General features: G+C 62.9%; 50 protein-coding genes, 4 tRNA genes and 1 pseudogene (2 of these 55 cut by a window edge). 38 read left to right on the plus strand and 17 right to left on the minus strand.

The annotated features are described in order from the left end of the window. From AC3A4H_RS11700 to AC3A4H_RS11715, 4 genes are all read left to right on the plus strand, one after another. On the plus strand, window positions 1–103 hold the 3' portion of the coding sequence (locus tag AC3A4H_RS11700; RefSeq protein WP_348779425.1) for a GNAT family N-acetyltransferase. The gene continues 389 nt to the left of window position 1, outside the view; only the last 103 of its 492 coding nucleotides appear in the window; the start codon falls outside the window, past its left edge; it ends in the stop codon at window positions 101–103. 23 nt (window positions 104–126) lie between these two features. Beyond that, window positions 127–597: a GNAT family N-acetyltransferase gene (locus tag AC3A4H_RS11705; protein ID WP_348779426.1), complete on the plus strand. Its 471-nt coding sequence runs from the start codon at window positions 127–129 to the stop codon at window positions 595–597. Between the two features lie 113 nt (window positions 598–710). Then, complete coding sequence (locus AC3A4H_RS11710; RefSeq protein WP_348779427.1) at window positions 711–1,109, plus strand: NADH:ubiquinone oxidoreductase subunit NDUFA12; 399 nt, start codon at window positions 711–713, stop codon at window positions 1,107–1,109. Between the two features lie 118 nt (window positions 1,110–1,227). Further along, on the plus strand, window positions 1,228–1,671 hold the full coding sequence (locus AC3A4H_RS11715) for a DUF2155 domain-containing protein (protein WP_348779428.1): 444 nt from the start codon (window positions 1,228–1,230) through the stop codon (window positions 1,669–1,671). A gap of 71 nt (window positions 1,672–1,742) precedes the next feature. On the opposite strand, the gene aat is transcribed toward AC3A4H_RS11715, so the two are convergent. The 6 genes from aat to AC3A4H_RS11745 all read right to left on the minus strand — a co-directional run bounded on the left by aat (window position 1,743) and on the right by AC3A4H_RS11745 (window position 7,280). Then, entirely contained in the window at window positions 1,743–2,360 is a 618-nt protein-coding gene (aat, locus tag AC3A4H_RS11720; RefSeq protein WP_348779429.1) for a leucyl/phenylalanyl-tRNA--protein transferase, read from the minus strand. A 115-nt stretch (window positions 2,361–2,475) separates the two neighbouring features. Next, the gene (accC, locus tag AC3A4H_RS11725; RefSeq protein ID WP_348779430.1) at window positions 2,476–3,819 is read right to left on the minus strand and encodes an acetyl-CoA carboxylase biotin carboxylase subunit; all 1,344 of its coding nucleotides are present in this window, start codon (window positions 3,817–3,819) and stop codon (window positions 2,476–2,478) included. Between the two features lie 7 nt (window positions 3,820–3,826). Beyond that, complete coding sequence (accB, locus tag AC3A4H_RS11730) at window positions 3,827–4,303, minus strand: acetyl-CoA carboxylase biotin carboxyl carrier protein (RefSeq protein WP_348779431.1); 477 nt, start codon at window positions 4,301–4,303, stop codon at window positions 3,827–3,829. 29 nt (window positions 4,304–4,332) lie between these two features. Then, window positions 4,333–4,764 (minus strand): type II 3-dehydroquinate dehydratase, encoded by a 432-nt coding sequence (aroQ, locus tag AC3A4H_RS11735; RefSeq protein ID WP_348779432.1) that lies wholly within the window; start codon window positions 4,762–4,764, stop codon window positions 4,333–4,335. 144 nt (window positions 4,765–4,908) lie between these two features. Next, the gene (locus AC3A4H_RS11740) at window positions 4,909–5,724 is read right to left on the minus strand and encodes a DsbA family protein (protein ID WP_487766843.1); all 816 of its coding nucleotides are present in this window, start codon (window positions 5,722–5,724) and stop codon (window positions 4,909–4,911) included. A 158-nt stretch (window positions 5,725–5,882) separates the two neighbouring features. Then, on the minus strand, window positions 5,883–7,280 hold the full coding sequence (locus tag AC3A4H_RS11745) for a M48 family metalloprotease (protein WP_487766844.1): 1,398 nt from the start codon (window positions 7,278–7,280) through the stop codon (window positions 5,883–5,885). Between the two features lie 138 nt (window positions 7,281–7,418). On the opposite strand from AC3A4H_RS11745, the gene AC3A4H_RS11750 reads away from it, so the two are divergent. Next, a complete protein-coding gene (locus tag AC3A4H_RS11750; RefSeq protein ID WP_487766845.1) occupies window positions 7,419–8,567 on the plus strand; it encodes a pyridoxal phosphate-dependent aminotransferase in 1,149 nt (382 codons plus the stop codon). Window positions 8,568–8,584: 17 nt separating this feature from the next. Next, window positions 8,585–9,514, plus strand: a complete 930-nt coding sequence (locus AC3A4H_RS11755) for a glutaminase (RefSeq protein WP_487766846.1) — start codon at window positions 8,585–8,587, stop codon at window positions 9,512–9,514. Window positions 9,515–9,595: 81 nt separating this feature from the next. On the opposite strand, the gene AC3A4H_RS11760 is transcribed toward AC3A4H_RS11755, so the two are convergent. After that, window positions 9,596–12,607: an Rne/Rng family ribonuclease gene (locus AC3A4H_RS11760; RefSeq protein WP_487766847.1), complete on the minus strand. Its 3,012-nt coding sequence runs from the start codon at window positions 12,605–12,607 to the stop codon at window positions 9,596–9,598. Between the two features lie 775 nt (window positions 12,608–13,382). On the opposite strand from AC3A4H_RS11760, the gene AC3A4H_RS11765 reads away from it, so the two are divergent. From AC3A4H_RS11765 to AC3A4H_RS11785, 5 genes are all read left to right on the plus strand, one after another. Beyond that, window positions 13,383–14,480, plus strand: a complete 1,098-nt coding sequence (locus AC3A4H_RS11765; RefSeq protein ID WP_487766848.1) for an N-acetylmuramoyl-L-alanine amidase — start codon at window positions 13,383–13,385, stop codon at window positions 14,478–14,480. Window positions 14,481–14,692: 212 nt separating this feature from the next. Next, entirely contained in the window at window positions 14,693–17,149 is a 2,457-nt protein-coding gene (locus AC3A4H_RS11770; RefSeq protein ID WP_487766849.1) for a penicillin-binding protein 1A, read from the plus strand. Window positions 17,150–17,286: 137 nt separating this feature from the next. Further along, a protein-coding gene (prfB, locus tag AC3A4H_RS11775) for a peptide chain release factor 2 (protein ID WP_487766850.1) occupies window positions 17,287–18,418 on the plus strand; the annotation gives its coding sequence in 2 pieces (ribosomal slippage) (window positions 17,287–17,352 and window positions 17,354–18,418; 1,131 coding nt in all). Window positions 18,419–18,598: 180 nt separating this feature from the next. Next, on the plus strand, window positions 18,599–18,940 hold the full coding sequence (locus AC3A4H_RS11780; RefSeq protein ID WP_487766851.1) for a hypothetical protein: 342 nt from the start codon (window positions 18,599–18,601) through the stop codon (window positions 18,938–18,940). 198 nt (window positions 18,941–19,138) lie between these two features. Next, the gene (locus AC3A4H_RS11785; RefSeq protein WP_348779441.1) at window positions 19,139–19,795 is read left to right on the plus strand and encodes a YiaD family glycine zipper/OmpA-like lipoprotein; all 657 of its coding nucleotides are present in this window, start codon (window positions 19,139–19,141) and stop codon (window positions 19,793–19,795) included. A 116-nt stretch (window positions 19,796–19,911) separates the two neighbouring features. Here the strand turns inward: AC3A4H_RS11785 and AC3A4H_RS11790 are convergent, their stop codons facing one another. From AC3A4H_RS11790 to ku, 4 genes are all read right to left on the minus strand, one after another. Continuing rightward, on the minus strand, window positions 19,912–21,438 hold the full coding sequence (locus AC3A4H_RS11790; protein WP_487766852.1) for a DEAD/DEAH box helicase: 1,527 nt from the start codon (window positions 21,436–21,438) through the stop codon (window positions 19,912–19,914). 180 nt (window positions 21,439–21,618) lie between these two features. After that, on the minus strand, window positions 21,619–22,395 hold the full coding sequence (locus AC3A4H_RS11795) for an NAD kinase (RefSeq protein ID WP_487766853.1): 777 nt from the start codon (window positions 22,393–22,395) through the stop codon (window positions 21,619–21,621). Between the two features lie 98 nt (window positions 22,396–22,493). Continuing rightward, window positions 22,494–25,019 carry a DNA ligase D gene (gene ligD, locus AC3A4H_RS11800; protein ID WP_487766854.1) on the minus strand — a complete coding sequence of 842 codons (2,526 nt, stop codon included), beginning with the start codon at window positions 25,017–25,019 and terminating at the stop codon, window positions 22,494–22,496. A gap of 11 nt (window positions 25,020–25,030) precedes the next feature. After that, window positions 25,031–25,918, minus strand: a complete 888-nt coding sequence (gene ku / locus AC3A4H_RS11805) for a non-homologous end joining protein Ku (RefSeq protein WP_487766855.1) — start codon at window positions 25,916–25,918, stop codon at window positions 25,031–25,033. A 234-nt stretch (window positions 25,919–26,152) separates the two neighbouring features. Between ku and AC3A4H_RS11810 the strand changes: the two genes are divergently transcribed. The 3 genes and pseudogenes from AC3A4H_RS11810 to AC3A4H_RS11820 all read left to right on the plus strand — a co-directional run. Continuing rightward, a tRNA-Thr gene (locus AC3A4H_RS11810) sits at window positions 26,153–26,228 on the plus strand. A 100-nt stretch (window positions 26,229–26,328) separates the two neighbouring features. Then, complete coding sequence (locus AC3A4H_RS11815) at window positions 26,329–26,652, plus strand: hypothetical protein (protein WP_487766856.1); 324 nt, start codon at window positions 26,329–26,331, stop codon at window positions 26,650–26,652. A gap of 477 nt (window positions 26,653–27,129) precedes the next feature. Beyond that, a pseudogene (locus AC3A4H_RS11820) lies at window positions 27,130–27,747 on the plus strand (DUF1194 domain-containing protein); the annotation flags it as partial. A 168-nt stretch (window positions 27,748–27,915) separates the two neighbouring features. Here AC3A4H_RS11820 and AC3A4H_RS11825 read toward each other — a convergent pair. The 4 genes from AC3A4H_RS11825 to AC3A4H_RS11840 all read right to left on the minus strand — a co-directional run bounded on the left by AC3A4H_RS11825 (window position 27,916) and on the right by AC3A4H_RS11840 (window position 31,988). After that, window positions 27,916–28,827, minus strand: coding sequence for an NAD(P)-dependent oxidoreductase (locus AC3A4H_RS11825; RefSeq protein ID WP_487766857.1), 912 nt, complete (start codon window positions 28,825–28,827; stop codon window positions 27,916–27,918). Window positions 28,828–28,976: 149 nt separating this feature from the next. Then, window positions 28,977–30,329: an MFS transporter gene (locus AC3A4H_RS11830; protein WP_487766858.1), complete on the minus strand. Its 1,353-nt coding sequence runs from the start codon at window positions 30,327–30,329 to the stop codon at window positions 28,977–28,979. Between the two features lie 237 nt (window positions 30,330–30,566). After that, window positions 30,567–31,139 carry a transglycosylase SLT domain-containing protein gene (locus AC3A4H_RS11835; RefSeq protein WP_487766859.1) on the minus strand — a complete coding sequence of 191 codons (573 nt, stop codon included), beginning with the start codon at window positions 31,137–31,139 and terminating at the stop codon, window positions 30,567–30,569. A gap of 162 nt (window positions 31,140–31,301) precedes the next feature. Further along, window positions 31,302–31,988 (minus strand): outer membrane protein, encoded by a 687-nt coding sequence (locus tag AC3A4H_RS11840; protein ID WP_487766860.1) that lies wholly within the window; start codon window positions 31,986–31,988, stop codon window positions 31,302–31,304. Window positions 31,989–32,221: 233 nt separating this feature from the next. Here AC3A4H_RS11840 and AC3A4H_RS11845 point away from each other — a divergent pair, with 233 nt between their 5' ends. Further along, window positions 32,222–32,389: a hypothetical protein gene (locus tag AC3A4H_RS11845; protein WP_487766861.1), complete on the plus strand. Its 168-nt coding sequence runs from the start codon at window positions 32,222–32,224 to the stop codon at window positions 32,387–32,389. A 111-nt stretch (window positions 32,390–32,500) separates the two neighbouring features. On the opposite strand, the gene AC3A4H_RS11850 is transcribed toward AC3A4H_RS11845, so the two are convergent. After that, window positions 32,501–33,361, minus strand: coding sequence for a TrmH family RNA methyltransferase (locus AC3A4H_RS11850; RefSeq protein ID WP_487766862.1), 861 nt, complete (start codon window positions 33,359–33,361; stop codon window positions 32,501–32,503). Window positions 33,362–33,559: 198 nt separating this feature from the next. On the opposite strand from AC3A4H_RS11850, the gene AC3A4H_RS11855 reads away from it, so the two are divergent. The 12 genes from AC3A4H_RS11855 to rpoC all read left to right on the plus strand — a co-directional run bounded on the left by AC3A4H_RS11855 (window position 33,560) and on the right by rpoC (window position 47,877). Continuing rightward, window positions 33,560–33,644 (plus strand) — tRNA-Tyr (locus AC3A4H_RS11855). 29 nt (window positions 33,645–33,673) lie between these two features. After that, a tRNA-Gly gene (locus AC3A4H_RS11860) sits at window positions 33,674–33,747 on the plus strand. A gap of 207 nt (window positions 33,748–33,954) precedes the next feature. Then, entirely contained in the window at window positions 33,955–35,130 is a 1,176-nt protein-coding gene (tuf, locus tag AC3A4H_RS11865) for an elongation factor Tu (RefSeq protein WP_348779465.1), read from the plus strand. A gap of 291 nt (window positions 35,131–35,421) precedes the next feature. Then, a tRNA-Trp gene (locus AC3A4H_RS11870) sits at window positions 35,422–35,497 on the plus strand. A gap of 296 nt (window positions 35,498–35,793) precedes the next feature. After that, complete coding sequence (secE, locus tag AC3A4H_RS11875) at window positions 35,794–35,997, plus strand: preprotein translocase subunit SecE (RefSeq protein WP_348779454.1); 204 nt, start codon at window positions 35,794–35,796, stop codon at window positions 35,995–35,997. Window positions 35,998–36,025: 28 nt separating this feature from the next. After that, a complete protein-coding gene (gene nusG / locus AC3A4H_RS11880; protein ID WP_348779455.1) occupies window positions 36,026–36,553 on the plus strand; it encodes a transcription termination/antitermination protein NusG in 528 nt (175 codons plus the stop codon). Between the two features lie 160 nt (window positions 36,554–36,713). Beyond that, window positions 36,714–37,142 (plus strand): 50S ribosomal protein L11, encoded by a 429-nt coding sequence (gene rplK, locus AC3A4H_RS11885; RefSeq protein ID WP_487766863.1) that lies wholly within the window; start codon window positions 36,714–36,716, stop codon window positions 37,140–37,142. A 4-nt stretch (window positions 37,143–37,146) separates the two neighbouring features. Continuing rightward, window positions 37,147–37,845 carry a 50S ribosomal protein L1 gene (rplA, locus tag AC3A4H_RS11890; RefSeq protein ID WP_487766864.1) on the plus strand — a complete coding sequence of 233 codons (699 nt, stop codon included), beginning with the start codon at window positions 37,147–37,149 and terminating at the stop codon, window positions 37,843–37,845. Between the two features lie 354 nt (window positions 37,846–38,199). Continuing rightward, window positions 38,200–38,718, plus strand: a complete 519-nt coding sequence (gene rplJ, locus AC3A4H_RS11895; RefSeq protein WP_348779458.1) for a 50S ribosomal protein L10 — start codon at window positions 38,200–38,202, stop codon at window positions 38,716–38,718. A gap of 55 nt (window positions 38,719–38,773) precedes the next feature. Continuing rightward, entirely contained in the window at window positions 38,774–39,151 is a 378-nt protein-coding gene (gene rplL, locus AC3A4H_RS11900) for a 50S ribosomal protein L7/L12 (protein ID WP_348779459.1), read from the plus strand. A gap of 212 nt (window positions 39,152–39,363) precedes the next feature. Beyond that, on the plus strand, window positions 39,364–43,500 hold the full coding sequence (gene rpoB, locus AC3A4H_RS11905) for a DNA-directed RNA polymerase subunit beta (protein WP_487766865.1): 4,137 nt from the start codon (window positions 39,364–39,366) through the stop codon (window positions 43,498–43,500). A gap of 180 nt (window positions 43,501–43,680) precedes the next feature. After that, a complete protein-coding gene (rpoC, locus tag AC3A4H_RS11910) occupies window positions 43,681–47,877 on the plus strand; it encodes a DNA-directed RNA polymerase subunit beta' (protein WP_348779461.1) in 4,197 nt (1,398 codons plus the stop codon). A 415-nt stretch (window positions 47,878–48,292) separates the two neighbouring features. On the opposite strand, the gene AC3A4H_RS11915 is transcribed toward rpoC, so the two are convergent. Further along, window positions 48,293–48,574: a transcriptional regulator gene (locus AC3A4H_RS11915; protein ID WP_348779462.1), complete on the minus strand. Its 282-nt coding sequence runs from the start codon at window positions 48,572–48,574 to the stop codon at window positions 48,293–48,295. Between the two features lie 476 nt (window positions 48,575–49,050). Between AC3A4H_RS11915 and rpsL the strand changes: the two genes are divergently transcribed. From rpsL to rplV, 11 genes are all read left to right on the plus strand, one after another. Continuing rightward, window positions 49,051–49,422 carry a 30S ribosomal protein S12 gene (gene rpsL, locus AC3A4H_RS11920; RefSeq protein ID WP_008837709.1) on the plus strand — a complete coding sequence of 124 codons (372 nt, stop codon included), beginning with the start codon at window positions 49,051–49,053 and terminating at the stop codon, window positions 49,420–49,422. A gap of 60 nt (window positions 49,423–49,482) precedes the next feature. Continuing rightward, the gene (gene rpsG / locus AC3A4H_RS11925; protein ID WP_348779463.1) at window positions 49,483–49,953 is read left to right on the plus strand and encodes a 30S ribosomal protein S7; all 471 of its coding nucleotides are present in this window, start codon (window positions 49,483–49,485) and stop codon (window positions 49,951–49,953) included. A gap of 32 nt (window positions 49,954–49,985) precedes the next feature. Further along, window positions 49,986–52,076, plus strand: a complete 2,091-nt coding sequence (gene fusA, locus AC3A4H_RS11930; RefSeq protein WP_348779464.1) for an elongation factor G — start codon at window positions 49,986–49,988, stop codon at window positions 52,074–52,076. Window positions 52,077–52,142: 66 nt separating this feature from the next. Next, complete coding sequence (gene tuf, locus AC3A4H_RS11935) at window positions 52,143–53,318, plus strand: elongation factor Tu (protein ID WP_348779465.1); 1,176 nt, start codon at window positions 52,143–52,145, stop codon at window positions 53,316–53,318. Between the two features lie 67 nt (window positions 53,319–53,385). Further along, complete coding sequence (gene rpsJ / locus AC3A4H_RS11940) at window positions 53,386–53,694, plus strand: 30S ribosomal protein S10 (RefSeq protein ID WP_007066362.1); 309 nt, start codon at window positions 53,386–53,388, stop codon at window positions 53,692–53,694. Window positions 53,695–53,760: 66 nt separating this feature from the next. After that, entirely contained in the window at window positions 53,761–54,471 is a 711-nt protein-coding gene (gene rplC, locus AC3A4H_RS11945) for a 50S ribosomal protein L3 (RefSeq protein ID WP_487766866.1), read from the plus strand. Beyond that, on the plus strand, window positions 54,471–55,091 hold the full coding sequence (gene rplD / locus AC3A4H_RS11950) for a 50S ribosomal protein L4 (protein ID WP_348779467.1): 621 nt from the start codon (window positions 54,471–54,473) through the stop codon (window positions 55,089–55,091). The genes rplC and rplD overlap by 1 nt, the downstream gene beginning before the upstream one ends. Next, the gene (locus AC3A4H_RS11955) at window positions 55,088–55,381 is read left to right on the plus strand and encodes a 50S ribosomal protein L23 (protein WP_348779468.1); all 294 of its coding nucleotides are present in this window, start codon (window positions 55,088–55,090) and stop codon (window positions 55,379–55,381) included. Before rplD ends, AC3A4H_RS11955 begins: the two co-directional genes overlap by 4 nt. 19 nt (window positions 55,382–55,400) lie before the next feature. After that, window positions 55,401–56,234 carry a 50S ribosomal protein L2 gene (gene rplB, locus AC3A4H_RS11960; RefSeq protein ID WP_348779469.1) on the plus strand — a complete coding sequence of 278 codons (834 nt, stop codon included), beginning with the start codon at window positions 55,401–55,403 and terminating at the stop codon, window positions 56,232–56,234. Window positions 56,235–56,250: 16 nt separating this feature from the next. Further along, window positions 56,251–56,529 (plus strand): 30S ribosomal protein S19, encoded by a 279-nt coding sequence (gene rpsS, locus AC3A4H_RS11965; RefSeq protein WP_348779470.1) that lies wholly within the window; start codon window positions 56,251–56,253, stop codon window positions 56,527–56,529. A 1-nt stretch (window position 56,530) separates the two neighbouring features. Beyond that, window positions 56,531–56,702, plus strand: the beginning of a protein-coding gene (rplV, locus tag AC3A4H_RS11970; protein ID WP_348779471.1) for a 50S ribosomal protein L22. Its footprint extends 218 nt past the window's final position; 172 of the gene's 390 nt are visible here — the first part of the coding sequence; it begins with the start codon at window positions 56,531–56,533; its stop codon lies off the right edge, out of view.

Consider the following 56,702-nt stretch of genomic DNA (forward strand, 5'->3'; position numbering starts at 1 on the left):
TTTCTACGAGGCGAACGGGTTTGTCCGCACTGGAACCGCCGAGATGTCGGGCCCGGGCGACTTTGACGTGCCGGCTGTGGTTCTCGAAAAGTTGCTTGCCTGAACGAGAGCGTTGAGGAGCCTGCAATGTCCGACCTGTCGAATCCGCTGACGATCCGGCCCGCGCGCCGCGAAGACGTCTCGGCAATGGTGGCGATGTTCGCCGCCGATGCGCTCGGCGGCCATGGCGACACCACCGACACCGAAATGTTGCCCCTCTATCAAAGGGCGTTCGACAGGATCGCTGCGAGCCCGAATGACGAGCTTTATGTCGCCGAACTGGACGGCGAGGTTGTGGGCACGTTCCAGACGACGCTGATCGTGAGCATGCCCGGGCGCGGCGCGGCCACCTTGCGAATCGAAGCGGTGCAGACGCGGCAGGACATGCGTGGGCGGGGCATAGGCGCCAGCATGATCAAGTATGCGATAGCGCGGGGCGCGGCCGCCGGCGTGCGCACGGTTTACCTCACCTCGAACCTCAAGCGCACCGATGCCCACCGCTTTTACGCGCGGCTGGGCTTCGAACAGAGCCATGCCGGCTTCAAGCTGAAGCTTTAGCCGTCCGACTTCCCGGTCAAACGCGGTGATAGCCGCGTTAACCCTTGCCATTAGGCCCCGCGGGAGCCATAAGGCATCCAGTTGATCGACGCGCTTCGGCCGCGAGGAATCCGATGAAGAAGTTCTTGCTGCAGTTTTTTACCTGGTGGAATGGGCAGACGCTCGGAACCCGTTTCCACACCTGGCGTAACGGCACCGAAGTGGGCCGCGACGAGTGGGGCAACATCTATTACGAGGGCGGCACCGATTCGGAAGGCCGTACTCGCCGCTGGGTCATCTACAAGGACATCGCCGAGGCTTCCAAGATCCCGGCCGGCTGGCATGGCTGGATGCATCATCGCGTCGACACGCCTCCCTCGAAGGAAAATTACCAGCCGCGCCCGTGGCAGAAGCCGCACCAGTCCAACCTGACCGGCACGGCAGCCGCCTACCGGCCGAAGGGCTCGGTTCTGGGCACCGGCCATCGCCCCGTGGTTACCGGCGACTACGACGCCTGGACGCCCGGCGCGTGAGCGTCGCGCCGGCAAAGAATGTTTTCTCGCCACATTTTGCGGCTAACCACTTGATGATTGATGGGGCGACATGCTTGACCGCCCTTCGGTGGTCAGGCGCAATTTCCGGTATTTTCAGATGACGGTTTTCGGTCGGATTTCGCTGGGCAAACGGGTGGCAACCGTCTGGGCGGCATCGGCCGTGGCCATTGCCGCGCTGATCTCGCCGGCGGCTGCAGAGCGCACCAGCAGCCCGGTGGCCGAATTTGCCGGCATCGACAAGATCACCGGCCGCATCATCACATTCGACGTCTATATCGATGAGACCGTGCAGTTCGGCGCGCTGCAGGTCACTCCGCGCGTGTGCTATGCGCGCGCGGACGGCGAGGAGCCCCGCACCGACTCCTTCGTCGAGGTCGACGAGATCACGCTGGACCGGAAAATCCGTCGCATTTTCACAGGCTGGATGTTTGCCGAAAGCCCGGGCCTCAACGCGGTCGAGCACGCGATCTATGACGTGTGGCTGAAGGGCTGCAAGGCGAAGTCCGACGTGCCGGCCCCGGAAGCTTCGAAGAGCAACTGACGCGGGTCGCACGTTCCAAGCGTGCACGCCGCCCAGCCGCCCCAGGAGGCCCACAGAACACTACGGCGCGCTCAGGGATAGAAGGTGGCCTCGCCACGCAACGCCGCTTCCAGAAGCTTCTCATAGGTCCCGCGCGGCACGTCTATAGCGCCGAAGCGCTTTAGGTGCTCGGTGGTGAACTGCGTGTCCAGCAGAGCAAAGCCCCGCTCGTTAAGCCTCTCGACCAGCCGCACCAGGCACGCCTTCGATGAATCCGTCACCTTCGAGAACATGCTTTCGCCGAAGAAGACGCGGCCCAGGCTGACGCCGTAGAGCCCGCCCACCAACTCGCCGTCCCGCCAGGCCTCCACCGAATGGCAATGGCCGCGCTCGAAGAGGGCGATATAGGCCTCCCGGATAGGCGCATTGATCCAGGTGGTCTCGCGTTCGGCGCGCTCTTCCGCGCAGCCGTCGATCACCCCGGCAAAATCAGTGTCGATACGGATATCGAACCGGTTCTGGCGTATCGTCTTGCGCAGGCTTTTCGGCACATGGAAAGTGTCGAGGGGAATGATGCCCCGCATCTCGGGGCGTACCCAGAACACTTCCGGGTCTGTGGCGCTTTCTGCCATGGGGAATACGCCAGACGCATAGGCCTTCAGCAACAGGTCGGGGGGTATGCGATAGCCGGGCGCGTAGGGACGGGTCATGGCCGTACCTCCAAACCGACAACGCCCGCCCTGCGGGCGCTGTCTTGTTGTACGGGCCCATCGGTCCTGTTCATGTTCCGTATCCGAAACATTTTCGGTTCAGGCCGATTATACGCTATTCCGTGGCCGCGAGGTGTTTTTCCAGCCAGTGAATGTCGTAGTCGCCGTTGGCGATGTCGATATTGCCGACCAGGTCGCGGAACAGCGGCAGCGTGGTGTTGATGCCGTCCACCACGAACTCGTCCAGCGCGCGGCGCAGTCGCATCATGCATTCCACGCGGTTGCGGCCGTGTACGATCAGCTTGCCGATCAGGCTGTCGTAGTAGGGCGGGATGCGGTAGCCGGAATAGACGCCGGAATCGACACGCACGCCAAGGCCGCCCGGGGTGTGGAAGTGGGTGATCGTGCCAGGCGACGGCGCGAAGGTGCGCGGGTCTTCGGCGTTGATGCGGCACTCGATGGCATGGCCCTGGAAGCGGATGTCCTCCTGCCTCACCGACAGCCCGCCGCCGGAAGCCACGCGGATCTGCTCGTGCACAAGGTCAATGCCCGTGATCGCCTCGGTCACCGGGTGCTCCACCTGAAGGCGCGTGTTCATCTCGATGAAGTAGAACTCGCCGTTCTCGTAGAGGAACTCGACGGTGCCCGCGCCCGAATAGCCGAGGTCGGCCACGGCATTCGCGCAGATCGCGCCGATGCGCGCGCGCTCCTCTTCGTTCAGAGCAGGGGAGTTCGCCTCTTCCCAGACTTTCTGGTGGCGGCGCTGCAGCGAGCAGTCGCGCTCGCCCAGGTGGATGCCCTTGCCGGCGCCGTCGCCAAATACCTGGATTTCGATGTGGCGCGGCTTTTCGAGGTATTTCTCGATGTAGACGGCATCGTCGCCGAAGGCCGCACCAGCTTCGGAACGGGCCGTATGCAGGGCAGCAACCAGATCGTCCTCGCTGCGCGCCACCTTCATGCCGCGGCCACCGCCGCCGGCGGAAGCCTTGATGATGACCGGATAGCCGATCTCGGCGGCAACACGCTTGGCTTCGTTTTCGTCGGTGATCGCGCCTTCGGAGCCCGGCACAACCGGAATGCCGAGGCGCTTGGCGGTGCGCTTGGCTTCGATCTTGTCGCCCATGGTGCGGATGTGGTCGCCCGAGGGTCCGATGAAGGTGATATTGTGGGCCGCCAGTATGTCGGAGAACTTGGCATTCTCCGCCAGGAAGCCGTAGCCCGGATGCACGGCGTCGGCGCCGGTTATCTCGCAGGCCGCCACGATCTGGTGGATGTTGAGGTAGCTGTCGCGCGAGGGCGGCGGGCCGATGCAGACGGCCTCGTCGGCAAGGCGCACATGCATCGCATCGGAATCGGCAGTCGAATGCACGACCACGGTCTTTATGCCCAGTTCCTTGGCTGCGCGCAGGATCCGGAGGGCGATTTCGCCGCGATTGGCGATAAGTATTTTCTGGAACATCCTGGACCTATTCGATGACCACCAGCGGCATACCGTATTCCACCGGCTGGCCATCTTCCACCATGATCGCCTTCACGGTGCCTGAGCGCGGCGAGGGGATCTGGTTCATCGTCTTCATCGCTTCGATGATCAACAGCGTCTGGCCTTCCTTCACCGTCTGGCCGATCTCGATGAACGCCGCGGCGCCCGGAGCCGGTGCCAGGTAGGCGGTGCCGACCATGGGCGAGGGCACGGCGTTCTTGGACAGGTCGGCAGCCGGGGCAGGTGCGGCAGCCGGGCCTGCAATCTGCGGTGCAGCGGCCGGGGCAGGCAGCGCAGCAACGGGAGCCGGGGCAGCAATGGCATGCACCGCCGGCGCGTGCCGCGACACACGCAGCTTCAGGTCGCCGAGCTCAACCTCGATCTCGGTCAGATTGGTGTCGTTCAGGATGCCCGCAAGGTCGCGGATCAGTTGCTGGTCAACACCGGTCTTTTTTATCGACATATTTGAGCCTTTTCTTCTTGTCCGGCCGCTCAGATGCGAGCAGCGAGCGCCTGCAGCGCCAGTGTGTAGCCAAGTGGGCCGAAGCCGCAGATCATCCCGACCGCGACTGGCGCGACCATGGAGACGTGGCGAAACGGCTCACGCGCATGGATGTTTGAAAGATGCACTTCCGCCACCGGCAGCGAAACCGCGCGGATGGCGTCGTGAATGGCGATGGACGTGTGGGTATAGGCGCCGGCATTGATGACGATGCCCGCAGCCTTGTCGCCGGCTTCCTGGATCCAGTCGACCAGGTCGCCCTCATGGTTGGACTGGCGGAACTCGATGGCGAGCCCCAGCGCCGCTCCTGCCTTGCGGCAGTCGTCCTCTATGCCGGACAGGGTCGTTCCGCCATAGATCCCGGGTTCGCGCTTGCCCAGCGCGTTGAGATTTGGGCCGTTCAGAACGTAGACCGTTTTCAATGTAAGGACCTTTCTCCGCGCCAGTCGCCAACCGGCACGCCGCAATCTCTATAATTGTCTTAAACGTCTGCGAAAAGAGCGCAGCGGCTTTCTTGTCCACAAGCGCGCTCTTTTCCCGGCCGCAATACTCTGCAAAAGCTCAAATCAGCAGCCCGCGTCAAGGCAGGCTTTGGCCGCTGTAATCTTTTCGGTCAGCGCATCCTTGCCGAGCGCGCCGAACACCACCTCGTTGCCGACCACATAGGACGGCGTTCCGCTGATCGAAAGCTTGTTGGCAAGATCGTAGGTGTTGGCGAACGCCTCCATGATCGCCGGGTTCTTCATCTCTTCGCGCAGCTTTGCTTCGTCTACGCCCAGCGCCGTCGCGACCTTGATGGCTGCGGCTTCGTCTGCACGCCCCTTGCCGCCTAGGAGCTGATTGTGGAACTCGCCGTATTTTTCAGGCGCCAGCGCGCGGAACGCCATTGAAACCACATGCGCCTTCTGCGAATCGGCGCCAAGGATGGGGAATTCCTTCAGCACGAAGCGAAGTTCCGGGTCGGCGGCGGTCAGGGCCAGCATGTCCTGCTGGGCGCGCTTGCAGTAGCCGCAATTGTAGTCATAGAACTCGACGATGGTGACCTTGCCGTTGGGATTTCCGACAACGCCGTCATAGGTCGAGTTGAATATTTCCGACTTGGCGTCCTTGATCACCGCTTGATGGGCGACGCGCTGCTTTTCCTGCTGCTTTTCTTCCAGCGCCTGCTGAACGTCGTACATGATTTCGGGGTTCTCGAGCAGATATTCCCGCACGATGGTCTCGACGTCCTTGCGGGTGAGCTGGCCTGCTGCGTCGTCCTTGCTTATCTGCGCTACCGTGACCGGATCGACTGCCGGCGAGCGCCCCGCCACGAAGCCAGCGGCAAGCACCGCAAGAGCCATTGCGGCGCCGCCCGCACCCAACAGAATTGCCTTGTTCATCCTAAAACCTGTCCTTGCCTGTATTCAGCTGTTGCCGGGTGATGTGGGCGCGCAATTTTTCGCCGAGTCGGCACTCCATAGCAGGAGTTTGGTCTCCAAGAGGCAAAATCCAGCCTCTGGTGACAAAAAATGCCGTGATTGAGCCCGCGCGTGCCCGCCTATTTCTTCTTGCCCGGTTGCTTGTAGTTGATGATGTCCTGCGCGCGTATCCAGCCCGGCGAACCGGGCTTGAACTTTTGCTGCGCGCGGGCAGCGAAAATCTTCGCCTGCTGGTAGACCCCGCTGTAGTAGTGTCCCTCGGCCGTTGCCAGCTCCGCTTCGGCGATGTCGCCAAGCTGGCCGTAGGCCTGTGCCAGGTAGCGATAGGCCGTGGCGTTCTCGCGGTCGCGGTCCAGTCCGCTGCGGATTTGCGCAACTGCCTTTTTCAGCGCGTCCGGCTTGCCTATCGCCAGGAGCGCCTGCCCGTAGGACACAGGGAGGACGCCGGACTTGACCGGATCGAGGCGCACGGCCGTGGCATAAGCTTCCGCTGCCTGCGCCGGCTGGTTTGCTTTCATCAGCACATCGCCGCGCAGTTCGTGGAAATAGGGGTTCTTGGGCTGCTGCTTGAGCAGCGCGTCGACCTTGGCCAGGGCCGAGCGGGGATTGCCGTGGAGGTGCGTGACCATGGCGTCCGCATATTGTGCGGCCAGCCCGCGTGGATTGTTGCGGAAGAGGCGCGAGGCTCCTCCCTGTCCGTCCGTGTAGACCGCGATCTTGGCGCGCATCATGTCGTGGCGCAGCTGCAACTCGGGCGAGTCCTTGCGCTCGTAGTTCGGGCTGCTGGCGGCCAGCTGCTGCAAATTGGAAATGCGGTCCTGCGGGGTCGGGTGGCTGATCTGGTAAGGGTCCACCCGCGCGCCGGACAGAGACAGAGCACTCTGGAACCGCTTGAACGTGGTCAGCATGCCCTTGGCCGACTGGCCTGTCGCCTCCAGATAGGTGATCGCGGAACGGTCCGCCGTGGTTTCCTCGGTGCGTTGGTAGCCAAGCAGGCTGCGCCGCGCCATTTCGCCGCCGCCGATGGCGATGCCGCCGCCGGCCTGCGCCAGTTCGTTGCTGTTGGTCGCAGCGCCCGCCACGATCGCGCCGGCGCCCAGAAGCGTGGAGACGATCGCCATGGTCTGCGCCCGCGCCAGCTGTTCGCGCAGCCTTTCCTGGTGGCCGCCGGCGATATGCCCGGCCTCGTGCGCGATGACGCCGATGATCTCGTTGGGCGTTTCAGATTGCAGCAAGGCGCCGGTGTTGATGAACATGCGCCGCCCCAGCACGAAAGCATTGAAGCTGCGGTCATTGACGAGGATGATATCCACGCCGGACTTGAGGCCGGCCGCCTTGAGGATCGGCCTTGCATAGTCGCGCACCAGCGCCTCGATCTCAGCGTCGCGCACGATGGCAAGTCCGCTCTGCGCGAATGCGCTTGCGGAGGCCGACAGCGTCAGCGCAGCAGCCAGCGAAGCCGCGGCAAAAGGCCGGGCGACTTTTGAAACGAGCGCGGAGAAAAATGGTGTCTGCATAGTGAAAACCACTGGTAGACGAGCAAAGGCAAGATGAAAAGCTCGGTAACAAAACTTGGTGAACTTGTGATGCCGGCATCATTCGGGCATTTGTGCGGCATCATGTGCGGGCAGTGGCAAGAGTGACAAGGACAAGAGATGGTGGTTGCGCTTTCGAAACGCGGTGATGTCGAGCCGTTCCATGCGATGGACGTGCTGGCCGAGGCAAATCGGCTGAAGGCGCTCGGCGTACCGGTTATCTCGATGGCGGTTGGTCAGCCCTCCGACCCGGCTCCCGCAGCCGTTCGCGCCGCCGCGGCGCGGGCGCTGCGCGACGGGCGCATCGGCTATACCGACGCCCTCGGCGTGGCCGGATTGCGCGAAGCGATCGCCGCCCACTATGCCGAGCACTATGGCGTAGAGGTCTCGCCGGGCCGCATCGCCGTCACCACCGGCTCTTCGGCGGCGTTCAATCTTGCATTTCTCGCGATGTTCGATCCGGGCGAGCGCGTGGCGGTCGTTGCCCCGGGCTATCCGGCCTACCGCAACATCATGGCCGCGCTGGGCCTCGACGTGGTCGAGATCGAGATGGAAGGCGCTGCCTATCTCACGGCCGATCACCTCGAAGCCGCGCACAGGCGCGCGCCGCTGAAGGGCGTGCTCTTTGCCAGCCCAGCCAATCCCACCGGCGCCATTATCCCCGAAAAGGAGCTGGCGGAGCTGGTCGCAAGAGCGGAAAACTTAGGCATTTCAGTCATTTCCGACGAGATCTACCACCGACTGTCCTATGCCGGGCCGGACGTCACCGCTCTTTCCCTTGGCAAGGACGTGACCGTCATCAACTCCTTCTCGAAATACTACTGCATGACGGGCTGGCGCATCGGCTGGATGGTATTGCCGGAAAAGCTGGTTCGGCCGATCGAGCGCATCCAGCAGAGCCTCTACATCTCCGCACCCGAGCTGTCGCAGGTCGCGGCGGCGGAGGCCTTCAATGCGACCGAGGAGCTTGAGGTGGTGAAGGCACGCTATGCCTGGAACCGCGAACTCTTGATGCAGCGGCTGCCCGAACTCGGGTTCGCGCTTGCCGCGCCCATGGACGGCGCCTTCTATGCCTTCTGCGATGTCTCGCGGCTGACAAATGACAGCATGGAGTTTGCCCGCCGCATGCTGGCCGAGGCCCATGTCGCGGCCACACCGGGGCGCGACTTCGATATGCATTCGGGCCACCGCTTCATGCGTCTGTCCTATGCCGGCAGCCATGAAGACATGGTCGAGGCTGTCGCCCGCATCGAACGCTGGCTGAAATAGAAAGCAAGGGGGAGGCTGTGGCGGACCTGGAGGAAGTTCTGCCGGCACTCGCCGCGGAAATGGCGGAGCGGACCGACCGGGGCGAGGTCGCAAACTACATCCCGCAGCTTGGCAAGATAGACCCGCAGCGATTCGGCATCGCCGTGGCGCTGACGGACGGACGGATCATCAGCGCCGGCGACGCCGACGAGGCGTTCTCCATCCAGAGCATCTCCAAGATGTTCACGCTGACGCTGGCGCTGGGCAAGGTCGGCGATGCGCTGTGGCGGCGCGTCGGGCGCGAGCCTTCCGGCAACCCGTTCAACTCCATCGTCCAGCTCGAGAACGAGCAGGGCATTCCGCGCAATCCCTTCATCAATGCCGGCGCGATCGTGGTCACCGACGTGCTCTTGGCTGGCCACCAGCCGCGCGAGGCGATCGGCGAGATCCTGCGCTTCGTTCAGTTCCTGGCCGACGACGACACGATCATCGTCGACCGCGAGGTCGCAGCCTCCGAGCAGGCCACCGGCTTTCGCAACGTTGCGCTGGCCAACTACATGAAGGCCTTCGGCAACCTGCAGCACGCGCCCGAGCTGGCGCTGGGGGTGTACTATCACCATTGCGCCATTGCCATGAGCTGCCGGCAACTGGCCATGTCCGGGCGCTTCCTTGCCCATGGCGGCCGCAATCCCGCCACGGGCCATTCTGTCGTCTCGGCCGAGCGCGCCCGGCGCATCCTGGCCCTGATGCTGACCTGCGGCCACTATGACGGCTCGGGCGATTTCGCCTTTCGCGTCGGCATTCCGGCCAAGAGCGGCGTCGGAGGCGGCATATTGGGCATCGTGCCCGGCGTTGCGTCCATCGCGGTGTGGTCGCCTGGCCTCAACGAAAACGGCAATTCGCGGCTGGGTTCCATCGCGCTTGAAAAGCTCGCCAGGGCCATGAACTGGTCCGTTTTCGCCCCCTGAGCCGTCATTTCTACTCACAAAGCAAAACCCCGCGCATTTGGGTGCGCGGGGTTTTGTTCGTTTAGTCTCTGCTGTCGGCGCTTAGAAGAAGCTCTTGCGCTGCCACCAGCCGCTCTTCTTCGGCTTGTCTTCTACCTGAGGCTCGGCTGCGACCGGCTCCGGTTCCGGAGCCGCAGGTTGCGGTTCCTCGGCGGCGGGCGCTGCGGGCTCTACCGGAGCTGCCTCGACCGTTTCCGGTGCTGCCGGCGCCTCGGGCGCTGTCTCCATAGCCTCGGGGGCAGGGGCAGGAGCCGCTGCCTTGCGGCGCGGGGCCCTCGGCTTCTTCGCGGGCTTCCCTTCCGCCGGCGCAGCCGCAGCTTCCGCTGCAGGTTCGCTGGTGGCTGCAACCTCTTCGGCCGCCGCCTTCTTGGAACGCGTGGTACGGCGCGTGGTCTTCTTCGGCTTTTCGGCCGGGGCTTCCTCCGCCACCGCCTCTTCAGCCGCAACCTCTGCCGCAACCGGCTCGGCCGCGAGGACGGTTTCCACGACAGGGGCTTCGGTATCCGCTGCCGCCTCGACGGCTGCTTCCGTCTCCTCGGCGCGCGCTTCTTCGGCTTCCTCGCCTTCGCCGGCCTCGGCTGAACCCGCCTCGTGCGTCAGTTCGGCCTCGCCTTCCTCCCTGCGGTTGCGCCGGCCGCCACGCTTGCCGCGGCGGCGCTTCTTGCGCTCGGCTTCTCCAGCTTCAGCGGCCTCATCGGCAGCCACAGCCTCGGTCGTCTCGGCGGTTGCTTCCTCAGCCTCCTCATCGGCTGCTTCCTCGGAAACACTCGCGGCTTCGGCCGGGGCGGCATGCTCGCGGTCTTTGCCGCCGCGCCGGCGGCGACGCTTGCGGCGCTTGCGGTCGCGGTGCTCGCCTTCTTCGGCCTTCTCGGCCTGGACAGGCTGTTCCTCGGCGACTTCGGCCTCTTCGGCCTCCATCTCCTCTTCCTCGATCTCCTCATCTTCGATGTAGACCGGGGCAGGCAGAACGTGCTGTGGAACCACAGGCTTTTCCACGACCGCGCCGCGCGAGATCGCATAGTGCTGCGAGCCGACCGAGTCGTCGGGCTCAAGCGAGATGGTCAGGCCGAAGCGCTGCTCCAGCTCAACCAGCGTGCTGCGCTTGTGGTTCAGCACATAGATGGCCGTGGCGCTCGGCGTGCGCACCGTGATGTGGTGGCGCGAATCCTTGAGCAGGAAGTCCTCGATCGCCCTCACCACCAGAAGCGCGACCGACGAATCGGAGCGCACATGGCCCGTGCCGCCGCAGTGGGGGCACGGCTTCATGGTCGATTCCAGAACGCTGGCGCGGATGCGCTGGCGCGACATTTCCATGAGGCCGAAATGCGAGATACGGCCGACCTGGATGCGGGCGCGGTCGTTCTTCAGGCATTCCTTGAGCTTCTTCTCCACGGCGCGGTTGTTGCGGCTCTCCTCCATGTCGATGAAGTCGATGACGATCAGGCCGGCCAGGTCGCGCAGGCGAAGCTGACGGGCAACCTCTTCGGCCGCCTCCAGGTTCGTCTGGAGCGCGGTGTCCTCGATGGAGTGCTCCTTGGTGGAGCGCCCGGAGTTGACGTCTATCGCAACCAGCGCCTCGGTCTGGTTGATGATGATGTAGCCGCCCGATTTCAGCGTCACCTGCGGCTGCAGCATGCGGTCGAGCTGGGCCTCGATACCGCTGCGCGCGAGGATAGGCGTCACATCGCGGTAGGGCTGAACCACCTTGGCGTGGCTGGGCATCAGCATCCGCATGAAGTCCTTGGCCTCGCGGTAGCCTTCCTCGCCGGCAACTAGGATCTCGTCGATGTCCTTGTTATAGAGGTCGCGCACCGAGCGCTTTATCAGGCTGCCTTCCTCATAGACGAGGGCAGGGGCCACCGACTGCAGCGTCAGGCTGCGGACGTTCTCCCACATCCGCATCAGATATTCGTAGTCGCGCTTGATCTCGGCCTTGGTGCGGCTTTCGCCGGCGGTGCGCAGGATCACGCCCATGCCCTGCGGCACTTCGAGTTCCTGCATGATTTCCTTCAGGCGCTTGCGATCCTGCGCGCTGGTGATCTTGCGCGAAATGCCGCCGCCACGCGCGGTGTTGGGCATCAGCACCGAATAGCGGCCGGCCAGCGACAGATAGGTCGTCAGCGCAGCACCCTTGTTGCCGCGCTCTTCCTTGACCACCTGCACCAGCAGGATCTGGCGACGCTTGATGACTTCCTGGATCTTGTAGTGGCGACGCACCGGCTTGCGGCGGTTGCGCATTTCCTCGATCGCGTCCTCGGCGCCGACAACCTCGATGCCGTGGTCGTCGTCGTGCGAGCTGGCAACCTCTTCGATGGCGCCGCGATGCTCGTCCTCGGACGAGCCTTCCTCGCTTTCCGAAGCCTCGGCCACGGTTTCGGTAGTCGCCTCGACAGGCTCGGAAACCACGTCGGCGTCCACGGCCGCCGCGATGGACGACGGGCCCGCTTCGTCGGATGACTCGGAAGCGTTCTCGCCTTCCGCGGATTCTGGGTGGCCAGATTCGTCCTCGGCCGAAACTTCCGCATGCGGTTGGCGGCCTTCGCCTTCGGAGGCTTCATCTCCTTCAGCGGCGGCGTGCTCCTCATGCTCTTCGCTGTCGCCTTCGCTCGCCGAAGCCGTCGCGTCGTCTTCCGAACCCTCGGCGTTCAGGCGATGTTCGTCGCCATTGCGGCCACGATTGCGGCCGCCGCGCCGCCGCTTGCGGTTGCGGTTGCGTTCATGGCGTTCGTCGCCATCGCCGTTTCCGTCTTCGTCTTCATCCTCGTGCTCTTCGGCTTCGGCGCGCAAAAGCGCCTGCCGATCGGCGACCGGGATCTGGTAATAGTCTGGATGAATTTCACTGAAGGCGAGAAAACCGTGCCGGTTTCCGCCATATTCGACAAAGGCCGCCTGAAGGGAAGGTTCTACGCGCGTTACGCGAGCGAGGTAGATATTTCCTTTAAGCTGCTTCTTGTCCTGGGATTCAAAATCAAATTCTTCGATACGGTTACCGCGAACGACGACAACCCGTGTCTCCTCCGGGTGGGAGGCATCTATCAACATCTTGTTGGGCATTATCTTGTTTCCTGCCGGCCGCCATCAACCGTGTCATCGGCAGCGAAATGCGCTGCCTGCCGGGGGAGAGAAGCGTGTCGGACAATTGAAAGTCCGCCGGGCGATACCACAGCGCGATGGGCAAGCCGCCCGCAGCCGGATTGGCGCGGTACTGTGCGGGTCTACCCAAGATTGCGCTTAAAGCCATCGGTGACCTTGCGAACAACTTTGAACCAAAGCCCGGAAGACCCGGACCAGCTTTTTGCTCGTACAGAGCCAGCGCGGAACCTCGGTTCCGGCCGTTTTCCTCACGCCAAGGAATCCCCGCTCTGCGGAAACACCTTTGCGAAATCCGTCGCGACCATCTCATGCCCTTGAATCGCCGCCGCGATTGGAGCTGTTTTCGTCGCTTGACCGAATATGGAAACTGCGCCGTGACAGTTCCAGGCATTGCGATGATCCAGTGTCGCTTTTATGATTTGCCGGCCCTCAACGCAACCCCGATTTCTGGTTGTAGCAAAAGCGCTTGCGTCGATCGGGCTGGGGGCGACGCACGAAAAGGCTTGGTTAACCTTATCGCTATACCTCTTGTTATTCAGTATTCGGGCCTTTTCTGCGCCGCGATTACCTGTGCAACAGTCGGGGACAAGGTGCTTCATCCGTGGAAAAGAGACTTGCTGACATTGGCTGCAGGATCGTTTCCATCGGCCTTCTTCTCGTTTTTTTGATAGGCGGCCTGGCGGCAACGGCTTTCGATGCCAGCGCCGGTGCACCCGTCGAGGTAAGTGGTTACCGAATGGCGGGCGATGCAACGCGCATGCGCATCGTCATGGATTTCGACCGCGAGGCTGCGCCCCGGTGGCTCATGCTGCGTGGCCCCCACCGACTCATGATCGACGTGCCGGATGCCGGCTTCAGGTTCGATGCGAAGGATCTGGAGGCGCGCGGGCTGATTTCCGGCGTGCGATACGGCCAGCAGAGCGACGGAAGTGGGCGCCTCATCCTGACCGCCAAGGGGCCGTTCACCGTCGACAAGGTCGACGTCCTGCCCAATGAGGACGCAAGCGGCTACCGCATGGCGGTGGAGGTAAGCGCGGCTTCCGAACGCCAGTTCGAAGAGGCGCTCGCCGAGCAGGCGCAGACCACGGCCTCAACCACGACGCCCAAGACCGACCGCCTCGTCCAGGAGCCGCAATCCGACAAGCGATTCACTGTGGTCATTGATCCTGGCCATGGCGGCATCGATGGCGGCGCGGAGGGGCTGAACGGCACGGTCGAAAAGGAAATCACGCTCGCCTTCGCGCAGGAATTGAAGGCGAAGCTTGGCGAAAGCGGTCAATACGATGTGCGCATGACGCGTGAAAAGGACGAGTTTCTTCGCCTCGACGAACGCGTGCGGATCGCTCGTTCGCATGATGCTGACCTGTTCATTTCGATTCACGCCGACACGATCCGCCTGAAAGGGATACGGGGCGCGACCGTCTACACGCTTTCCGAAAAAGCCTCCGACGCCGAGGCCCAGGCGCTCGCCGATCGGGAAAACCTGTCCGACCAGCTCGCCGGCATCGAGATCGAGACCGAAAAGCAGGAAGTCGCCGACATTCTCATCGAGCTGATCCGGCGCGAGACGCACGGCTTCTCGCTTAAATTCGCCCATTCGCTCGTATCCGAGCTGTCTAGCACGGTGGGCCTCATCAACAATCCGCACCGCTCGGCGGGCTTTCGGGTGCTCAGGGCGCCCGATGTTCCGTCCGTACTGGTCGAGCTCGGCTATCTTTCCAACCCGCAGGATGAAGAGCTGCTGCGCGATCCCGACTGGCGCAACAAGGCCGCCGACAGCATTGCACGGGCCGTGGCCGCGTTCGCTGCGGCAAAGATGGCGGCTGGCGGGTGACCTCTCGAGGGCCGGGTTCGCTTTCCAGCCGTTGCTCGCGCACAACACCTTGCCAATTAATGTGACTTGTTGGACACTGTTTTGCTGGCCTGCCCCATTTTACCCACATCGGCACGACATTGCTTTCTGATTGACGGGTAGGGAAGGTTCCAGCGTCTTGCGATAGGCGCCGTTTTTGCAGAGGAATTCCCGAACCACTGACTGGAGCGGGCATGATTCGTCTCATCGGCTATTTCTTCGGTATAGGCACTATGCTGGCGCTGCTTATGGCGGCGGGCGTGGCGCTTTATCTCAGTCACATGACGAAGGACCTGCCCGACTACGAGGTTCTGGCGAGATACGAGCCGCCGGTCACCACCAGGATTCACGCCTCCGACGGCGCGCTGATGGGCGAGTTCGCACGCGAGCGACGGCTTTTCTTGCCCATCCAGGCGATCCCCGACCGCGTCAAGGCCGCCTTCCTCTCGGCCGAGGACAAGAACTTCTACAACCATCCGGGCATCGACGTCATCGGTCTCGGCCGCGCGATCATCACCAACTTCCAGAATCTCGGTTCCGGCCGCCGCCAGGTCGGCGCGTCCACCATCACCCAGCAGGTGGCCAAGAATTTCCTGCTGACCTCCGACCAGACCTATGAGCGCAAGGTCAAGGAGATGGTCCTGGCCTTCCGCATCGAGCAGGCCTATTCCAAGGACCGTATTCTCGAACTCTATATGAACGAGATTTTCTTCGGCATGGGTGCCTATGGCATCGGCGGTGCCGCGCTCACCTATTTCAACAAGGCGGTGGGCGAACTGACGGTGTCGGAGGCAGCCTACCTGGCCTCGCTTCCGAAGGGCCCGTCCAACTACCACCCATTCCGCCACACCGATCGTGCGATCGAGAGGCGCAACTGGGTCATCGACCAGATGGTCGAGAATGGCTACGTCCCGCGCGACGAAGGCGACAAGGCCAAGGCCGAGCCGCTCGGCGTCACGCCGCGTCGCTCCGGCACCTATGTTTTCGCCGGCGAGTACTTCACCGAAGAGGTGCGCCGCGAAATCATCGCGCGCTACGGGGAGAACGCTCTCTACGAGGGTGGTCTTTCGGTGCGGACCACGCTCGACCCGCGAATGCAGCGCCTGGCACGCTCGGCGATGCAGCATGGCCTGATGAAATTCGACCGACTGCGCGGTTATCGCGGCCCGATCGCCCACATCGACGTCTCCGGCGACTGGGGGGTGAAGCTCGGCGAGGTCAAGGGTCTCGACGACGTTCCCGAGTGGCAAGTGGCCGTCGTGCTCGGCAGTTCGGCTTCGGGGCTGACCATCGGTCTGCAGCCGGAGCGACAGGCCTCCGGCGCGCTGGTGGCCGAGCGCAAGAAGGGCACCGTTTCCAAGGAAGACATGAGCTTCGCCATGCGTCACATGGCGAATGGCAAGCGCGTGAAGGCCAATTCCCCCGCCGACGTGCTCAAGCCGGGCGACGTCATTTTCGTGGAAAAGAACAAGGACTCCGAAAGCGCCTATTCGCTGCGCCAGCCTCCCGAAGTGGCAGGCGGCCTTGTCGCCATGGACCCGCACACCGGACGTGTCCTGGCCATGGTGGGCGGCTTCTCCTTCTCCCAGTCCGAGTTCAACCGCGCCACGCAGGCGATGCGCCAGCCGGGCTCCTCCTTCAAGCCGATCGTCTATGCGGCTGCGCTCGACAATGGCTACACGCCGGCATCCGTCATCATGGACGGCCCGATCACCATCCACATCGGCAACACCAGCTGGTCGCCGAAGAACTATGACGGCAGGGGTGCCGGCCCCTCGACGCTGCGCGCCGGCATCGAACGCTCGCGCAACCTGATGACCGTCCGCCTCGCCAACGACATGGGCATGCAACTGGTGGCCGAATATGCCGAGCGCTTCGGCGTTTACGACAGGATGCCTCCGCACATCTCCATGTCGCTCGGCTCCGGCGAAACCACGGTCATGCGCATGGTTTCAGCCTATTCGGTGATGGCCAATGGCGGCCGGCAGATCAAGCCGTCGCTCATCGACCGCATCCAGGACCGTTATGGCAAGACGGTTTTCAAGCACGACGAAAGGGGCTGCGAAGGCTGCCTGGCAACCGAGTGGGACAATCAGGCCGAGCCGGAGCTGGTCGACAACTCCGAGCAGGTCCTCGATCCGATGACTGCCTACCAGATCACCTCGATGATGGAGGGCGTGGTCATTCGCGGCACGGCCACCACCCTCAGGGAGCTCGGACGGCCGCTGGCCGGCAAGACCGGCACCACAAACGACGAGAAAGACGCCTGGTTCATCGGCTACACGCCGAACCTAGTTGTCGGGCTCTATCTCGGCTACGACAAGCCGCAATCGCTGGGCAAGGGTGCGACGGGAGGCGGTCTTGCCGCACCGATCTTCAAGGAGTTCATGGCCGAGGCGCTGAAGGGCGTGCCCGCGGTAGACTTCAAGGTGCCGGAAGGCATGAAGATGGTGGCGATCAACCGCAAGACCGGGATGCAGGCCATCCAGGGCGAGCCGGACACCATCATGGAAGCCTTCAAGCCCGGCACCGGTCCTGCCGACAGCTACTGGGTGATCGGCATGGGCGACGACGGCTCCAACGGATCGGGCGAGGCACTGTCGCCAAGGGCCAGCGAGGCCATCATACAGGGCGGCGGCGGTCTCTACTGACCCAGGGAATTGATCATGGGCCGGCGGAACAAGCCGGCCCATTTTCCTTTACAGGTGCGGTACGCCTGCCTATGGTCCGCGCCAATTCGAACCCCTATCTAAAACCCCAATCATCCTGAGAGGACTGGACACCTGCCATGCGCGCAGAAACCGAAAAGCTGGTCGATGAAATCAAGCAGGCCATAAGCCTGCTGAGGAGGCATCTTTGACTGGGATCAGGCTATAAAGCGGCTTGAATACCTGAACATGCGTTCCGAGGACTCGAGCCTCTGGGACGATCCGCAGGAGGCCCAGAAGCTGATGCGCGAACGCCAGAGCCTGGACGATGCGATCAATGCGGTCACCGGGCTTGCCCGAGCGCTGGACGACAATATCGGCCTGATAGAGCTCGGCGAGGAAGAGGGCGACGAGGGCATCGTCGGCGAGGCCGAGGCGGCGATCCGCTCGCTCTCGGGTGAAGCGAGGGCGCGCCAGATCGAATCCATGCTCTCGGGCGAGGCTGATTCCAACGACACCTATATTGAAGTTCACGCCGGCGCGGGCGGCACCGAGAGCCAGGACTGGGCATCGATGCTCCTGCGCATGTACACGCGCTGGGCCGAGCGTCGCCGCTTCAAGGTCGAGGTGCTGGAAATGCATGACGGCGAAGAGGCCGGCATCAAGTCGGCCACGTTGCTGATCAAGGGCCACAACGCCTATGGCTGGCTGAAGACGGAATCGGGCGTCCATCGCCTGGTCCGCATCTCGCCATACGACAGCAATGCCCGCCGCCACACCTCGTTCGCCAGCGTCTGGGTCTATCCGGTCATTGACGACTCCATCGAGATCGATGTGTCCGAATCCGACGTGCGCATCGATACCTATCGTGCCTCGGGCGCAGGCGGCCAGCACGTCAACACCACCGACTCGGCGGTGCGCATCACGCATATCGCCACCGGTATCGTCGTGGCCTGCCAGCAGGAGCGTTCGCAGCACAAGAACCGCGCCACCGCGTGGAACATGCTGAGGGCGCGTCTCTACGAGGAAGAGCTGAAGAAGCGCGAGGAGGCGGCCAACGCCACCGCCGCGTCCAAGACCGACATCGGCTGGGGTCACCAGATCCGTTCCTACGTCTTGCAGCCCTACCAGTTGGTCAAGGACCTGCGCACCGGCGTGGAAAGCTCCAGCCCGCAGGACGTGCTGGACGGCGACCTGGACGAGTTCATGGAAGCCTCGCTCTCGCACCGCATCGAGGGCGGTTCGGGCCAGTCCGTCGCAGACATCGACTGACCTCGTCCAAGATTTTCCAATGAAATCTCACAAGCCGCCCCGCAAAGCCGGGGCGGCTTTTTTGGTGGGCTTCGAAGCCGCCATTTCTTGTCGGCGCATATTTGGAACAATCGCGGGCGATGCTTCGTTATTTGGCTCGGGCGAGGTTGTTTCATCCAGGGGGACCTTGGAGAGCAAGTCATGGTCCGCTCGGCATATTCGCGCCGGTACGCCGGCTGCGTAAGCGTCATCGCCTCGCTGTTTTTCCTCACTTCTCCTACTTCGCCGGGGTATGCCCATCAGGCCAAGTCTGGATGGACCTATCCCACGGCCTGTTGCTCCGGCATCGATTGCCGGGAAGTGCCCGCAAAAGCCGTCAGCGAAGGGCCGCAGGGCTATGTCATAGTGGGGACGGGCGAGGTGCTGCCCTACAAGGATGCCCGCGTGCGCAACTCGCCCGACGGCGAGTATCACTGGTGCTCGATAGGCGGCGCCAGCAACACCAAGACGGTGTGCCTGTTCGTGCCGCCGCGGTCTTACTGAGGGCGCGGCCGGCGGCCACATTCGGGCCACCCGCGTACCGCCTTCATCCGGACAAATTTTGCGCCCGCTCGGGGATTGAAATCCGCAGCGGGCGCTTTGTCGTTCCGCTTTTCGCCGCAATTTGTGCTACAAGGGCCGTCGAAGGGGCTTTTGGGCGCCGTTTTGGCGCGGGATGAAGTTGAAGAGGGACGATCCGTAATGAATAAAAAGCTTGTCGCTGTGCTCGCGGGCACGGCTTTTCTTGGCGCGTGCACGACCGACCCTTACACCGGCGAGCAGAAAGTTTCCAACACGGCGGGTGGTGCCGCCATCGGTGCCGGCCTCGGTGCGCTGGCCGGCATGGCCGTTGGCGGCAGCAAGGTGGCGCAGCGCAACGCTGTTCTGATCGGCGCCGGCATCGGAGCGCTCACCGGCGGTGCCATCGGCGCAACCATGGACCGCAACGAAGCCGAGCTGCGCGCGCAGCTCCAGGGCACTGGCGTCAGCGTCACGCGCGCGGGCAACCAGATCATCCTCAACATGCCGTCCGACATCACCTTCGGCGTCGACCAGGACGATATCAAGCCGAGCTTCTACCAGACGCTGAACTCGGTGGGGCTGGTGCTCAAGAAGTACAACCAGACGGTCGTGGACGTGTTCGGCCACACCGATTCCACCGGCGGCGACCAGCACAATTTCGACCTTTCGCAGCGGCGCGCGCTGTCGGTTGCCAACTATCTGAGCGCCCAGGGCGTCGATTCGCGCCGTTTCGCAGTCACCGGCTTCGGCAAGACCCGTCCGATCGCTTCGAATGCGACCGCAGAGGGCCGTGCGGAAAACCGCCGCGTCGAAATCCAGCTTTCGCCACTCACCTGATCGGCGGCCGAGGCCAACAACAAAAAAAGCCCGTCGCGGTTGCGGCGGGCTTTTTTATTGCGTCCTCGATATTGGGGCAGGGCGGTTGCGCCTCTGTTTGCCCGGCGAAAGCCGAATCAGACTTTCGTGCTTATAAGCATGAAGGCAGGGACGTCGTCGCCGAAGCCGAGGACCTTCTCGTCGTCTTCCTTGTGGTGACGCGACCGGTGGTCGTCGTGCCTGTGGTGGCGAGCGCCATTGGACTCGTGCCGCGTCTTGCGCTCGGCGTTCTCGGCCTTGATGGCGTCGCGACGGCTTTGGCCTTCGGCGTGGTCGGCGCTGGCGGGTTCGGCTTCGGCAGGCGCGCTCGTGGTGTCTTGCTCGGCAGGCTTCGCCTGTCGATGGCCCCGCTTGCGCTCGCCTTCGTCCTTTCGGCCGCGTCCGCGCTGTGCGCCGCGCCCGCGGCGCGGGGCCTCCTCGCTCTCGACTGCCGGAAGCGTTGAAAGATCGCCGTCATGCCATTCGATCGGCTGGCCGATCAGCGTCTCGATTGCGTTGAGATTCTTGACGTCGCCCTTGGTGACGATCGTGAAAGACTTGCCCAACCGGCCCGCGCGACCGGTGCGGCCGATGCGGTGCACATAGTCCTCGGCATGAATCGGCACGTCGAAATTGAACACGTGGCTGACGTCAGGGATGTCCAGGCCGCGCGCGGCGACGTCGGAGGCGACCAGCAGCTTGAGCTTGCCCTCGCGGAAGTTGGCCAGCATGGTCATGCGTGCGCGCTGATCCATGTCGCCATGCAGGGCGCCGGCGTCGAACTCGTGCTTGATCAGCGAGCGGAACAGTTCGGACACTTCCACCTTGCGGTTGCAGAAGATGATCGCGTTCTTCAGTTCTGCATCTTCGGCGCGGATCAGGTCGCGCAGCACGGCGCGCTTGTCCCAGGGCTTGCTGCCTGACTTGACCAGGCGCTGGGTGATGGTGCCCGAGGTGCTGGAAGCCTTCGCCACTTCGACCCGCACCGGCGCATGCAGGAACTGCTCGGTCAGCTTGGTGATCTCCGGCGGCATCGTGGCCGAGAAGAACAAGGTCTGGCGCGTGAAGGGGATGAGCTTGCAGATGCGCTCGATGTCGGGAATGAACCCCATGTCGAGCATGCGATCGGCCTCGTCGATGACGAGGATCTCGACCGCCGAAAGCAGGAGCTTGCCGCGCTCGAAGTGGTCGAGCAGGCGGCCTGGGGTCGCGATCAGCACGTCGGCGCCGCGCTCCAGCTTCTTTTCCTGCTCGTCGAAGGAAACGCCGCCGATCAGCAGCGCCCGGTTGAGCCGGTGGTTCTTGCCATATTTTTCGAAGTTCTCCTCGACCTGTGCCGCGAGTTCACGCGTCGGTTCGAGGATGAGCGTGCGCGGCATGCGCGCTCGGGCGCGGCCCTTTTCCAGCTGTGTCAGCATCGGCAACACGAAGGATGCCGTCTTGCCTGTGCCTGTCTGGGCGATGCCCAACACGTCCTTGCCTTGCAGGGCGTGCGGAATTGCGCCCGCCTGGATCGGCGTGGGCACGGTGTAGCCGGCGTCGGTAACGGCCGAAAGGACCTTCGGCGAAAGGCCGAGGTCTGCGAATGTCAGCGCGTCTTGAGCGATCTTGGTGTCTGAGGACAAGTGTTTTGGCTGTCTTTGGCTGCTTGAAGGGCGCGCCCGAAGGACGCGGCAAACGCCTCGCGCTTGCAAATATTTCATGGCGTTACGGGCAGTAACGCCATTTGTCAACACAAGCAGGCAGAAAATGCCGCGTTTGTGCCTGTTAATACTTAACGTTTTGGGCTGTTGATGGCAATGGCGTCAGTAGCGGAATTGTTCGGTCAGGATGCGTTCGTCCCAGGAATGGCCGGCATCGAACAGCAGTGTGGCCGTGTGGCGGCGCGACTGACGCACCGTGACCGTGAGCACGGATTTGGCCTCAGTATGGTCCGCCGCCACGTTCACTGGCCGCTTATCGGCTTCCAGAACGTCGAAACGGACGACAGCGCGCTCGGGAAGCAGCGCACCGCGCCAGCGCCGCGGCCTGAATGGGCTCACGGGGGTCAACGCCAGCAAGGGGGCGTCGAGGGGCAGAATAGGACCGTGCGCGGAAAGATTATAGGCGGTAGAGCCGGCAGGCGTGGCAACCATCACGCCGTCGCAGCTCAATTCCTCCAGGCGCACCTTGCCGTCGATCGTGATGCGGATCTTGGCGGTCTGGTAGGACTGCCGCCACAGCGCAACCTCGTTGATGGCAAGCGCGTGGAGGACCGAACCGTCCGCCAGGGCCGTCTCCATCTCCAGGGGGCGGATGGTTTCCGCCACTGCCGCCTGCAGCCGCTCGCGAAGGTCGTTCTCGCGGAACTCGTTCATCAGGAAGCCGACCGTGCCGCGATTGATGCCGTAGACCTGCTTGCCGGTGCTCATCGTCTCGCGCAGCGTCTGCAGCAGGAAGCCGTCACCTCCAATGGCAACGATCACGTCGGCGTCTTCGATCGGAGTGCTGCCGTAGGTAGCCTGCAGACGCGCGGCTGCCTCTTCGGCCTCTGGGAAGCCGGAAGAGACGAAGGCGAATTTCTCGCGCGCTTTGCGTGTCATAGGCAGTGCCCTGTTCCTCGCCTGAAAACCATGGCGTGCGAGGTAGCATGCCCTATTGCTCCTGCAAAGTGATGCGAAGCGCTGGAAGCGGAGCGCGCTCAGCCCTTGAGCGCGCGGCGCAGCTTGTCGAAGTCGGCCCAGGGGTCGGCGCCCTTGAGCGCCTGCGCGAGCGCCTTGTCGCCGACTGCAAATTCGGTGGGACTGATCCCGTCTTCCACCTTGTCCCACGTAATCGGAACCGAGACAGTGGCATTGGGTGTCGCGCGTGTCGAAAAGGGCGCGACCGTGGTCGCACCGCGTGTGTTGCGCAGATAGTCGATGAAAATCCGCCCCTTGCGGGCCGATTTGGCCAGCGTGGCCGTGTAGCGCTTCGGGTCGGACTGCTCCATCGCCTTGGCGAAATCGTGGGCGAAGGTTTTTACCGCGGTCCAGTCGGCTTTCGGCTTCAACGGCACAACTATGTGGAAGCCCTTGCCGCCCGAGGTCTTGACCAGGCGGGGCAGCCCGATCTCGTCGAGACGGTTGCCGATATCCAGCGTCGCGGCTCGAAGCTCGCCGGCATCCAGGCCCTCATCCGGATCAAGATCGAAGACCATCTCGTCCGGCGTCTCCAAGGCATCGATCGTCGAGCCCCAGATGTGGATTTCCACCACTCCCAATTGAACGAGCGCCGCCAAGCCATTGAAGTCATTTATGTACAGGATCTCTTCGCCATCGGTTGGGTCGCGTGTGCGCAAGATCGCCTCGTCCATGCCCGCCGAGCTGTGTTTCTGGAAGAAGCGCTGGCCGCCGCCGAGGCCGTCGGGTGCCCGCAGCAGAGCCAGCGGGCGGTTGACCACGAAACGCTCCATGCGCGGCCACACCATTTCGTAGTGGTCGAGAAGGTCCTTCTTCGTCACCCCGGCGTCAGGCCACAGCAGTTTGTCGGAACTTGAAAGTCGCACCTTGGTTGTCCCCTCTTTGTCTGCGTTCGCAGCTTTGCCGTTGCTTCGGTTGCCCGCGCTCTTGCTCGCGTTTCCAGAGGCGCCGTCCGGCGTCTCGGCTACCACCTGCTCGGCCGGCTTGTCCTCGCGCAGGCCCAGGAAGGAGGCATGGCGAATGCTGCCACTCGCCGTCCATGACCCGAACTCGACCTCCGCAACCAATTGCGGCTTGACCCATACCACGCCCTTTTCCTTTGCGGCCGCACCGGACATGGGTGGTTTTGGGCTCTTCAGGCGGTTCAGCCTTGCCAGCAGATCGTCGGCAGTGCTGGCGCTGAATCCCGTACCGACACGTCCCGCCGGTTTGATCTCGCCGTTTTCGTTGTAGCCGACCAACAGGGAGCGCAGGCCGCGCCCGGTCTTGTCAGAGGGCAGATAGCCGAGGATCACGAATTCCTGTCTTTTCGTGCACTTCACCTTCACCCATTCTCCGCCGCGGCCGCTGCGGTAGGGTGCGTCGGCGCGCTTGGAAACGACGCCCTCCAGCCCCATGCGGCAGGCATGCCTGAACACAGCCGGCCCCGGTTCCGTGAAGTGCTCGCTGAAACGCAGAACGCCCTTGCCATGCGCGCCGATCAGCGCTTTCAGCCTCTCCTTGCGCCCGACAAGCGGCTGGGCCCGCATGTCCTCGCCGTCGAGGAACAGAAGATCGAACACGTAGTAGACCAGCCGGTCGCTGCGCCCTTCGGACAAATCGGCCTGCAGGGCGGAGAAGGAAGAGACGCCCTCGTCGGAAAGAACCACGATCTCGCCGTCGACGATCGCGTTCTCGCACTCAAGTGCCGCAAGCGCAGTGGGAATTTCCCGGCCGAAGCGCTCGGTCCAGTCCAGGCCGGCGCGGGTGAGCAGTCTGGTCCGCCCGCCGGAGACATGCGCCTGCATGCGATAGCCGTCGAACTTCAGTTCGTGGACCCATCCGGCGCCAGCGGGCGCCTCTGTCCTCAATTTCGCAAGGCAGGGTTCAATGAAGCCCGGCAGCTTGGCAACCTTGGCTGCCCGCCGCCGGGCAGGCTTCGCCTCCTGCGCTGCCGGAGCGTTCTTGGCAGGCGCGGAGTGCCAGACGGCGGGGTTGCGTTCGCCGACCTGCTCCACCGTCAGCCCGGATTTCACCGATTCCGGCGCCTCTTCGAGAATGTCTTCGCCCGGGCGGGCGAAGATGTCGTCGGATTTGATCAGAAGCCAGTTGTCGCGCTTCTCACCGGGGCGGGGCTTCAGCCGCACCAGGTGCCAGGCACCATTGAGCTTGTTGCCCTTCAGCTGAAATTGCAGATGTCCCTTCTTCATGCCGGCGTTCGGGTCCCCTTCGGGCATCCAGGTGCCTTCGTCCCAGACGATGACCGAGCCGCCGCCATATTCGCCCTTGGGAATGGTGCCTTCGAAAGACGCGTAATCGAGCGGGTGGTCCTCCACATGCACGGCCAGCCGCTTCTCGGAAGGGTCGAGGCTGGGCCCGCGGGTAACGGCCCAGCTCCACAGCACGCCGTCGTGTTCAAGGCGGAAGTCGTAGTGCAGGCGCGTGGCGGCATGCTTCTGCACGACGAAGATGCCAGCGCCCTTCGGTCGCGTGCGTCGCACCCGCCCGGTCGGCTCGGTCGTTTTGCGGAAGTCGCGTTTGGCCTGATACTGCTGGAGGGGCGCCACGGGCCGGTTCCTCAGGCCGACTTACGTTTGCCGGAACTGCCGCCTTCGGCGCGCTTCTTTGCGGCGGCCTTGCCACCAGACTTGCCGGTGGCTGCCTCGGGGGCCGGCTCTTCGCCGCCGCCTTCCGCGGCCAGGCTCTTACGCAGCGCATCGAACAGGTTCACCACGTTGGACGGTGCAGGTGCTGCCTTCACCACCGGTGGCTTGCGCCCGGCCTGTTTGGCGCGGATCAGCTCGAGCAAGGCGTTCTCGTAGTGATCCTCGAATGTCTTCGGATCAAACCTGAGTTTCTTCTTTTCGATAATGTGGATGGCAAGGTCCATCATCTCCTTGTCGATCTTCACGTCTTCGATGTCTTCGAAGACGACTGCCGGCTTCCGCACGGTGCTTTCATATCGCAGGGTGGTCAGCAGCATTCCCTTGCCCAGAGGCTCGATCACCACGGGGCGCTCTCGCCGGTAGAGCGCGATGCGCGCCAAGCCCGCCATTTTCTTCGCCTGCAGCGCGTCGCGGATAACCGCAAACGCCTCAAGCGACACCTTGTCGGACGGCACCACATAATATGGCGTATCGAGGTAGATTTGCTCGATTTCGGATTTGTCGACGAACCCGTCGAGGTTCATCGTGTGAGAGGATTCGATTTGAAGTGCATCGATCTCGTCCTCTTCGATCAGCAGGTACTCATCCTTGTCCACCTCGTAGCCCTTCACCTCGTTCTTGTCCTCCAAGGGCTTGCCGGTAACCGCATCGACATACTGCCGCTTCACCGTATTGCCAGTGGCGCGGTTGATGACGCGGAAGGACACCTTTTCCGCGTGTGTCGTGGCGCTGGAAAGCTCCACCGCGCAGGTGACAAGTGACAGCTTCAGATAGCCCTTCCAGATGGGGCGCGGCGCCATCAGTCCACCTCCACAGGGGGCGCCAACGGGGCGCTGGACAGATTTTTCACGGCGACCAACGAGTGAATCATGGAGGGGCCTTCATCCATTTGGCAGATGCGGTTGCCCGCTCAACGCCGCGGGCGCGCCATGGTTCCTGTCGTCGGGTTCTGAACGCCGGTAATCCACGCATGTTCACGCCCGACGCGGAGTTTTGTCTTTACTGGGCCGGCAGATGTGATAACCGGGAGGCGTGCCCTTGTAGCTCAGTTGGTAGAGCACCTGATTTGTAATCAGGGGGTCGCGGGTTCGAGTCCTGCCGGGGGCACCAGCAATTCCAATTGGTTGCATCTCAGTCGCCGGGGGGGGGACCAGCCGAGCGTCCTTGCGACCTCACGGGGAACGACGCCCGTACCGAAACGACGGGCCATATGCGTGGCAACCCCGAGCATGACGTTGCGCCGGTGCTTTCGCTCCTGAAAATGTCGGGCCGACAGGTTGTAGAGGTACTCCACGCTCCGGCGGGCCTGCACCTCGCCGAAATTGTCGAGCACCTGCTCCAGGTCGGGCGAAAGCCATTCGAGATGGGGCGGGGCGACATAGAAGCCGATCTGAATGCGCACCAGCGGCCGCATGGCGTAGAGCTCGGTGCAGACCCGGTCCAGGGCCGGCCGGTCGTCCGCGGCAAGCAATGCGGTGCACTTCAATATCATGAGGTAGAGGTGGAACTCGCTGTCCCGCTCCGACAGCTCTAGCGGGTTCAAATACTGGTGCAACAGTTGCCTGCTAGCGTCTCCGTAGATCTGCATCGAGGCAGGTCCGGAGGAGAAATTGCTGCCGGAACCATGCGCCGGCCCCCCAGAATGGCAGGCCATTCCTGGGGCGATCATCGCTTGTTTCTCTGCCGACCGAGAACTACCGACCCAGGTGGAGGACAGCGCATGTTCCGAAACTGGCTTAGCGCCACTTCCGAAGTACTTCACGACGTCATCCGGCTGTTGACGCTGACGAGGCCGAGCCAACGCGGAGGCCGTACTAACGACAAGCCATCGGAACTCGATTCTGACGGACGATGAGCCTGGTCACCCAGCCCCCCCCAGCGGAGTTTACCTGCAATGCGACGGTTGGATGCTTTGCCCCGTCGGCTCCTGAATGATTGGCATCAGCGCGCAGCGCACCGGCCCTCCAGGCTCCGGCAGAGGAGCATCCTGTTTGCCGCGCGCGCCGCGGCAATGGCGCTTCCGTTGGCTGCTTTGCTTTCCACCCAAGTGGCGGCCGCCGAGGAACCGGTCGACACGGCGATCATTTTCGCGGTCGATCAGTCGGCCTCGATCGACCGCGACATTGCCCGGTTGCAACTCGGCGGCCATGTCGAAGCCCTGCGATCGGCCGAGGTCGCCAGGGCGATAGCGAGCGGGGCCATCGGCTGCATCGCCATCTCCTACATAGAATGGTCGAGCGCCGGAAGGCTGGAGACGGTTCTTCCGTGGACCAGGGTGTGCAGCGCCGCCGACGCCGCCAGCGCGGCCGATCTCATCCAGAAACAGGGCCATGATGGTCTTGAACGAAGAGGCCGGGGCAGGACCTCGATTTCATACGCCATAGATGTCGCCGGCCTGCTGCTTGGCTCGTATCCCGGGCAGGCGGCGCGAAAGGTCATCGACATCTCCACCAACGGCACCAACAATGACGGATTGCCCGTAAGCGAAAGCCGCGCCAAGGCGCTCGAGCTAGGCCACATCGTCAATGGAATTGCCGTGTCCCTGACCGAGCCGGGCGTGACCGACGACCTGCCGGGCTATCTGGAGCATAACATCATCACCGGCGCCGGCTCCTTCGTCGTGGCGCCAAGCAGGCCGGAAGACTATGCGATGGCGATCCGGCGCAAGCTTGTCCTGGAGATCAGCGATGGGCGCTGGTTGGATCCTTCACGCCAGCAGCGAGCTTCCGCGCACCATTCGTTAGGAGCGGCCAGAACGCAATGTTGTAGGGCAGGCGCCATTCTCTGGCTTGCCGCTCTAACCGGGGCCGCTGCGCAGCCTTCCCGCAAACGGCTCGATGCCAGCATCCGCTGCCGCCATGCTGCCGATCGCTGCCCAGTCCAGCGAGGATCCGCCATTCGCAATCAGCCGGATGAAACGATCCCTCAGCAGGCTGCCCATCGGCAGCGGAACGCCGAGGGTCTCGGCAGCCATCAGCGCCAGGCGTATGTCCTTCTGGCCGAGCGGCGCGGCGAACCCGGCGGGGTGGAACCGCTCTTCGGCGATAAGCGTGCCATAGGTGTTGTAAATGGGCGCGTTGAAGAGTGTGGAGGTCAGAATTTCCAGGTACTGCCGGCGGTTGAGGCCGGCCTTGGCGACCAGCGCCATCGCCTCGCCCAGAGACTCGATCACGCAGGCGATCAGGAAATTGCCGCTGAGCTTGACCAGGTTGGCATCCTTCGGCGCCTGCGAGATGACGAAAAGCTTCAGGCTGATCGCTTCCAGGAAAGGCCGCGCGCGGTCGATCGCCTCGTCGGTTCCGCCCGCCACGACCGAAAGTTGCCCGGCAGCGGCGACTTCGGGGCGGCCGAACACCGGTGCCGAGACGAAGAGCTGGCCGCGCCTTGCATGCGCCTCCGCCAGACGTTCAGCCAGCGCCACGCTGATGGTGCTTGAGGAAATGTGAACGGCGCCGCCGGCCAGGTTTTCGACGATACCGTCCTTGCCCAGGGCGATACTCGTGACGGCCTCGTCATCTGTCAGCATGGTGAATACTGCGTCGCCATGGCAGGCTTCGCTGGGCTTGGCCGCCACCGAAGCTCCCTTGCCGGCCAGCGGCTTGGTCTTCTCCGGGTTGCGGTTGTAGACGGTGACGGTATGGCCGGCCTTCAGCAAGTTTGCAGCCATGCCGGAGCCCATCTGCCCGATGCCGATGAAGCCAACTTTCATGGGACGCCTCCTCAAAAGAGATATGGCGCAGCTCTGGTCTTCGACAATCCGGGGCAGGGCGGGAAACAATTCCCCGGCGCTCGTCAGCGCGGGGGGGGGGCGGGCCGGCGGCAGTATGCGCCGGCCCGCCCTGGCTTCGATGACGCCGGTCAGGCGTCGATGTCGACGTCCTTGGTTTCCTTGCCGAGCAGCAGCGCGATCAGGGTCAGCACGGCCATGGCCGAAAGATACACGCCCACCCAGAACGGACTGCCGCCGCCGGCGCTCCACAGCGCCACCGCGATGAAGGGAGCGATCGCCGCGCCCAGGATCGAGGAGACGTTGTAGGAAATGCCGGAGCCGGTGTAGCGCACATTGGCCGGAAACAGTTCCGGCAGCAGCGCCCCCATGGGCCCGAAGGTCATGCCCATCAGCGTGAAGCCGATGATGAGCCAGGCCATGACGCCGGCATTGCCGCCTTCGAGCATCGGCACCCAGACGAGACCGAACGCGATGATGGCGAGCGTGACCCAGATCAGCGTCTTGCGCCGGCCCCACCGGTCGGCCCAGGGGCCGGAGACCATGGTGAAGATGCCGAAAAACACCACGCCCACGATCATCATCAGCACGAAGGTGCTGTAGTCGTAGCCGAGACCGGGTAACGGGGCGCTGGTGGCAGCGCGGCCGTAGCTCAGCGAGAAGGTGGTCATCAGGTAGAACAGCACATAGGTGGCCAGCATGTAGAAGGTGCCCAGAACGAGTTCCTTCCAGTGCGATTTGAAGGCGGCCACGAGCGGCACTTTCTGCACCTGCCCGGTCTTGACCGTGTTTTCGAACGCGGTGCTCTCCACCAGGTTCAGCCGCACCCAGAGCCCCACCGCGACCATGATGATCGAGAACAGGAACGGGATGCGCCAGCCCCATTCAAGGAAGGCAGTGGAAGGCCGCGACGGGTCATCGGAGGGCAGGGCGGCGGCGATGATCAGGAACAGGCCGTTGGCGATGACGAAGCCGATCGGCGCGCCGAGTTGGGGAAACGTGCCGTAGATTGCCCGCTTGCCGGCCGGAGCATTCTCGGTCGCCACCAGTGCCGCACCGCTCCATTCGCCGCCAAGCGCAAATCCCTGCGCCAGCCGCAGCAGCACCAGCAGCGCCGGCGCGAGCCAGCCGACGGTGGCATAGGTCGGCAACAGGCCGATCAGGAAGGTTGCGATGCCCATGGTCAGCAGGGCGCCCACCAGCGTGATCTTGCGCCCGCGCTTGTCGCCCAGATGGCCAAAAAAGATCGCGCCAAGCGGCCGCGCGACCATTGCGGCGCCGAACACTGCAAAGGACGCAAGCAGCGCGGTCGTCTCGTTACCCTTGGGAAAGAAAAGATAGGGAAACACCAGCACGGCGGCGGTGGCATAGACGTAGAAATCGTAGAATTCGATGGTGGTGCCGATAAGGCTGGCAAGGATCACGCGGGAGCGTGAATTGGCGGGCACAGCGCTCGACGCCGTCACTGTCGTGGTCGAAGACATGTAAAATGTCGCTCCATGCGATCAAAGCGGCGTTGGCTCGAGCAGGAAGGTGTCGTGCCGGCAAACTTCGATCAAGATTGCTGAAGGGCGAGGTTCCGCCTCGGCGGATGATGCGTCACCCCTAGAGCCTTGCGACCGGACATTTCAAGAAATTTCATTGCGCAACATGTCGCATTCGGGAAACGCAGTGTCCTCGAAACGAAGACACGGCGTCCGGATCGTGCGCGGGCGGTGCCCTCAGCGGCCGCAGGAGCGCAACTGCGCGGCGTATTTGGTTGCCATGGTGGTCGCCCGGCGGGCGCCCTGCTGCGCAGTGGCGTTTGCGTTGCCCCGCGCGTAGCCGGAGTGACCCATGTAATAGGCCAGATAGAGGTTGTAGGCGTCATCGCGCCCTATGCCGTTCACGCGGCTGCTGGTGCTGTGATACCAACCGACGAAGTGGATGGCGTCGGCAAAATTCGTACGGCTTGCGTATGCGCGCCCGGTCTCTGCCCGATAGCGCGACCATGTGCCGTCCAGCGCCTGCGAATAGCCATAGGCTGTCGAGGCGCGCGTCCAGGGAATGAAGCCGAGCAGTTTCTTGCGGGGCGGCCGAGCGTAGGGGTTGAAGCCGGACTCGGCGTAGATCGTGGCCATGAGGATCGGCACGGGCACGCCGAACTCGCGCTCAGTCTTCTTTGCCGCGCCATGCCAGCTGTTGAACCAGCCATCTCTTTGATCGAACACCGCACACACGTCGTTGATACGCGACGGAGCGGTTGCGCAGCTCCCGAGCGCCAGGAGCGCGACAAGAAACAGGACGCGCTTCATTGAACCTCGCTTTCGCGAGACTCGTAGGCTGCAAAATTTAATCAAAATTTAACGGGCGGCGCTCGACTTGCGCCTGGGCGGATCCAAGCGGGCGCGTCGCAACGGGCGCGTCGCAAAAAGAAACCCGGCGCGGAGGCCGGGGTCGGCGATGTCAGTTCACCACTAAAATTTATAGGCAATGCCCAGACGAATATCGTTGGTCCTCAGTTTAATTCTACTCCACCCTTCTTCATTGCCCCAGAAGTCGTCGAAGTTCTTTCTGCTGTAATCCGTAAAGCGATACTCGGCCCGTAGTATCACATTGTCGGTGGCAGCCCAATCCAGGCCGGCGCCGATGTTCCAGCCACTCCTGGTGTCCTTCTGCGAGACTTCGCGATTTAAGAAGCCATCATGAAGCCGGACCTCGAACTCGGCTGCAGAGTAGCCGCCGGCGATGTAGGGGAGGAAACGGTCCACCGCATAGCCAAGTCGTGCCCGTATAGCGCCGGTCCATTTGATCTTCGAGGACATCGCGTAGGTCTCGGCGAGTACGCCTGATAAGTAATAATCACTGTGTCTTCTTATATCCGCGGCGTTGATGTCGGCATCCAGGCCAATAACGACATCGTTCGGAAACTGATAATTGTAGCCGCCGTAAATTCCGCCAAAACCTCCGCGCGGATCGAGGTCCGAATAGTCAGTCCAAGAATTCTCGAACCGAGAACTAGCCCAAGCATATCCTAGCTGCGCGCCGATATATCCGCCTGTCCAATTATATGGAGCAGCAACAATTGGTTCAATCATGTCGGCTGCAAGGGAGTGTCCAGAAAACACGCAGATGAATACGGAAGTCAGTAGGGCGTTTTTCATTGAGGCCCCCGCTAAAACAATGGGAGATCTTTGCTTGGGGTGACGGGTTTGTGAAGCGTCTAATGCAATAATTCGTAATAAAGCAGATAAAGTTGCGTTATTGCAACAATAGAAGCGGGTGCTTTATCAGCTCAAGCTGGTTGATCTTCCGCCTCGTTTGGCTTGGGTTCTTAACATCTTACGTCACACTTCCTACATCCGGCCAAGCACGTTATTTCGCGGGGAGGCTCAGGATGATCCGCATCTTCGCACTTGCGCTTCTGGCCGCGATGGTCTGGTTCCTGCTGGCCAAGCTGTTTCGGATGTTGAAGACGGCGAACATCGATTGGACCGGAGTGACCGCCGCGATCGCCTTCATTGTGCTCGCCTTCTGGCTTCGCCACATCACCGGAATGGGTTGAGCGCGCCGCGCAATGCTGGGCGCCGGCAGCGCTGCCAGCTTAGGCGCAGTGCCGCCGATCCTCCGGTCAGGAGGGCAGAAGAATCGCGTCGTGATTCTCGATCTCTTGAGGCTAGTTCGGCTTCACACCGGCCAGGTGCTTTCGCGCGGCATAGAGGCTGATCGCCGCCGCGTTCGACACGTTGAGCGAGTGAATCACGCCCGGCATGTCGAGCCGGGCCAGCTTGTGCACCGTCTCGCGCGTCTTGTGGCGCAGGCCTTTTCCTTCCGCACCGAGCACGAGCGCGATTCGCTCGCCGGAAAATGTCTTTTCCAGCTCCGCCGGGCCCTCCGAATCAAGCCCGATCGTCTGGAAGCCCGATTCGTGCAGTTCGCCGAGCGCTTCGGCGAGATTGCGCACTTCGATCAGGTCGATGTGCTCCAGCGCGCCAGAGGCCGATTTGGCCAGCACCCCTGATTCCTGCGCGCTGTGGCGCGAGGTGGTGATCAGGGCGCCGGCGCCGAAAGCCACGGCCGAACGGATGATCGCGCCGACATTATGCGGGTCCGTCACCTGGTCGAGCACCAGCACCAGCGGCGTCTCGCCAAGCGCCGACAAGGCTTTTGGTTTCAAGGGAGCCGCCTCGATCATCACGCCCTGGTGCACGGCGTCGCTGCCGGTGATCTTGTCAATGTCGCGCGGCTCCACGATTTCCACGGGAAAGGGCAGGGACCTGTCGCCGATCTCCAGCCGCTCCAGCGCGTTGCGGGTCACCAGCATACGGCGAATCTCGCGGCGCGGATTGTCCAGCGCTGAGCGCACGGTGTGCAGGCCATAGAGGCGCAGCAGGCCCTCGGCCGCCGCTTCGCCGGGCGGGATATTGGCTCGCGGGCGATGAGCCGGCTTTCCACCACTCTTCTGGTCGCGATAGGCGCGCCGAAGCTTGGCGTAGTGCGTATCCTTGGGCGTTCCGGGCTTTTTTTCGTTGCTCATGAGCGCTCTATAGCCGGGGTGTGAGCCTTTGGATATGCCAACGGCGAAAGCTGTGTGATAAATTATCGAAATTGCCGATGGCGCGGTTGACAGTGTCTGACCTTGTCGCCATAAGCGCATCGCAGATTGACGAGCGGGACTTTTCCCGGTTCCGAAATCGGTCGAATGCCTCGTTGCATGGCTCCGGCAAAGCAGTACGGAGGAGTGCCCGAGTGGTTAAAGGGGACGGACTGTAAATCCGTTGACTCAGTCTACGTTGGTTCGAATCCAACCTCCTCCACCACTGCCGGCCTGGAGCCACGAAGGGAAGTTGCGGGTATAGCTCAATGGTAGAGCAGCAGCCTTCCAAGCTGAATACGCGGGTTCGATTCCCGCTACCCGCTCCAAAGGCTCCGCTCACGGAACCCGTTGCAGGCAGCATCTTATAATGCCGGCGGAATTGTCCTATTCTCTGCTCCATCTGCGGCGCCGATGCGGTGTCCTGGGTGGGCTGGCACCGTTTGGGCAAAAGACTCTTGTGTTTTTTGGCCATTGTCGCTAATCGCCCCGCATTCGAACCTCAACTGAAGCCCTGCCGCCAAGGAAAGTAAGCAATGGCTAAGAGTAAATTTGAGCGCACCAAGCCGCATGTGAACATTGGCACGATTGGTCACGTTGACCATGGCAAGACGTCGCTGACGGCTGCGATCACGAAGTTTTTCGGCGATTTCCGGGCCTATGACCAGATCGACGCCGCTCCGGAGGAGAAGGCGCGCGGCATCACCATCTCGACCTCGCACGTCGAGTACGAGACCGAGAACCGCCACTACGCCCACGTCGACTGCCCGGGCCACGCCGACTATGTGAAGAACATGATCACCGGTGCCGCGCAGATGGACGGCGCGATCCTGGTCGTGTCGGCCGCCGACGGCCCGATGCCGCAGACCCGCGAGCACATCCTGCTCGCCCGCCAGGTCGGCGTGCCCTCGATCGTGGTGTTCCTGAACAAGTGCGACCAGGTCGACGACCCGGAACTGCTCGAACTGGTCGAGCTGGAAGTCCGCGAGCTGCTGTCGAAGAACGAGTTCCCCGGCGACGACATTCCGATCATCAAGGGCTCGGCGCTGGCCGCTCTGGAAGATTCGGACAAGAAGCTCGGCGAAGAGGCCATCCGCGCGCTGATGGCGGCGGTTGACGCCTATGTGCCGACGCCGGAGCGCCCGATCGACCAGCCGTTCCTGATGCCGATCGAAGACGTGTTCTCGATCTCGGGCCGCGGCACCGTGGTGACCGGTCGCGTCGAGCGCGGCATCGTCAAGGTCGGCGAGGAACTCGAGATCGTCGGCATCCGCCCGACCGCCAAGACGACCTGCACCGGCGTCGAGATGTTCCGCAAGCTGCTCGACCAGGGCCAGGCCGGCGACAACATCGGCGCGCTGCTGCGCGGCGTCGGCCGCGAGGACGTGGAGCGCGGCCAGGTGCTGTGCAAGCCGGGTTCGGTGAAGCCGCACAAGAAGTTCAAGGCAGAGGCCTACATCCTGACCAAGGAAGAGGGTGGCCGCCACACGCCGTTCTTCACCAACTACCGTCCGCAGTTCTACTTCCGCACGACGGACGTGACCGGCATCGTGCAGCTGGCCGAGGGCACCGAGATGGTGATGCCCGGCGACAACGTGACGGTGGACGTGGAACTGATCGTGCCGATCGCCATGGAAGAGAAGCTGCGCTTCGCCATCCGCGAAGGCGGCCGCACCGTCGGCGCCGGCGTCGTGGTCTCGATCACGGAATAAGTTGCAGGAAACTGCTACCAGGGAAGGGCGGCTTCGGCCGCCCTTTTCTTTTTGGAGTGGTCCCGGGGTAGGCCGCTCGGCTCCAACGATTCTTTTGCCGACACCGGCGCGATTCGGCGTGTGAGCCCCTGACGGCTCCGGTGGGTCACGTTCACATCGGCTTTCCACAGGCGCGAGCGGCACAAACCGCGGCTCTGCGCAGGCTTTGCGGCGGTGCCGGAAAATGATGTGACGGAAAATGAAGACAGCTCTTGAAACGCCGCCGGCTTTGTGAAATGAAGCAGCCGCGATAGGGGTATAGCTCAGTTGGTAGAGCGGCGGTCTCCAAAACCGCAGGTCGGGGGTTCGAGCCCCTCTGCCCCTGCCAGCGTCGCGGTCGGACCGCATTGTCGCTAGAGTGATCGCAGGACGATTGAATGGTTCTGCAAAGCACGCACAGCAGGTAAGGTGGATTTTAGGCACTTGCATGTGTCGAGAATCGGTCTTATTTAGACACAACAGACACGCGGCGCGTCGAGCTGGAGGTCCGGCTTTACGCGCCCGAAATGCATGGGCGGAATATTGCGCTGATTCGCGCAAGGGTCCGAAACCAGGCAGGCACTTCCCGGCCAACGGGAGTATCCAGGGCTCGGTCTCTCCGGGTTCTTGAAAACAGAGCGGCAGATGGCGTCAAAAACCACCAACCCAATTACCTTCCTCCAGCAGGTGCGGTCGGAGACGGCCAAGGTGACGTGGCCCTCGCGGCGCGAGACGGTGATCTCGACTGTCATGGTCGTGTTGTTTGCGATTCTTGCGATGATCTTTTTCTTCGCGGCCGATCAGCTCATGGCGCTCGGGGTCGGGTTGCTCCTCGGTCTTGGTCACTGAACACCGGCGAATACGGAGAAGTCTTGCAATGGCTGCGCGTTGGTACATCGTCCACGCTTACTCGAACTTCGAGAAGAAGGTCGCCGAGGACATCGAGCACAAGGCTCGCCAGAAGGGTTTGAGCGACCAGATCGAGCAGATCGTCGTGCCGACCGAAAAGGTCGTGGAGGTCCGTCGCGGTCGCAAGGTCGACGCCGAGCGCAAGTTCTTCCCGGGCTATGTGCTGCTGAAGGCCAATCTCTCCGACGCGGTGTTCAGCCTTGTGAAGAACACGCCCAAGGTCACTGGTTTCCTTGGCGATTCCAAGCCGGTGCCGATCAGTGACAAGGAAGTCGATCGCATTCTGCATCAGGTGCAGGAAGGGGTCGAGCGGCCGAAGCCCTCCGTCACTTTCGAGATCGGCGAGCAGGTCCGCGTGTCGGATGGTCCCTTCGCGTCCTTCAATGGCTTCGTCCAGGAAGTGGACGAGGAGCGGGCGCGGCTCAAGGTGGAGGTTTCGATCTTCGGGCGTGCTGTGCCCGTGGATCTGGAATTCGGACAGGTCGAAAAGGGCTGATCCGAATCTGGCTCGCCGCCGGTTTGGCGCGCGGGCTGGCGGCAGGAAGTCCTGCCGTCGAGGAGGTGGGAGGATGGTGCAGTTTTAGCCGGCTGCGCTCGTTCGAACCACCAAACTGCAACCGCCGGGTCATCCCGGCTCAAAGACAAGGCAGATAGAGATGGCTAAGAAAGTTGTGGGCCAGCTCAAGCTTCAGGTCCCTGCGGGTTCGGCGACGCCGTCGCCCCCGATCGGCCCTGCGCTTGGTCAGCGCGGCATCAACATCATGGAATTCTGCAAGGCGTTCAACGCGCAGTCGCAGGAAATGGAAAAGGGTTCGCCCATTCCGGTGGTGATCACCTACTATCAGGACAAGTCGTTCACCTTCGTCATGAAGACGCCGCCGGTGGCCTACTTCCTGAAGAAGGCCGCCAACCTGAAGTCGGGCTCCAAGGAGCCGGGCAAGGCGAAGGTCGGTGAGATCTCTCGCGACAAGGTGCGCGAGATCGCGCAGGCCAAGATGAAGGACCTGAACGCCGCCGACGTTGAAGCGGCGATGCGCATGGTCGAAGGTTCCGCCCGCTCGATGGGCCTGGAAGTGGTGGGCTAAGACGATGGCAAAGATTGCAAAGCGCGTAGCCAAGTCCCGCGACGGGATCGATTTCGACAAGGCCTACACCCTGGGCGAGGCGATCCAGATCCTCAAGGACCGTTCGTCGGTCAAGTTCGACGAGACCATCGAAGTCTCGATGAACCTCGGCGTTGACCCGCGTCACGCCGACCAGATGGTCCGCGGCGTGGTCAATCTGCCGAATGGCACTGGCCGTACCGTTCGCGTCGCCGTTTTCGCCAAGGATGCCAAGGCTGACGAAGCCCGCGCCGCCGGTGCGGACGTCGTCGGTGCCGAGGATCTGGTCGAGATCGTCCAGAAGGGCGAGATCAACTTCGATCGCTGCATCGCCACCCCGGACATGATGCCGCTGGTCGGCCGCCTCGGTAAGGTTCTCGGCCCGCGCGGCATGATGCCGAACCCGAAGGTCGGTACCGTGACCACCGACGTCGCCGGCGCGGTCAAGGCCTCCAAGGGCGGTGCCGTCGAGTTCCGCGTCGAAAAGGCCGGTATCGTTCACGGCGGCGTGGGCAAGGTGTCGTTCGATACCTCGGCGCTGGAAGAGAACGTCCGCGCCTTCGCCGATGCGGTGAACAAGGCCAAGCCGACGGGCGCCAAGGGCGTCTATGTCAAGAAGGTCTCGCTGTCGTCGACGATGGGACCTGGCCTGAAGGTCGATCTTTCGACCCTGGCCACGGCTTGATAGGTTGAATTGGGATCCGGCCGTAAGGGCCTGATCCCGCGCAATTCCGGCCCTTCGGGGCCGGATACCGGAAGCGGCAACGCTTCCGGGTATCCTGTCCGAGATTGCAGGCGGCTCGCCTTAATTCACATGAGCCTGCATGAGACGGGTGAAGACCAGACAACGGAGCGAATGCTCCAATGGAAGGTTCGAACCGTAGTTTGCCTTTTGCTTGCATCCGGGCTGTCCGGTGCGGTGAAAGGGGGCAGGATCCTCGAGCGCCGTTCGGGTGATCCGGAATTTTCTGGATGGCCTGCCCGGCAAAAGGCAACCCGGCAGTCGTTCGCAAGAATGGCTGTCAACTGGAGATAGGCAGTGGATAGAGCGGAAAAACGCGAGCTCGTCACGCATCTGAACGAAGCGTTCTCGAACGCCGGTTCGGTCGTCGTGGCCCACTATGCCGGCATCACCGTCTCGCAAATGAACGACCTTCGGTCGAAGATGCGCGCAGCCGGTGGCACCGTCAAAGTCGCGAAGAACCGCCTCGCCAAGATCGCTCTTCAGGGCACGGAATCCGAAAGCATTCAGGGCCTGTTCACCGGACAGACCCTCGTTGCCTATTCGGAAGATCCGGTTGTTGCACCGAAGATCGCATCCGAATTCGCCAAGGGCAATGACAAGCTTGTCATTCTCGGTGGCGCCATGGGTGCGACCTCTCTCGACGCGGAAGGCGTTAAGGCTCTCGCAAGCCTGCCTTCGCTCGACGAGCTGCGTGCACGTCTGGTCGGCATGATCAGCACGCCTGCAACCCGGATCGCCCAGGTCGTCAACGCACCGGCAGGTCAGCTTGCCCGCGTGTTTGGCGCCTACGCCCGGAAGGACGAGGCGGCATGAGGCCGTTCCTCGCTGTCATCAACAATTGTTCGAACTTTCAATAAGGAACTGAAAAATGGCTGATCTCGCCAAGATCGTAGAAGACCTGTCGGCCCTGACCGTCCTCGAGGCGGCTGAGCTGTCGAAGATGCTGGAAGAGAAGTGGGGCGTTTCCGCTGCCGCTCCGGTCGCCGTCGCCGCTGCTGCCGGTGGCGCTGCTGCCGCTGCTCCGGCCGAAGAGAAGACCGAATTCGACGTCATCCTGGCTGCTGCCGGCGACAAGAAGATCGAGGTCATCAAGGAAGTCCGCGCCATCACCGGCCTGGGCCTCAAGGAAGCCAAGGACCTGGTCGAAGGCGCTCCGAAGCCGATCAAGGAAGGCGTTGCCAAGGCCGACGCCGAGAAGATCAAGGCTCAGCTGGAAGCTGCTGGCGCCAAGGTCGAGCTGAAGTAAGCGTTACGCTTCTGGCGGGCGGCCCCTGGGCCGTCCGCCAGTCCGGCCGAAACCGGACGTAACGTGAAAGTGTCTGGAAAACCTCTTTCCTGAGGGCCGATTACGGCCTTCAGGAAACGGGTTTTCACCCGTTTCGGATAGACCGCGCATGCGCGGTCAGGAATTGCAAGGCGCGAGAGGCCGCGCCCCAAGAGAGGCAGCAAGGAGCGACGATGGCCCAGACCCAGACTTTTAATGGCCGCAGACGCGTACGCAAATTCTTTGGAAACATCCCGGAAGTTGCGGAGATGCCGAACCTCATCGAGGTTCAGAAGGCATCATACGACCAGTTTCTCATGGTCGAAGAGCCGGCTGGCGGTCGCCCTGACGAAGGCTTGCAGGCTGTTTTCAAGTCCGTCTTCCCGATCTCCGACTTCTCCGGCGCCTCAATGCTGGAATTCGTCAAGTACGAATTCGAGGCGCCGAAGTTCGACGTTGACGAGTGCCGCCAGCGCGACCTGACCTATGCCGCACCGCTCAAGGTCACGCTGCGCCTCATCGTGTTCGATATCGACGAGGATACCGGCGCCAAGTCGATCAAGGACATCAAGGAGCAGGATGTCTACATGGGCGACATGCCGCTCATGACCTCCAACGGCACTTTCATCGTCAACGGCACCGAGCGCGTCATCGTCTCGCAGATGCACCGTTCGCCGGGCGTCTTCTTCGACCACGACAAGGGCAAGTCGCACTCGTCGGGCAAGCTGCTGTTTGCCGCGCGCGTCATCCCCTATCGCGGCTCGTGGCTCGACATCGAGTTCGATTCCAAGGACATCGTGCACGCCCGCATCGACCGCCGCCGCAAGATCCCGGTGACGTCGCTGCTCATGGCGCTGGGCATGGACGGCGAGGAAATCCTCTCCACCTTCTACAACAAGATCGAATACAAGCGCTCCGGCGACCACTGGCGCGTTCCCTATAACGTCGAGCGCTTCAAGGGCCTCAAGGCGGTTGACGACCTGATCGACGCCGACACCGGCGAGATCGTCGTCGAAGCCGGCAAGAAGATCACCGCCCGCCAGGCCAGGCAGCTCGCCGAGAAGGGCCTCAAGGCCATCAAGGCCACCGAGGACGACCTCTTCGGCAGCTATCTGGCCGAGGATATCGTCGACTATCGCACCGGCGAGATCTTCCTCGAAGCCGGCGACGAGATCGACGAGAAGACGCTGAAGACGCTGCTTTCGACCGGCGCCGAGGAATTCACCGTCCTCGACATCGATCACATCAATGTCGGCGGCTACATCCGCAACACGCTTTCGGCCGACAAGAACGAGAGCCGTCAGGACGCGCTGTTTGACATCTACCGCGTCATGCGCCCGGGCGAGCCGCCCACGATCGACACCGCAGAGGCGATGTTCAACTCGCTGTTCTTCGATGCCGACCGCTACGACCTCTCGGCCGTGGGTCGCGTCAAGATGAACATGCGCCTGGACCTCGACTGCCCGGATACCGTGCGCGTGCTGCGCAAGGAAGACATCCTGGCCGTGGTCAAGACGCTGGTCGACCTGCGCGACGGCAAGGGCGAGATCGACGACATCGACAATCTCGGCAACCGCCGCGTCCGTTCCGTCGGCGAGCTGATGGAGAACCAGTACCGCGTCGGCCTGCTGCGCATGGAGCGCGCGATCAAGGAGCGCATGTCCTCGATCGAGATCGACACGGTCATGCCGCAGGATCTGATCAACGCCAAGCCGGCGGCCGCCGCCGTGCGCGAGTTCTTCGGCTCCTCGCAGCTCTCGCAGTTCATGGACCAGACCAACCCGCTGTCGGAGATCACCCACAAGCGTCGCCTCTCGGCGCTTGGACCTGGCGGTCTGACCCGCGAGCGCGCCGGCTTCGAGGTGCGCGACGTGCACCCGACGCACTACGGCCGCATCTGCCCGATCGAGACGCCGGAAGGCCCGAACATCGGTCTGATCAACTCGCTGGCCACCTTCGCTCGCGTCAACAAGTACGGCTTCATCGAGACCCCGTATCGCAAGATCGTCGACGGCAAGGTCACCTATGACGTCGTCTATCTCTCGGCGATGGAAGAGGCCAAGCACTACGTCGCCCAGGCCAACGCCGAACTCGACGCGAATGGCGGCTTCGTCGACGAGTTCGTCATCTGCCGCCACGCCGGCGAAGTGATGATGGCCCCGCGCGAAAACGTCGACCTCATGGACGTGTCGCCCAAGCAGCTCGTTTCGGTTGCCGCAGCGCTCATCCCGTTCCTTGAAAACGACGACGCCAACCGCGCTCTGATGGGCTCGAACATGCAGCGTCAGGCCGTGCCGCTGGTGCGCGCCGAGGCGCCGTTCGTCGGCACCGGCATGGAGCCGGTGGTGGCGCGTGATTCCGGTGCCGCCATTGCAGCCCGCCGCGGCGGCATCGTCGACCAGGTGGACGCGACCCGTATCGTCATCCGCGCGACGGAAGACCTCGATCCGGGCAAGTCCGGCGTCGACATCTACCGCCTGATGAAGTTCCAGCGCTCGAACCAGAACACCTGTATCAACCAGCGTCCGCTGGTGAAGATGGGCGACCGGATCGAGAAGGGCGACATCATCGCTGACGGTCCGTCGACCGACCTGGGCGATCTGGCTCTCGGCCGCAACGTGCTCGTCGCGTTCATGCCGTGGAATGGCTACAACTACGAGGACTCCATCCTCCTGTCGGAACGCATCGTCGCCGACGACGTTTTCACTTCGATCCACATTGAGGAATTCGAAGTGATGGCGCGTGACACGAAGCTCGGGCCTGAAGAAATCACGCGCGATATTCCGAACGTCTCGGAAGAAGCACTGAAGAACCTCGACGAAGCCGGCATCGTCTATATCGGCGCGGAAGTGCAGCCGGGTGACATCTTGGTCGGCAAGATCACGCCGAAGGGCGAAAGCCCGATGACGCCGGAAGAGAAGCTTCTGCGCGCCATCTTCGGCGAGAAGGCGTCCGACGTGCGTGACACCTCCATGCGCATGCCGCCCGGAGCCTACGGCACGGTCGTCGAAGTTCGCGTCTTCAACCGCCACGGCGTGGAGAAGGACGAACGCGCCATGGCGATCGAGCGCGAGGAGATCGAGCGTCTCGCCAAGGACCGCGACGACGAGCAAGCCATTCTCGACCGCAACGTCTACAGCCGCCTGAGCGACATGCTGGCGGGCAAGGACGCGATTGCCGGGCCGAAGGGCTTCAAGAAGGGCACCACGCTCGCCAGGGAAGTCCTGGCGGACTATCCGCGGTCGCAGTGGTGGCAGTTCGCCGTCGAGGACGAGAAGCTCCAGAGCGAGCTCGAGGCTCTGCGCGGCCAGTACGACGACTCCAAGAAGGCGCTCGAACAGCGCTTCATGGACAAGGTCGAGAAGGTGCAGCGCGGCGACGAGATGCCCCCGGGCGTCATGAAGATGGTCAAGGTCTTCGTGGCCGTGAAGCGCAAGATGCAGCCGGGCGACAAGATGGCCGGCCGTCACGGCAACAAGGGCGTGGTGTCGCGCATCGTTCCGGTCGAGGACATGCCGTTCCTCGAGGACGGTACGCATGCCGACATCGTGCTCAACCCGCTGGGCGTGCCGAGCCGCATGAACGTCGGCCAGATTCTGGAGACGCATCTGGGCTGGGCCTGCGCAGGCATGGGCAGGAAGATCGGCGAGCTGATCGACGCCTACAAGGCGGGCGGAGACATCAAGCCGCTGCGGGCCGAGATCGAGAACCTGATGCCGGACAACGACCGCAACGAGCCGGTCCGCAATTTCGACGACGAGAGCATCGTTCGCCTTGGCGAGCAGATGAAGCGCGGCGTTTCGATTGCGACCCCGGTCTTCGACGGTGCGCAGGAAGTCCACATCAACGAGATGCTGGAACGCGCCGGCATGCACACGAGCGGCCAGTCGCAGCTCTACGACGGACGCACCGGCGAGCCGTTCGACCGCAAGGTGACGATGGGCTATATCTATATGCTCAAGCTTCACCACTTGGTGGACGACAAGATCCACGCGCGTTCGATCGGACCGTACTCGCTCGTCACCCAGCAGCCGCTGGGCGGCAAGGCGCAGTTCGGTGGCCAGCGCTTCGGTGAAATGGAGGTCTGGGCGCTCGAGGCCTACGGCGCCGCCTACACGCTGCAGGAAATGCTGACCGTGAAGTCGGACGACGTGGCCGGCCGTACCAAGGTCTACGAGGCGATCGTGCGGGGCGACGACTCCTTCGAGGCAGGCATTCCCGAGAGCTTCAACGTTCTCGTCAAGGAAATGCGCTCGCTGGGTCTCAACGTCGAACTGGAGAACACTCGCTTTAACGAGACGCCGGCTCAGCTGCCCGACGCGGCCGAGTAAAAAGCACGGCGCGCCGCGGAACTCCGGTTCCGCGGCGTTGCCGCCGGAAATTCTGGCCGGTTCCCCCGGCCGCACGCATGGATCCGTAACGTCGGCGTAGCGGCGGCGCTTGAACGGATCGCCAAGGGCGAAGGCCCGCCAATATTCGTCTGGGGCCCTGGGTCCCAAAAGGAGAACGACATGAACCAAGAGGTCATGAATCTCTTCAACAACAACGCTCCGGCGCAGGTGTTCGATTCCATCCGGATTTCGCTCGCCAGCCCGGAGAAGATTCTGTCGTGGTCGTTCGGTGAGATCAAAAAGCCGGAGACGATCAACTACCGTACGTTCAAGCCGGAGCGCGACGGCCTGTTCTGCGCCCGCATCTTCGGTCCGATCAAGGACTACGAGTGCTTGTGCGGCAAGTACAAGCGCATGAAGTACAAGGGCGTCATCTGCGAGAAGTGCGGGGTCGAAGTCACGCTGTCGCGCGTCCGCCGCGAGCGCATGGGCCACATCGAGCTCGCCGCGCCCGTCGCCCACATCTGGTTCCTGAAGTCGCTGCCCTCGCGCATCGGCACGCTGCTCGACATGACCCTGAAGGACATCGAGCGCGTCCTCTATTTCGAGAACTACATCGTCACCGAGCCGGGCCTCACCGCGCTGAAGGAGCATCAGCTCCTCTCCGAGGAAGAGTACATGCTCGCCGTCGACGAGTATGGCGAGGACCAGTTCACCGCCATGATCGGCGCCGAGGCCATCCATGAGCTTCTGGCCAGCATGGACCTGGAGAAGATCGCCGGCGACCTGCGTTCCGAGCTTGCCTCCACGACGTCGGAGCTGAAGCAGAAGAAGCTCTTGAAGCGCCTGAAGGTGGTCGAGAACTTCATCGAATCCGGCAACCGTCCGGAATGGATGATCATGAAGGTCGTGCCGGTGATCCCGCCGGACCTGCGTCCGCTGGTGCCGCTGGACGGCGGCCGCTTCGCGACGTCCGATCTCAACGATCTATATCGCCGCGTCATCAACCGTAACAACCGTCTGAAGCGCCTCATCGAGCTGCGCGCCCCGGGCATCATCATCCGCAACGAAAAGCGCATGCTGCAGGAAGCCGTGGACGCGCTGTTCGACAACGGCCGCCGCGGCCGCGTCATCACCGGCGCCAACAAGCGCCCGCTGAAGTCGCTGTCCGACATGCTCAAGGGCAAGCAGGGCCGCTTCCGTCAGAACCTGCTCGGCAAGCGCGTCGACTATTCGGGCCGCTCGGTCATCGTGACCGGTCCGGAGCTGAAGCTGCACCAGTGCGGTCTGCCGAAGAAGATGGCGCTCGAGCTGTTCAAGCCGTTCATCTATGCGCGGCTTGACGCCAAGGGCTATTCGTCCACCGTCAAGCAGGCCAAGAAGCTGGTCGAGAAGGAAAAGCCGGAAGTCTGGGATATCCTGGACGAGGTCATCCGCGAGCATCCGGTGCTGCTGAACCGCGCGCCGACGCTGCACCGCCTCGGCATCCAGGCGTTCGAGCCGATCCTGATCGAGGGCAAGGCCATCCAGCTTCACCCGCTGGTCTGCACGGCCTTCAACGCCGACTTCGACGGCGACCAGATGGCCGTTCACGTGCCGCTGTCGCTCGAAGCGCAGCTTGAAGCCCGCGTTCTGATGATGTCGACCAACAACATCCTGCATCCGGCCTCCGGCGCGCCGATCATCGTGCCGTCGCAGGACATGGTGCTGGGTCTGTACTACCTGTCGATCGTCAACCAGAACGAGCCGGGCGAGGGCATGGCGTTTGCCGACATGGGCGAACTCCAGCACGCGCTCGAGACCAAGGCGGTCACTCTGCACGCCAAGATCAAGGGCCGTTTCCGCACCGTCGATGCGGAAGGCAACGTCGTGTCGAAGATCTATGACACCACGCCCGGTCGCATGATCCTCGGCGAGCTGCTGCCCAAGAACGTCAATGTGCCGTTCGACATCTGCAACCAGGAGATGACCAAGAAGAACATCTCCAAGATGATCGATACCGTCTACCGCCACTGCGGTCAGAAGGAGACGGTCATTTTCTGCGACCGTATCATGGCACTCGGCTTTGCCCATGCCTGCCGCGCCGGCATTTCGTTCGGCAAGGACGACATGGTCATTCCGGACACCAAGCATAAGCTGGTCGCCGAGACCGAAGCTTTGGCCAAGGAATACGAGCAGCAGTACAATGACGGCCTGATCACCCAGGGCGAGAAGTACAACAAGGTGGTCGACGCCTGGGCCAAGTGCTCGGAAAAGGTCGCCGACGAGATGATGGCCCGCATCAAGGCCGTCGAGTTCGAGGACAGCGGCCGTCAGAAGCCGATGAACTCGATCTACATGATGTCGCACTCCGGTGCGCGCGGCTCGCCGACCCAGATGCGTCAGCTCGCCGGCATGCGCGGCCTCATGGCCAAGCCGTCGGGCGAGATCATCGAGACGCCGATCATCTCGAACTTCAAGGAAGGCCTCACCGTTCTCGAGTACTTCAACTCGACCCACGGCGCCCGCAAGGGTCTGGCCGACACCGCGCTGAAGACCGCCAACTCCGGCTACCTGACCCGTCGTCTGGTCGACGTGGCGCAGGACTGCATCGTCAACGCCATCGACTGCGGCACCGAGAAGGGCCTCACCATGCAGCCGATTGTCGATGCCGGGCAGGTGGTGGCTTCGCTCGGCCAGCGCATCCTGGGCCGCACCGCCCTCGACGACATCAGCCACCCGCTCACTGGCGACTTGATCGTCAAGGCCGGCACGTTGATGGACGAGCGCGACATCGAGCAGATCGAGAAGGCGGGCATCCAGACGGTTCGCATCCGTTCGGCGCTTACCTGCGAGGTCAAGACCGGCGTCTGCGCAGTGTGCTACGGTCGCGACCTGGCACGCGGAACCCCGGTCAACCAGGGCGAAGCGGTCGGCGTCATTGCCGCGCAGTCGATCGGCGAGCCGGGCACGCAGCTCACCATGCGTACCTTCCACATGGGCGGTACCGCGCAGGTGGTGGACTCTTCCTTCCTCGAAGCTTCGTATGAAGGCACGGTCCAGATCCGCAACCGCAACGTGGTTCGCAACTCCGACGGCAACCTTGTCGTGATGGGCCGCAACATGGCGATCCTGATCCTCGACGAGGCGGGCAAGGAGCGTGCCGCGCACCGCGTCACCTACGGCTCGCGCGTCTATGTGGACGACGGCGACAAGGTCAGGCGCGGCCAGCGTATCGCGGAATGGGACCCGTATACCCGTCCGATCCTCACCGAAATCGAAGGTCGGGTGGCGTTCGAGGATCTCGTCGAAGGCATCTCGGTTCAGGAGACCGCCGACGAATCCACCGGCATCACCAAGCGCGAGGTCATCGACTGGCGGTCCACGCCGCGCGGTTCGGACCTCAAGCCGGCGATCACGATCCAGGACGCCAAGGGCAAGCTGGCCAAGCTGTCGAAGGGCGGCGATGCACGCTTCATGCTCTCGGTCGAGGCCATTCTCTCGGTCGAGCCGGGCGCCCAAGTCAGGCCCGGTGACGTGCTGGCACGTATTCCGATGGAAAGCGCCAAGACCAAGGACATCACCGGTGGTCTGCCGCGTGTTGCCGAGCTGTTCGAAGCGCGCCGTCCGAAGGACCACGCCATCATCGCCGAGATCGACGGTACGGTGCGGTTCGGGCGCGACTACAAGAACAAGCGCCGCATCATCATCGAGCCGCATGACTCGACGCTGGAGCCGATCGAGTACCTCATTCCGAAGGGCAAGCCGTTCCATCTCCAGGACGGCGACGCCATCGAGAAGGGCGACTACATCCTCGACGGCAATCCGGCGCCGCACGACATCCTGGCCATCAAGGGCGTGGAGGCTCTGGCTTCCTACCTCGTCAATGAGATCCAGGAGGTCTATCGTCTCCAGGGCGTGTCGATCAACGACAAGCACATCGAGGTCATCGTTCGCCAGATGCTGCAGAAGATCGAGATCACCGCACAGGGCGACTCGGTCTACATCCCGGGCGACCACGTTGACGTCATCGAGTTCGACGAGGTCAACGACCGCCTGATCGAGGAAGGCAAGAAGCCTGCGGAAGGCCAGCCGGTGCTGCTCGGCATCACCAAGGCCTCGCTGCAGACGCCGTCCTTCATCTCGGCCGCGTCGTTCCAGGAAACGACCCGCGTTCTCACCGAGGCGGCGGTTGCCGGCAAGACCGACATGCTGCAGGGCCTGAAGGAGAACGTCATCGTCGGCCGTCTGATCCCGGCCGGCACCGGCGGTCAGATGAACCAGATCCGTCGCATCGCTACGTCGCGCGACGAACTGATCCTCGACGAGCGCCGCAAGGCGTCCGGCGTGGAAGTCGCCGAGCCGATGCTGACCGACATGGTCAACGCCGCGCAGTAACCAGCGCGGGGCAGATGCCGCAGTCAAAAAGGCCGCCGGGAATTTCCCGGTGGCCTTTTTTTCATACCTCGAAATATTGTCGGTTCCTCCCCCATTTGGGGGATGACAAACGGCGCCTTTAGATTGATACTCGGCCCGTTGATTTGCTTAAGGTTGCATTCAGCACGCTCAAGCGCTCGGGGGAGCGCATGGCACGGACGTGATTTTTGCGTCTGGCCGGGCGAGGGGGAAGACAAGTAACCAAGCTTCACAGTACGCGGTTGCAACAGGTGGCATATGCCTCCCGTACCGCGCTTTGGCCGCCCGGTTGTGCCCCATCCGGGCGGTCTTTTTCTGTCCGCAAACCGCCCGTTTCAGAGCAGCGGCAGCCTGTCGCTGAACGTGTGCGGCGGCGCGCCGCTCGCGGGCACTCAGCTCAATCGTCTTCGTTGAAGGTCACGATGGAGACTTCGCCTTCAAGTGCGCCCTGGTAGGCGGAAAGATGCGGCTCGTCGTCCGGCTCGTCTTGCATCTCGCCGATCTGGTCCAGCTCGGCCTCGGCGTAGCCTTCCTTGGCAAGCGCCTCGAGAGCGATCCGAACGGCGGAATCGTCGTCCGGTGCCACCAGCATGACATGCACGCCTTCCGACTCGCCGCCTTTCCTGCGCCAGACTCGGCCGATGATGATCGTGACGGGCCCTGATTCATTGTCGTTCATGCGTGATTCCTTGCTTCATGGCCTTTGGCGAGGTATCCACGCCATCGTCTACTGGGCGTTTTGCCACGAATGGCGGGCAGGGGACAGGGAAAACCGCGCCACATTCTGTTTCACGGCTGCGACGAGGCGAAATATTATGTCTCGCGGCCGTGTTGGGCGCCGGAACGGGCTGCTTTGTTAAGAATATGACCCGTGTGGGGTTGACGGTCCGCGGGTTCAAGCGTATTAGCCGCCTTGTCTGAACCCATGTGAGGTCTGGCTTTCCGGAGCGACACGTTCTGGAGTTTGCCTCAAACAAGGTTCGTTTTACGAGCGTATACACATCTCCGGCGTGCACGAAGCGGTTCCGCTTCCTCTGCTTTTTGTTCGGGCGCACCGCGGATCGCGGTTTGTGGCCCGAATTTTCGTGTGGAATGGCGCTTGGAGCCGCCCGTGAATGGGCTCGAGACACCGAATTTGAGAGACAAGAGGGTTTAATGCCTACCGTCAACCAGCTGATCCGCAAGCCGCGCATTGCGCCGGTGAAGCGCAATAAGGTTCCGGCCATGCAGGCCAATCCCCAGAAGCGGGGCGTCTGCACGCGCGTCTACACCACGACGCCGAAGAAGCCGAACTCGGCGCTGCGCAAGGTGGCCAAGATCCGCTTGACCAATGGCTTCGAGGTGATCGGCTACATTCCTGGTGAGGGTCACAACCTCCAGGAGCACTCGGTGGTCATGATCCGCGGCGGCCGCGTCAAGGATCTTCCCGGCGTTCGTTATCACATCATCCGCGGCGTGCTCGACACGCAGGGCGTGAAGAACCGCAAGCAGCGCCGCTCCAAGTACGGCGCCAAGCGTCCGAAGTAAGGTTTATCGGCTCGGGCGCCGCATGGTCGCGTCGAGCTTCGAAGTTGAGAGACGAGAAACATGTCCCGACGCCACAGTGCAGAGAAGCGTGAGATCAACCCGGATCCGAAGTTCGGCGACCTGGTCATCACCAAGTTCATGAACGCCGTCATGTATGACGGCAAGAAGTCGGTCGCCGAGACGATTGTCTATGGCGCGCTCGACCAGGTTCAGGCCAAGACCAAGCAGGAGCCGGTCTCCGTGTTCCATCAGGCGCTCGACAACGTCGCTCCGCACATCGAAGTGCGCTCGCGTCGCGTTGGTGGTGCGACCTACCAGGTTCCGGTCGATGTCCGTCCGGAGCGTCGCCAGGCTCTCGCCATCCGCTGGCTGATCACTGCGGCCCGCAACCGCAACGAGACGACCATGGTCGACCGTCTGTCGGGTGAACTGATGGACGCCGCCAACAACCGTGGCACCGCTGTCAAGAAGCGTGAAGACACGCACAAGATGGCTGAGGCCAACCGCGCTTTCGCGCACTACCGCTGGTAATAGCGCGAACGAACGACTGAGAGGCACCTTCCATGGCCCGCGAATATAAACTCGAAGACTATCGCAACTTCGGCATCATGGCTCACATCGACGCCGGCAAGACGACGACGACCGAGCGCATCCTCTACTACACCGGCAAGTCCCATAAGCTGGGCGAGACCCACGAGGGCTCGGCCACGATGGACTGGATGGAGCAGGAGCAGGAGCGCGGCATCACGATCACGTCGGCTGCCACGACGACGTACTGGAAGGGCCGCGACGGCAAGACCCGCCGTTTCAACATCATCGACACGCCCGGCCACGTCGACTTCACCATCGAGGTGGAGCGTTCGTTGCGCGTGCTCGACGGTGCCATCGCGCTGCTCGACTCCAATGCCGGCGTTGAGCCGCAGACCGAGACCGTCTGGCGTCAGGCCGAGAAGTATCATGTCCCGCGCATGATCTTCTGCAACAAGATGGACAAGATCGGCGCCGATTTCTATCGCTGCCTCGACATGATCCGTTCGCGTCTTGGCGCCATTCCGGTCGCTATGCAGCTGCCGATCGGCGCTGAAAGCGATTTCAAGGGCGTCGTCGACCTCATCGAGATGAAGGGCCTGATCTGGCGCGACGAAGCCCTGGGCGCTGCCTGGGACGTCGTCGAGATCCCGGAAGACCTCAAGGCGAAGGCCGAAGAATACCGCGAGAAGATGATCGAGGCCGCTGTCGAGATGGACGAGGCTGCGATGGAAGCCTATCTCGAGGGCAACCTGCCGGACAACGACAAGATCCGCGAGCTCATCCGCATCGGCACGATCGGCGTCAAGTTCCACCCGGTCTATTGCGGCACGGCGTTCAAGAACAAGGGCGTGCAGCCGCTGCTCGACGCAGTCGTCGACTTCCTGCCGGCTCCGAACGAAGTGCCGGACATCAAGGGCATCGACCCCAAGACCGAGGCTGAGACCACCCGCAAGTCGTCCGACGAAGAGCCGCTGTCGATGCTGGCGTTCAAGATCATGAACGACCCGTTCGTCGGTTCGCTGACCTTCTGCCGCATCTACTCGGGCAAGGTCACCAAGGGCATGTCGCTCGAGAACACCGTCAAGGGCAAGAAAGAGCGCATCGGCCGCATGCTGCAGATGCACTCGAACTCCCGCGAGGACATCGAAGAGGCATTTGCCGGCGACATCGTCGCTCTGGCCGGCCTCAAGGAGACCACCACTGGCGATACGCTCTGCGACCCGCTGAAGCCGGTCATCCTGGAGCGCATGGAATTCCCCGAGCCGGTCATCCAGATCGCGATCGAGCCGAAGACCAAGGGCGACCAGGAAAAGATGGGCCTCGCGCTCAACCGCCTGGCTGCCGAGGATCCGTCCTTCCGCGTCAAGACCGACGAGGAATCCGGTCAGACCATCATCGCCGGCATGGGCGAGCTTCACCTCGACATCCTCGTCGATCGCATGAAGCGTGAGTTCAAGGTCGAGGCGAACGTCGGTGCGCCGCAGGTGGCCTATCGTGAGACGATCACCCGTACCCACGAGCAGGACTACACCCACAAGAAGCAGACGGGCGGTACCGGCCAGTTCGCTCGCGTCAAGATCGTGTTCGAGCCGAATCCCGAGAGCGAGGATTTCGTGTTCGAGTCCAAGATCGTCGGCGGTGCGGTTCCGAAGGAATACATCCCGGGCGTCGAAAAGGGTGTCCGCAGCGTTCTGTCCTCTGGTCCGTTCGCTGGCTTCCCGATGATCAGCGTCAAGGCGACGCTCGTCGACGGTGCCTTCCACGACGTCGACTCCTCGGTGCTCGCGTTCGAAATCGCCAGCCGCGCCTGCCTTCGCGAAGCTGCGCCGAAGCTCGGCGTCCAGCTGCTCGAGCCGGTCATGCGCGTCGAGGTGGTCACGCCTGAGGACTATGTCGGCAACGTCATCGGTGACCTGAACAGCCGCCGTGGTCAGATCCAGGGCCAGGAAGCCCGCGGCGTGTCCGTGGTCGTCAACGCCATGGTTCCGCTCGCCAACATGTTCAAGTACGTGGACAGCCTGCGCTCGATGTCGCAGGGCCGCGCCCAGTACTCGATGGTGTTCGACCACTACGATGCGGTCCCGACCGCCGTGGCGCAGGAAGTGCAAAAGAAATTCGCGTAATTCCGAGGAATTACGTCGTTACCTTAATTCAACGCCTTAAGTGGCTGATAGGAATGGAGATTTCACATGGCTAAGAGTAAATTTGAGCGCACCAAGCCGCATGTGAACATTGGCACGATTGGTCACGTTGACCATGGCAAGACGTCGCTGACGGCTGCGATCACGAAGTTTTTCGGCGATTTCCGGGCCTATGACCAGATCGACGCCGCTCCGGAGGAGAAGGCGCGCGGCATCACCATCTCGACCTCGCACGTCGAGTACGAGACCGAGAACCGCCACTACGCCCACGTCGACTGCCCGGGCCACGCCGACTATGTGAAGAACATGATCACCGGTGCCGCGCAGATGGACGGCGCGATCCTGGTCGTGTCGGCCGCCGACGGCCCGATGCCGCAGACCCGCGAGCACATCCTGCTCGCCCGCCAGGTCGGCGTTCCGTCGATCGTGGTGTTCCTGAACAAGTGCGACCAGGTCGACGACCCGGAACTGCTCGAGCTGGTCGAGCTGGAAGTCCGCGAGCTGCTGTCGAAGAACGAGTTCCCCGGCGACGACATTCCGATCATCAAGGGCTCGGCGCTGGCCGCTCTGGAAGATTCGGACAAGAAGCTCGGCGAAGAGGCCATCCGCGCGCTGATGGCTGCGGTTGACGCCTATGTGCCGACGCCGGAGCGCCCGATCGACCAGCCGTTCCTGATGCCGATCGAAGACGTGTTCTCGATCTCGGGCCGCGGCACCGTGGTGACCGGTCGCGTCGAGCGCGGCATCGTCAAGGTTGGCGAGGAACTCGAGATCGTCGGCATCCGCCCGACCGCCAAGACGACCTGCACCGGCGTCGAGATGTTCCGCAAGCTGCTCGACCAGGGCCAGGCCGGCGACAACATCGGCGCGCTGCTGCGCGGCGTCGGCCGTGAGGACGTGGAGCGCGGCCAGGTGCTGTGCAAGCCGGGTTCGGTGAAGCCGCACAAGAAGTTCAAGGCCGAGGCCTACATCCTGACCAAGGAAGAGGGTGGCCGCCACACGCCGTTCTTCACCAACTACCGTCCGCAGTTCTACTTCCGCACGACGGACGTGACCGGCATCGTGCAGCTGGCCGAGGGCACCGAGATGGTGATGCCCGGCGACAACGTGACGGTGGACGTGGAACTGATCGTGCCGATCGCCATGGAAGAGAAGCTGCGCTTCGCTATCCGCGAAGGCGGCCGCACCGTCGGCGCCGGCGTCGTCGTGTCGATCACTGAATAATTAGAATTAACCGATCTGTCGCGGGCGCGGAACATCGCCCGCGCCGCGCCAGAACAAGGAAATGACGATGAACGGACAGAATATCCGCATCCGCCTCAAAGCGTTCGATCACCGTGTGCTCGATGCTTCGACGCGCGAAATCGTGTCGACGGCCAAGCGCACCGGCGCAAACGTTCGTGGGCCTATTCCGCTGCCGACGCGGATTGAGAAATTCACTGTCAACCGCTCGCCGCACATCGACAAGAAGAGCCGCGAGCAGTTTGAGATGCGCACGCACAAGCGGCTGCTTGATATCGTGGATCCGACCCCGCAGACCGTCGACGCTCTGATGAAGCTCGACCTCGCCGCCGGCGTCGATGTCGAGATCAAGCTCTAAGACGGGTGCAAGAGGCGTGGAGGGGCGGTTGCCCCGACAGGGAACTCTGAAAAGGAAATTGAACCGATGCGTTCAGGTGTTATCGCACAGAAGTTGGGCATGACCCGCATCTATAACGATGCCGGCGAGCATGTTCCCGTTACGGTTCTCCGCATGGAGAACTGCCAGGTCGTGGCGCAGCGCACGAAGGAAAAGAACGGCTACACCGCTGTTCAGCTCGGCGTTGGCCTGGCCAAGGTCAAGAACACGTCGAAGGCCATGCGCGGTCATTTCGCCGCTGCCTCCGTCGAGCCGAAGGCCAAGCTTGCCGAATTCCGCGTGTCGGACGAGAACCTGCTCGACATCGGCGTCGAGATCACCGTCGACCACTTCGTCGCCGGCCAGAAGGTCGACGTCACCGGCACCTCCACCGGTAAGGGGTTCCAGGGTGTCATGAAGCGCCACAATTTTGGTGGCGGCCGTGCAACCCACGGTAACTCGGTGGCCCACCGTACGCACGGTTCTACCGGTCAGCGCCAGGACCCCGGCAAGGTGTTCAAGGGCAAGAAGATGGCCGGCCACATGGGTGCAACCCGCGTGACCACTCAGAATGTCGAGGTCGTGTCGACCGACAGCGATCGTGGCCTGATCCTCATCCGCGGCGCCGTTCCGGGCACCAAGGGCGCCTGGATCCTGGTTCGCGACGCGGTCAAGGAAGCGCTGCCCGAAAACGCTCCGAAGCCGGCCGGCATTCGTGCCGCGCAGAATGAAGCTTCGGCCAAGGAAGGAGCCGAATAATGGATCTCAAGATTTCAACGCTTGGCGGCGAGGATGCCGGCAAGGTGAAACTCTCCGAGGAGATTTTCGGCCTTGATCCGCGCGAAGACATCCTCCAGCGCGTCGTTCGCTGGCAGCTCGCCAAGAAGCAGCAGGGTACCCACAAGGCCAAGACCCGCGCGGAAATCTCGCGCACGGGCGCCAAGATGTACAAGCAGAAGGGTACGGGCCGCGCCCGTCACTCTTCGGCCCGCGCCCCGCAGTTCCGCGGCGGTGGCAAGGCGCACGGCCCGGTGGTGCGCAGCCACGAGCACGACCTTCCCAAGAAGGTCCGCGCGCTCGGCCTGAAGCATGCGCTGTCGGCCAAGGCCAAGGCTTCGAACCTGATCATCGTCGATGATCTGGCTCTGGGCGAGGCCAAGACCAAGCTTCTCGTCGCGAATTTCGAGAAGCTGGGCCTGACCAACGCCCTGGTGGTGGGCGGTGCCGAGCTTGACGTGAACTTCAAGCGCGCTGCGTCGAACATCCCGAACATCGATGTCCTGCCGATCCAGGGCATCAACGTCTATGACATTCTGCGCCGCGGCACGCTGGTCCTCTCGAAGGCGGCCGTCGAGGCTCTCGAGGAGCGCTTCAAATGACGGATCTTCGCCACTACGACGTGATCGTCACCCCGGTGATCACCGAAAAGTCGACCATGGCTTCGGAAGCCAACCAGGTCGTCTTCAATGTCGCCCGCAAGGCGACGAAGCCGGAAATCAAGGCTGCGGTCGAGGCGCTGTTCAGCGTCAAGGTCACCGCGGTCAACACCCTGGTCCGCAAGGGCAAGGTCAAGCGCTTCCGCGGCACGATCGGCCGTCAGAGCGACGTGAAGAAGGCGATCGTGACGCTGGCCGACGGCCAGTCCATCGACGTCGCGACCGGGCTCTGATTGGCGCGAGGACAAACAGATGGCATTGAGACATTTCAAACCCGTAACGCCTAGCCTGCGCCAGCTGGTCATCACCGACCGCTCCGGGCTGTACAAGGGCAAGCCGGTCAAGGGCTTGACCGAAGGCCTGACCAAGTCGGGCGGCCGCAACAACCTCGGCCGCATCACCGCCCGCTTCATCGGTGGCGGCCACAAGCGGTCCTACCGCATCATCGACTTCAAGCGCCGCAAGTTCGACGTTGCGGCGACGGTCGAGCGGCTGGAGTATGACCCGAACCGCTCCGCCTTCATCGCGCTGATCAAGTACGAAGACGGCGAACTGTCCTACATCCTGGCGCCGCAGCGCCTGGCGGTTGGCGACAAGGTCGTGTCGGGCGAAAGCGCCGACGTGAAGCCGGGCAACGCGATGCCGCTGTCGGCCATGCCGGTCGGCACGATCGTGCACAACATCGAGCTGAAGCCGGGCAAGGGCGGTCAGGTCGCGCGTTCGGCTGGCGCCTACGCCCAGCTCGTCGGTCGCGACCAGGGCATGGCGATCCTGCGCCTGAACTCGGGCGAGCAGCGCCTGGTTCACGGCTCCTGCTTCGCCACTGTCGGCGCGGTGTCGAACCCCGAGCACGCCAACATCAACGATGGCAAGGCCGGCCGCACGCGCTGGCGCGGCAAGCGCCCGCACAACCGCGGCGTGACCATGAACCCGGTCGACCACCCGCACGGCGGTGGTGAAGGCCGCACTTCGGGCGGTCGCCACCCGGTCACCCCGTGGGGCAAGCCGACCAAGGGCAAGAAGACGCGGTCCAACAAGGCGACCGATAAGTTCATCGTTCGCTCGCGCCATCAGCGCAAGAGCTAAAGAGAGGTAGTCTGACGTGACCCGTTCAGTTTGGAAAGGCCCGTTCATCGACGGCTTTCTTCTCAAGAAAGTTGAAAAGGTGCGCGAAGGTGGCCGCAACGAGGTGATCAAGATGTGGAGCCGCCGCTCCACCATCCTGCCGCAGTTCGTCGGCTTGACTTTCGGCGTCCACAACGGCCAGAAGCACATCCCGGTCTCCGTGTCCGAAGACATGGTTGGCCACAAGTTCGGTGAATTCGCTCCGACGCGGACCTACTACGGCCACGGCGCGGACAAGAAGGCGAAGAGGAAGTAATATGGGCAAGGCCAAAGCTCCGCGCAGGCTTGCTGACAACGAGGCGCGCGCCGTCCTGCGCACGATCCGCGTCAGCCCGCAGAAGCTGAACCTGGTGGCCGCGCTGATCCGCGGCAAGAAGGTCGGCACCGCGCTGTCGGATCTGGAATTTTCGCGCAAGCGCATCGCCGGCA

The organism is Pseudaminobacter sp. Soil_N_29, assembly GCF_057656055.1.

Excerpts from the sequence above, each read along its gene's own strand:
- rpoB (WP_487766865.1), top strand. The coding sequence starts at position 39,364 with ATGGCCCAGACCCAGACTTTTAATGGCCGCAGACGCGTACGCAAATTC.
- rplB (WP_348779469.1), top strand. The coding sequence starts at position 55,401 with ATGGCATTGAGACATTTCAAACCCGTAACGCCTAGCCTGCGCCAGCTG.
- AC3A4H_RS11765 (WP_487766848.1), top strand. The coding sequence starts at position 13,383 with ATGGCGGGCGATGCAACGCGCATGCGCATCGTCATGGATTTCGACCGC.
- AC3A4H_RS11825 (WP_487766857.1), bottom strand. The coding sequence starts at position 28,827 with ATGAAAGTTGGCTTCATCGGCATCGGGCAGATGGGCTCCGGCATGGCT.
- ku (WP_487766855.1), bottom strand. The coding sequence starts at position 25,918 with ATGGCGCCGCGCCCCATCTGGAAGGGCTATCTGAAGCTGTCACTTGTC.
- AC3A4H_RS11710 (WP_348779427.1), top strand. The coding sequence starts at position 711 with ATGAAGAAGTTCTTGCTGCAGTTTTTTACCTGGTGGAATGGGCAGACG.
- accB (WP_348779431.1), bottom strand. The coding sequence starts at position 4,303 with ATGTCGATAAAAAAGACCGGTGTTGACCAGCAACTGATCCGCGACCTT.
- AC3A4H_RS11840 (WP_487766860.1), bottom strand. The coding sequence starts at position 31,988 with ATGAAAAACGCCCTACTGACTTCCGTATTCATCTGCGTGTTTTCTGGA.
- nusG (WP_348779455.1), top strand. The coding sequence starts at position 36,026 with ATGGCTGCGCGTTGGTACATCGTCCACGCTTACTCGAACTTCGAGAAG.
- AC3A4H_RS11795 (WP_487766853.1), bottom strand. The coding sequence starts at position 22,395 with ATGACACGCAAAGCGCGCGAGAAATTCGCCTTCGTCTCTTCCGGCTTC.
- AC3A4H_RS11850 (WP_487766862.1), bottom strand. The coding sequence starts at position 33,361 with ATGAGCAACGAAAAAAAGCCCGGAACGCCCAAGGATACGCACTACGCC.
- AC3A4H_RS11915 (WP_348779462.1), bottom strand. The coding sequence starts at position 48,574 with ATGAACGACAATGAATCAGGGCCCGTCACGATCATCATCGGCCGAGTC.
- rplA (WP_487766864.1), top strand. The coding sequence starts at position 37,147 with ATGGCAAAGATTGCAAAGCGCGTAGCCAAGTCCCGCGACGGGATCGAT.
- AC3A4H_RS11715 (WP_348779428.1), top strand. The coding sequence starts at position 1,228 with ATGACGGTTTTCGGTCGGATTTCGCTGGGCAAACGGGTGGCAACCGTC.
- accC (WP_348779430.1), bottom strand. The coding sequence starts at position 3,819 with ATGTTCCAGAAAATACTTATCGCCAATCGCGGCGAAATCGCCCTCCGG.
- AC3A4H_RS11845 (WP_487766861.1), top strand. The coding sequence starts at position 32,222 with ATGATCCGCATCTTCGCACTTGCGCTTCTGGCCGCGATGGTCTGGTTC.
- rpsG (WP_348779463.1), top strand. The coding sequence starts at position 49,483 with ATGTCCCGACGCCACAGTGCAGAGAAGCGTGAGATCAACCCGGATCCG.
- fusA (WP_348779464.1), top strand. The coding sequence starts at position 49,986 with ATGGCCCGCGAATATAAACTCGAAGACTATCGCAACTTCGGCATCATG.
- rpoC (WP_348779461.1), top strand. The coding sequence starts at position 43,681 with ATGAACCAAGAGGTCATGAATCTCTTCAACAACAACGCTCCGGCGCAG.
- AC3A4H_RS11955 (WP_348779468.1), top strand. The coding sequence starts at position 55,088 with ATGACGGATCTTCGCCACTACGACGTGATCGTCACCCCGGTGATCACC.
- AC3A4H_RS11750 (WP_487766845.1), top strand. The coding sequence starts at position 7,419 with ATGGTGGTTGCGCTTTCGAAACGCGGTGATGTCGAGCCGTTCCATGCG.
- rplD (WP_348779467.1), top strand. The coding sequence starts at position 54,471 with ATGGATCTCAAGATTTCAACGCTTGGCGGCGAGGATGCCGGCAAGGTG.
- AC3A4H_RS11815 (WP_487766856.1), top strand. The coding sequence starts at position 26,329 with ATGCGTGGCAACCCCGAGCATGACGTTGCGCCGGTGCTTTCGCTCCTG.
- secE (WP_348779454.1), top strand. The coding sequence starts at position 35,794 with ATGGCGTCAAAAACCACCAACCCAATTACCTTCCTCCAGCAGGTGCGG.
- rpsL (WP_008837709.1), top strand. The coding sequence starts at position 49,051 with ATGCCTACCGTCAACCAGCTGATCCGCAAGCCGCGCATTGCGCCGGTG.
- rplC (WP_487766866.1), top strand. The coding sequence starts at position 53,761 with ATGCGTTCAGGTGTTATCGCACAGAAGTTGGGCATGACCCGCATCTAT.
- rpsJ (WP_007066362.1), top strand. The coding sequence starts at position 53,386 with ATGAACGGACAGAATATCCGCATCCGCCTCAAAGCGTTCGATCACCGT.
- aat (WP_348779429.1), bottom strand. The coding sequence starts at position 2,360 with ATGACCCGTCCCTACGCGCCCGGCTATCGCATACCCCCCGACCTGTTG.
- AC3A4H_RS11705 (WP_348779426.1), top strand. The coding sequence starts at position 127 with ATGTCCGACCTGTCGAATCCGCTGACGATCCGGCCCGCGCGCCGCGAA.
- AC3A4H_RS11830 (WP_487766858.1), bottom strand. The coding sequence starts at position 30,329 with ATGTCTTCGACCACGACAGTGACGGCGTCGAGCGCTGTGCCCGCCAAT.
- AC3A4H_RS11780 (WP_487766851.1), top strand. The coding sequence starts at position 18,599 with ATGGTCCGCTCGGCATATTCGCGCCGGTACGCCGGCTGCGTAAGCGTC.
- AC3A4H_RS11740 (WP_487766843.1), bottom strand. The coding sequence starts at position 5,724 with ATGAACAAGGCAATTCTGTTGGGTGCGGGCGGCGCCGCAATGGCTCTT.
- AC3A4H_RS11760 (WP_487766847.1), bottom strand. The coding sequence starts at position 12,607 with ATGCCCAACAAGATGTTGATAGATGCCTCCCACCCGGAGGAGACACGG.
- AC3A4H_RS11835 (WP_487766859.1), bottom strand. The coding sequence starts at position 31,139 with ATGAAGCGCGTCCTGTTTCTTGTCGCGCTCCTGGCGCTCGGGAGCTGC.
- AC3A4H_RS11745 (WP_487766844.1), bottom strand. The coding sequence starts at position 7,280 with ATGCAGACACCATTTTTCTCCGCGCTCGTTTCAAAAGTCGCCCGGCCT.
- tuf (WP_348779465.1), top strand. The coding sequence starts at position 33,955 with ATGGCTAAGAGTAAATTTGAGCGCACCAAGCCGCATGTGAACATTGGC.
- tuf (WP_348779465.1), top strand. The coding sequence starts at position 52,143 with ATGGCTAAGAGTAAATTTGAGCGCACCAAGCCGCATGTGAACATTGGC.
- rplL (WP_348779459.1), top strand. The coding sequence starts at position 38,774 with ATGGCTGATCTCGCCAAGATCGTAGAAGACCTGTCGGCCCTGACCGTC.
- AC3A4H_RS11770 (WP_487766849.1), top strand. The coding sequence starts at position 14,693 with ATGATTCGTCTCATCGGCTATTTCTTCGGTATAGGCACTATGCTGGCG.
- rplK (WP_487766863.1), top strand. The coding sequence starts at position 36,714 with ATGGCTAAGAAAGTTGTGGGCCAGCTCAAGCTTCAGGTCCCTGCGGGT.
- AC3A4H_RS11785 (WP_348779441.1), top strand. The coding sequence starts at position 19,139 with ATGAATAAAAAGCTTGTCGCTGTGCTCGCGGGCACGGCTTTTCTTGGC.